Annotated in this window: 55 protein-coding genes; 48 read left to right on the top strand and 7 right to left on the bottom strand. The window is 53.5% G+C overall.

Going from position 1 to position 55,157, the window contains the following annotated elements:
- Positions 1-302: 302 nt before the first annotated feature.
- Entirely contained in the window at positions 303-2,228 is a 1,926-nt protein-coding gene (asnB, locus tag ACE99V_RS13510) for an asparagine synthase (glutamine-hydrolyzing) (RefSeq protein WP_400491620.1), read from the bottom strand.
- Between the two features lie 188 nt (positions 2,229-2,416).
- On the opposite strand from asnB, the gene ACE99V_RS13505 reads away from it, so the two are divergent.
- From ACE99V_RS13505 to holA, 4 genes are all read left to right on the top strand, one after another.
- Positions 2,417-4,795, top strand: a complete 2,379-nt coding sequence (locus tag ACE99V_RS13505; RefSeq protein ID WP_400491619.1) for a DNA internalization-related competence protein ComEC/Rec2 — start codon at positions 2,417-2,419, stop codon at positions 4,793-4,795.
- Between the two features lie 52 nt (positions 4,796-4,847).
- A complete protein-coding gene (locus tag ACE99V_RS13500; protein ID WP_400491618.1) occupies positions 4,848-5,393 on the top strand; it encodes an RNA polymerase sigma factor in 546 nt (181 codons plus the stop codon).
- Positions 5,393-6,232, top strand: coding sequence for a hypothetical protein (locus ACE99V_RS13495; RefSeq protein WP_400491617.1), 840 nt, complete (start codon positions 5,393-5,395; stop codon positions 6,230-6,232). Before ACE99V_RS13500 ends, ACE99V_RS13495 begins: the two co-directional genes overlap by 1 nt.
- 233 nt (positions 6,233-6,465) lie before the next feature.
- On the top strand, positions 6,466-7,545 hold the full coding sequence (holA, locus tag ACE99V_RS13490; RefSeq protein ID WP_400491616.1) for a DNA polymerase III subunit delta: 1,080 nt from the start codon (positions 6,466-6,468) through the stop codon (positions 7,543-7,545).
- A gap of 40 nt (positions 7,546-7,585) precedes the next feature.
- Here holA and rpsT read toward each other — a convergent pair whose 3' ends face one another.
- Positions 7,586-7,861: a 30S ribosomal protein S20 gene (gene rpsT, locus ACE99V_RS13485; RefSeq protein WP_400491615.1), complete on the bottom strand. Its 276-nt coding sequence runs from the start codon at positions 7,859-7,861 to the stop codon at positions 7,586-7,588.
- Positions 7,862-8,028: 167 nt separating this feature from the next.
- On the opposite strand from rpsT, the gene gpr reads away from it, so the two are divergent.
- From gpr to ACE99V_RS13445, 8 genes are all read left to right on the top strand, one after another.
- Positions 8,029-9,129, top strand: coding sequence for a GPR endopeptidase (gene gpr, locus ACE99V_RS13480; RefSeq protein ID WP_400491622.1), 1,101 nt, complete (start codon positions 8,029-8,031; stop codon positions 9,127-9,129).
- A 165-nt stretch (positions 9,130-9,294) separates the two neighbouring features.
- Positions 9,295-10,452 (top strand): stage II sporulation protein P, encoded by a 1,158-nt coding sequence (gene spoIIP / locus ACE99V_RS13475; protein ID WP_400491614.1) that lies wholly within the window; start codon positions 9,295-9,297, stop codon positions 10,450-10,452.
- Positions 10,453-10,459: 7 nt separating this feature from the next.
- Positions 10,460-10,765: a DUF3679 domain-containing protein gene (locus tag ACE99V_RS13470; protein ID WP_400491613.1), complete on the top strand. Its 306-nt coding sequence runs from the start codon at positions 10,460-10,462 to the stop codon at positions 10,763-10,765.
- Between the two features lie 213 nt (positions 10,766-10,978).
- Positions 10,979-11,947 carry an ABC transporter ATP-binding protein gene (locus ACE99V_RS13465; protein ID WP_400491612.1) on the top strand — a complete coding sequence of 323 codons (969 nt, stop codon included), beginning with the start codon at positions 10,979-10,981 and terminating at the stop codon, positions 11,945-11,947.
- A gap of 20 nt (positions 11,948-11,967) precedes the next feature.
- A complete protein-coding gene (locus ACE99V_RS13460; RefSeq protein ID WP_400491611.1) occupies positions 11,968-12,939 on the top strand; it encodes an ABC transporter ATP-binding protein in 972 nt (323 codons plus the stop codon).
- A gap of 187 nt (positions 12,940-13,126) precedes the next feature.
- Positions 13,127-14,791, top strand: a complete 1,665-nt coding sequence (locus tag ACE99V_RS13455) for an ABC transporter substrate-binding protein (RefSeq protein WP_400491610.1) — start codon at positions 13,127-13,129, stop codon at positions 14,789-14,791.
- Between the two features lie 87 nt (positions 14,792-14,878).
- Complete coding sequence (locus tag ACE99V_RS13450) at positions 14,879-15,889, top strand: ABC transporter permease (RefSeq protein WP_400491609.1); 1,011 nt, start codon at positions 14,879-14,881, stop codon at positions 15,887-15,889.
- A 15-nt stretch (positions 15,890-15,904) separates the two neighbouring features.
- Entirely contained in the window at positions 15,905-16,798 is an 894-nt protein-coding gene (locus ACE99V_RS13445) for an ABC transporter permease (RefSeq protein ID WP_400491608.1), read from the top strand.
- 196 nt (positions 16,799-16,994) lie between these two features.
- On the opposite strand, the gene ACE99V_RS13440 is transcribed toward ACE99V_RS13445, so the two are convergent.
- Positions 16,995-17,783, bottom strand: a complete 789-nt coding sequence (locus ACE99V_RS13440) for an alpha/beta fold hydrolase (RefSeq protein WP_400491607.1) — start codon at positions 17,781-17,783, stop codon at positions 16,995-16,997.
- A 121-nt stretch (positions 17,784-17,904) separates the two neighbouring features.
- Between ACE99V_RS13440 and ACE99V_RS13435 the strand changes: the two genes are divergently transcribed.
- The 3 genes from ACE99V_RS13435 (at position 17,905) to ACE99V_RS13425 (ending at position 20,720) form a co-directional block, all read left to right on the top strand.
- Positions 17,905-18,996 (top strand): M24 family metallopeptidase, encoded by a 1,092-nt coding sequence (locus tag ACE99V_RS13435; RefSeq protein WP_400491606.1) that lies wholly within the window; start codon positions 17,905-17,907, stop codon positions 18,994-18,996.
- A gap of 216 nt (positions 18,997-19,212) precedes the next feature.
- On the top strand, positions 19,213-19,746 hold the full coding sequence (locus tag ACE99V_RS13430; protein ID WP_400491605.1) for a sigma-70 family RNA polymerase sigma factor: 534 nt from the start codon (positions 19,213-19,215) through the stop codon (positions 19,744-19,746).
- The gene (locus ACE99V_RS13425) at positions 19,737-20,720 is read left to right on the top strand and encodes a hypothetical protein (RefSeq protein WP_400491604.1); all 984 of its coding nucleotides are present in this window, start codon (positions 19,737-19,739) and stop codon (positions 20,718-20,720) included. Before ACE99V_RS13430 ends, ACE99V_RS13425 begins: the two co-directional genes overlap by 10 nt.
- Before the next feature lie 123 nt (positions 20,721-20,843).
- Here ACE99V_RS13425 and ACE99V_RS13420 read toward each other — a convergent pair whose 3' ends face one another.
- Positions 20,844-21,515 (bottom strand): VOC family protein, encoded by a 672-nt coding sequence (locus ACE99V_RS13420; RefSeq protein ID WP_400491603.1) that lies wholly within the window; start codon positions 21,513-21,515, stop codon positions 20,844-20,846.
- A 192-nt stretch (positions 21,516-21,707) separates the two neighbouring features.
- Here ACE99V_RS13420 and lepA point away from each other — a divergent pair, with 192 nt between their 5' ends.
- From lepA to ACE99V_RS13355, 13 genes are all read left to right on the top strand, one after another.
- On the top strand, positions 21,708-23,525 hold the full coding sequence (lepA, locus tag ACE99V_RS13415; protein ID WP_400491602.1) for a translation elongation factor 4: 1,818 nt from the start codon (positions 21,708-21,710) through the stop codon (positions 23,523-23,525).
- Positions 23,526-23,597: 72 nt separating this feature from the next.
- On the top strand, positions 23,598-24,740 hold the full coding sequence (gene hemW / locus ACE99V_RS13410; RefSeq protein ID WP_400491601.1) for a radical SAM family heme chaperone HemW: 1,143 nt from the start codon (positions 23,598-23,600) through the stop codon (positions 24,738-24,740).
- A 121-nt stretch (positions 24,741-24,861) separates the two neighbouring features.
- The gene (gene hrcA, locus ACE99V_RS13405; RefSeq protein ID WP_400491600.1) at positions 24,862-25,893 is read left to right on the top strand and encodes a heat-inducible transcriptional repressor HrcA; all 1,032 of its coding nucleotides are present in this window, start codon (positions 24,862-24,864) and stop codon (positions 25,891-25,893) included.
- Between the two features lie 65 nt (positions 25,894-25,958).
- Entirely contained in the window at positions 25,959-26,507 is a 549-nt protein-coding gene (grpE, locus tag ACE99V_RS13400; protein ID WP_400491599.1) for a nucleotide exchange factor GrpE, read from the top strand.
- A 40-nt stretch (positions 26,508-26,547) separates the two neighbouring features.
- The gene (gene dnaK / locus ACE99V_RS13395) at positions 26,548-28,383 is read left to right on the top strand and encodes a molecular chaperone DnaK (RefSeq protein ID WP_400491598.1); all 1,836 of its coding nucleotides are present in this window, start codon (positions 26,548-26,550) and stop codon (positions 28,381-28,383) included.
- A 141-nt stretch (positions 28,384-28,524) separates the two neighbouring features.
- Entirely contained in the window at positions 28,525-29,646 is a 1,122-nt protein-coding gene (dnaJ, locus tag ACE99V_RS13390) for a molecular chaperone DnaJ (RefSeq protein ID WP_400491596.1), read from the top strand.
- A 45-nt stretch (positions 29,647-29,691) separates the two neighbouring features.
- Positions 29,692-30,633 (top strand): 50S ribosomal protein L11 methyltransferase, encoded by a 942-nt coding sequence (gene prmA / locus ACE99V_RS13385; RefSeq protein ID WP_400491595.1) that lies wholly within the window; start codon positions 29,692-29,694, stop codon positions 30,631-30,633.
- 18 nt (positions 30,634-30,651) lie between these two features.
- On the top strand, positions 30,652-31,395 hold the full coding sequence (locus tag ACE99V_RS13380) for a 16S rRNA (uracil(1498)-N(3))-methyltransferase (RefSeq protein ID WP_400491594.1): 744 nt from the start codon (positions 30,652-30,654) through the stop codon (positions 31,393-31,395).
- A 125-nt stretch (positions 31,396-31,520) separates the two neighbouring features.
- Positions 31,521-32,879 carry a tRNA (N(6)-L-threonylcarbamoyladenosine(37)-C(2))-methylthiotransferase MtaB gene (gene mtaB, locus ACE99V_RS13375; protein ID WP_400491593.1) on the top strand — a complete coding sequence of 453 codons (1,359 nt, stop codon included), beginning with the start codon at positions 31,521-31,523 and terminating at the stop codon, positions 32,877-32,879.
- On the top strand, positions 32,876-33,304 hold the full coding sequence (locus ACE99V_RS13370; RefSeq protein WP_400491591.1) for an NUDIX hydrolase: 429 nt from the start codon (positions 32,876-32,878) through the stop codon (positions 33,302-33,304). Before mtaB ends, ACE99V_RS13370 begins: the two co-directional genes overlap by 4 nt.
- Positions 33,305-33,307: 3 nt before the next feature.
- Complete coding sequence (gene deoC / locus ACE99V_RS13365; RefSeq protein WP_400491590.1) at positions 33,308-33,973, top strand: deoxyribose-phosphate aldolase; 666 nt, start codon at positions 33,308-33,310, stop codon at positions 33,971-33,973.
- Between the two features lie 75 nt (positions 33,974-34,048).
- Complete coding sequence (locus tag ACE99V_RS13360; RefSeq protein WP_400491589.1) at positions 34,049-34,426, top strand: CidA/LrgA family protein; 378 nt, start codon at positions 34,049-34,051, stop codon at positions 34,424-34,426.
- The gene (locus ACE99V_RS13355; RefSeq protein ID WP_400491588.1) at positions 34,426-35,091 is read left to right on the top strand and encodes an LrgB family protein; all 666 of its coding nucleotides are present in this window, start codon (positions 34,426-34,428) and stop codon (positions 35,089-35,091) included. The genes ACE99V_RS13360 and ACE99V_RS13355 overlap by 1 nt, the downstream gene beginning before the upstream one ends.
- Positions 35,092-35,095: 4 nt before the next feature.
- On the opposite strand, the gene ACE99V_RS13350 is transcribed toward ACE99V_RS13355, so the two are convergent.
- Positions 35,096-36,034, bottom strand: a complete 939-nt coding sequence (locus ACE99V_RS13350; RefSeq protein WP_400491587.1) for a Na/Pi cotransporter family protein — start codon at positions 36,032-36,034, stop codon at positions 35,096-35,098.
- An 81-nt stretch (positions 36,035-36,115) separates the two neighbouring features.
- On the opposite strand from ACE99V_RS13350, the gene ACE99V_RS13345 reads away from it, so the two are divergent.
- From ACE99V_RS13345 to cshA, 3 genes are all read left to right on the top strand, one after another.
- Complete coding sequence (locus ACE99V_RS13345) at positions 36,116-37,411, top strand: class I SAM-dependent rRNA methyltransferase (protein WP_400491586.1); 1,296 nt, start codon at positions 36,116-36,118, stop codon at positions 37,409-37,411.
- A gap of 187 nt (positions 37,412-37,598) precedes the next feature.
- Positions 37,599-39,101 (top strand): alpha/beta hydrolase, encoded by a 1,503-nt coding sequence (locus ACE99V_RS13340; RefSeq protein ID WP_400491585.1) that lies wholly within the window; start codon positions 37,599-37,601, stop codon positions 39,099-39,101.
- A gap of 150 nt (positions 39,102-39,251) precedes the next feature.
- Entirely contained in the window at positions 39,252-40,751 is a 1,500-nt protein-coding gene (cshA, locus tag ACE99V_RS13335; protein WP_400491584.1) for a degradosome RNA helicase CshA, read from the top strand.
- Between the two features lie 333 nt (positions 40,752-41,084).
- On the opposite strand, the gene ACE99V_RS13330 is transcribed toward cshA, so the two are convergent.
- Complete coding sequence (locus ACE99V_RS13330; protein WP_400491583.1) at positions 41,085-41,540, bottom strand: hypothetical protein; 456 nt, start codon at positions 41,538-41,540, stop codon at positions 41,085-41,087.
- A 241-nt stretch (positions 41,541-41,781) separates the two neighbouring features.
- Here ACE99V_RS13330 and ACE99V_RS13325 point away from each other — a divergent pair, with 241 nt between their 5' ends.
- On the top strand, positions 41,782-42,900 hold the full coding sequence (locus tag ACE99V_RS13325; RefSeq protein ID WP_400491582.1) for a D-alanine--D-alanine ligase: 1,119 nt from the start codon (positions 41,782-41,784) through the stop codon (positions 42,898-42,900).
- Between the two features lie 64 nt (positions 42,901-42,964).
- On the opposite strand, the gene ACE99V_RS13320 is transcribed toward ACE99V_RS13325, so the two are convergent.
- Positions 42,965-44,341: a UDP-N-acetylmuramoyl-tripeptide--D-alanyl-D-alanine ligase gene (locus ACE99V_RS13320; protein WP_400491581.1), complete on the bottom strand. Its 1,377-nt coding sequence runs from the start codon at positions 44,339-44,341 to the stop codon at positions 42,965-42,967.
- A gap of 177 nt (positions 44,342-44,518) precedes the next feature.
- On the opposite strand from ACE99V_RS13320, the gene ACE99V_RS13315 reads away from it, so the two are divergent.
- The 16 genes from ACE99V_RS13315 to recO all read left to right on the top strand — a co-directional run bounded on the left by ACE99V_RS13315 (position 44,519) and on the right by recO (position 55,072).
- Positions 44,519-44,842, top strand: a complete 324-nt coding sequence (locus ACE99V_RS13315) for a histidine triad nucleotide-binding protein (RefSeq protein ID WP_400491580.1) — start codon at positions 44,519-44,521, stop codon at positions 44,840-44,842.
- 106 nt (positions 44,843-44,948) lie between these two features.
- Positions 44,949-45,122, top strand: a complete 174-nt coding sequence (gene rpsU, locus ACE99V_RS13310; protein ID WP_400491579.1) for a 30S ribosomal protein S21 — start codon at positions 44,949-44,951, stop codon at positions 45,120-45,122.
- 17 nt (positions 45,123-45,139) lie between these two features.
- Positions 45,140-45,586, top strand: a complete 447-nt coding sequence (locus ACE99V_RS13305; protein ID WP_400491578.1) for a GatB/YqeY domain-containing protein — start codon at positions 45,140-45,142, stop codon at positions 45,584-45,586.
- A gap of 197 nt (positions 45,587-45,783) precedes the next feature.
- Positions 45,784-47,127, top strand: coding sequence for an NfeD family protein (locus ACE99V_RS13300; RefSeq protein WP_400491577.1), 1,344 nt, complete (start codon positions 45,784-45,786; stop codon positions 47,125-47,127).
- A gap of 6 nt (positions 47,128-47,133) precedes the next feature.
- The gene (floA, locus tag ACE99V_RS13295; protein WP_400491576.1) at positions 47,134-48,138 is read left to right on the top strand and encodes a flotillin-like protein FloA; all 1,005 of its coding nucleotides are present in this window, start codon (positions 47,134-47,136) and stop codon (positions 48,136-48,138) included.
- Between the two features lie 12 nt (positions 48,139-48,150).
- Positions 48,151-48,618 (top strand): hypothetical protein, encoded by a 468-nt coding sequence (locus tag ACE99V_RS13290; RefSeq protein ID WP_400491575.1) that lies wholly within the window; start codon positions 48,151-48,153, stop codon positions 48,616-48,618.
- 153 nt (positions 48,619-48,771) lie between these two features.
- Entirely contained in the window at positions 48,772-48,969 is a 198-nt protein-coding gene (locus tag ACE99V_RS13285) for a sigma-70 family RNA polymerase sigma factor (protein WP_400491574.1), read from the top strand.
- Positions 48,970-49,095: 126 nt separating this feature from the next.
- Positions 49,096-49,374 (top strand): sporulation protein YqfC, encoded by a 279-nt coding sequence (yqfC, locus tag ACE99V_RS13280; protein ID WP_400491573.1) that lies wholly within the window; start codon positions 49,096-49,098, stop codon positions 49,372-49,374.
- 41 nt (positions 49,375-49,415) lie between these two features.
- Entirely contained in the window at positions 49,416-50,627 is a 1,212-nt protein-coding gene (yqfD, locus tag ACE99V_RS13275) for a sporulation protein YqfD (protein ID WP_400491572.1), read from the top strand.
- Between the two features lie 27 nt (positions 50,628-50,654).
- Positions 50,655-51,629, top strand: coding sequence for a PhoH family protein (locus ACE99V_RS13270; protein ID WP_400491571.1), 975 nt, complete (start codon positions 50,655-50,657; stop codon positions 51,627-51,629).
- Positions 51,630-51,675: 46 nt separating this feature from the next.
- Positions 51,676-52,125, top strand: coding sequence for an rRNA maturation RNase YbeY (gene ybeY / locus ACE99V_RS13265; protein ID WP_400491621.1), 450 nt, complete (start codon positions 51,676-51,678; stop codon positions 52,123-52,125).
- 10 nt (positions 52,126-52,135) lie between these two features.
- Positions 52,136-52,513, top strand: a complete 378-nt coding sequence (locus ACE99V_RS13260) for a diacylglycerol kinase (protein ID WP_400491570.1) — start codon at positions 52,136-52,138, stop codon at positions 52,511-52,513.
- Positions 52,514-52,670: 157 nt separating this feature from the next.
- Entirely contained in the window at positions 52,671-53,069 is a 399-nt protein-coding gene (locus ACE99V_RS13255; protein ID WP_400491569.1) for a cytidine deaminase, read from the top strand.
- The gene (gene era, locus ACE99V_RS13250) at positions 53,062-53,979 is read left to right on the top strand and encodes a GTPase Era (protein WP_400491568.1); all 918 of its coding nucleotides are present in this window, start codon (positions 53,062-53,064) and stop codon (positions 53,977-53,979) included. Before ACE99V_RS13255 ends, era begins: the two co-directional genes overlap by 8 nt.
- Positions 53,980-54,173: 194 nt before the next feature.
- On the top strand, positions 54,174-54,329 hold the full coding sequence (locus ACE99V_RS13245; RefSeq protein WP_400491567.1) for a YqzL family protein: 156 nt from the start codon (positions 54,174-54,176) through the stop codon (positions 54,327-54,329).
- Entirely contained in the window at positions 54,320-55,072 is a 753-nt protein-coding gene (gene recO, locus ACE99V_RS13240) for a DNA repair protein RecO (protein ID WP_400491566.1), read from the top strand. The genes ACE99V_RS13245 and recO overlap by 10 nt, the downstream gene beginning before the upstream one ends.
- Positions 55,073-55,157: the final 85 nt, after the last annotated feature.

Here is a 55,157-nt window from a genome sequence, read left to right as displayed (position 1 = left end):
CAGGTACTTCTTTTTTCCGTAGTCGCTGGGGATTTTCCTTTGTTTAAGGACATTATTTCATACACCAGAATTTATAAATTTGGACATCCCATACAGCCGCTAGAAAAGGGTTCGGGGCCCCAGCCGACACCAGCGTTATCTAAAGTCGGCTGGGTTTTCTTATCGTGTAGGAAAGTTTAAGGGCTTCACCGTGTGAAAGCGTCCTGAAATAAACTTTCCGAAACGCATAAAAAGTTTCCTCTAACGAAGAACCAGCTTCTTCGAGAGGGCTTCAATCGAAGCTTTTCTTAATTTCGTAGATCTTACCCGATATGCTGCAGCTCCGATTTCTTGCGGCGAATTTCCACGGACGGGCTGACATATGGGTCAAACATGTATTTTTGTTCAATGAAAATCTGATGCCACAACATGAAGATGAGGATGGTCCACAGCTTCCGGCTGTAGTCGGCATTGCCCTCGCGGTGTTCATCCAGCATGTAGAGCACATAGGCTTTGTTGATCAGATCGTCCACTTTTGATTCAAAGATGATTTCCTTGGCCCATTTGTAAAACTGGTTTTTCAGCCAGTAGCGCGTCGGGACCGGGAAGCCCAGCTTCGGACGGGACTTGATTTCCGGAGGCAGGAAGTCCTTCATTGCTTCTCGCAGGACGTGCTTCGTGGTACCGTTGGCAATTTTGTACTTGGTCGGGATGGTAGCGGCGAACTCGAACACCTTTATGTCGATGAACGGAACGCGCAGTTCCAGTGAGTTGGCCATTGTCATCTTGTCCGCCTTCATCAAGATGTTGCCTCTCAGCCAGGTATGAATGTCCAGATACTGCATCTTGGTGACATCATCGTAGTGGCTTGCGCGCTTGTAGATGTCTTCCGTGATGGTCCATGGCGAACGGTAGTCGCTGGAGCGGAAGATGTCCTCCATCACGACTCTTTCCTTCAGGTCTTCGCTAAAAATCAGGGCGTTGCCGAAAAAGCGCTCCTCCACCGTCTTGGAACCGCGAATCAGGAAATTTTTCCCTTTTACCTGGTCCGGCAGCTTCTCCGCTACATAGCGGATGGAGTGGCGCATCCACTTCGGCATCCGGGAAAACATACGCAGCGAATGCGGTTCGCGGTAGATGTTGTACCCGCCGAAAAACTCGTCCGCACCTTCACCGGACAAAACGACCGTGACGTGTTCACTCGCCATTTGCGCGACGAAGTAGAGCAGGATCGCGGAAGGGTCGGCAACCGGCTCGTCCTGATGCCAGATGAGGCGAGGCAGTTCGTCCATGTAACGCTGGGCGTTGACGACCAGTTCATGGTGCTCCGTCCCCAGGAATTCCGCCGTTCGGCGAGCGTATTCCAGTTCGCTGTAGCCGGGGATGTCGGAGCCGACGGAAAACGTTTTGACCGGTTCAAACGACTTCAGCATGCCGACGATGCTGCTGGAGTCGACGCCGCTCGAGAGGAAAGCTCCCCGGGGAACTTCACTGATGCGGTGTTTGTCGACCGATTCCAGCAGGACGCTGCGGGTTCCTTCAACGAAGTAGGAGAACGGCTTGCTTTCATCCGGTTGGAACTCTACGTCCCAATAGCGGGTCAATTTGATTTGATCGTTTTGAATGACAAAAAAGTGAGCGGGCGGAATTCGGTAGATTCCCTGGTACATCGTTTCCGGGTCAGGCACGTACTGGAAGGTGAGGTAGTGATAGAAAGCCGTATGATTTACCTCCCGCTTTACTCCCGGCAACTCCAGCAGGCTTTTGATTTCACTGCCGACGCCGATCGCGTCGTCAGTCTCCACGTAGTAGAGCGGTTTAATGCCGAAGTGGTCGCGTGCTCCGAAAAGCAGCTTTTTCCGTGAGTCCCAGATCGTGAAACCAAACATGCCGCGAAGGTGTTTCGGCGCGTCCGTCCCGACTTCTTCATACAGATGCAGGATGGTTTCAATATCGGAATCGGTATGGAATACGTGTCCGCTGTCTTTCAGCCAGCTTTGCAGTTCTTTATAGTTGTAGATCTCGCCGTTCCCGATGATCCAGATGTCACGCGTCTCGTTGAACAGCGGCTGGTGACCGCCTTCCACGTCAATGATGCTTAAACGACGAAAGCCCAGGGCGATGTTGTCTTCGAGATGAAAACCATCATCGTCTGGACCGCGGTGCAGGATGACACGGGTCAGTGCTCCAATCGTTTCGGATGGAACGGGCACGCCCCGCTTGTTGTAGAGTGATACGATTCCACACATAAAAAATTACTCTTCCTCTCAAAGGTTGCTCTAGCTAAATCTATCATGGATTGAAGGGCAAAGCAATCTCTCCAAGTACCCATAACGTGCGGGCAGACGATTTGCTGTCAGGAAAGAACTTTTATTGTCCTCACCAAGTGTCGTAGACTGAAGATCCATTTACCGCTGGCTTGGTGGGGGGATTACGCATGTTTCCCGTAGGTTTGTTGATCGTGTTGGGACTACTGCTGGGGGCTTACGTCCGATTGTCCGTGGTCTGGATGGTCACAGGGGGAGTGGCAGCCCTGTTGCTGTTTGTTCCCTTTCCGGGGAAAAAGCGTGTCATGTGGTACACGCTCATCTGTATTCTAGCCGTTCACTATTTTCATGGGTACGATCATCTTCACCGGTCTCATCTCCGGTCGCTGGCAGCGGAAGAGCAGACTGTCTGGATAAACGGGTTCGTCGACTCTGCCGTGCGGCGCGACGGCGATATCGTACGTCTATATATACAGGTGGAGCACTGGGGATACAAACGGGACGCTTTTCAGGAATTACCCTCGCTCGAGAGAATTGCCGTACGCCTCTCGCTTTCGGCACAAGAGCAGACAGAGCAGGTTGCGTCCTGGGCAAAGGGAGACCGGTTTTATGGAATCGTGAAGCTGTCGCTGCCTTCCCCGGCCCGCAATCCCCACGCGTTTGACTACGCACGCTTTTTGCGTTGGCAGGGCGTTTACGTTACGGCTGAAACGGATTTCTCTTCTGTTGAGGTTCAATCCCATGGCGCGAGTTTGGCGGCCCGGTTTGACAGATGGCAAAACGACGGCGCCCGGTTGTTGGAGACGATTTTTTCCGATCCGATCGTCTCGGGCTATATGCAATCGCTGCTGTTGGGGATGGAAGAAAGCCTGAGTCCGGAATTGGAAGAGATGTATGCCGATCTGGGACTGATACATGTGCTGGCCATCTCGGGATTGCACGTGACACTGGTCAGCGGGAGTTTTCTTCGACTGGCCGGGAGAGCGGGTCTTACCCGTCAAACAGCTGCGGTGGTTACGGTCGTTTTCATAGGTCTTTATGTGCTGCTCGTGGGAGCAAGCGCTTCCGCCGTAAGGGCCGGTCTGATGGGAGCGCTCGCACTCGGCAGCCAATTTGGGCGTACGCGAATGCCTGTTCGCGACATCTGGGCTGTCGCCCTGGCAGCCATGCTGATCTATAATCCCTATCAACTGTGGCACATAGGGTTTCAGCTTTCCTTTGCCGTAACGCTGGGATTGATTTTGTACGTGCCGATATTCCAACAGCTTCCGTTTCCCCGCTGGGCGTGGGCAAAATCGCTCATCGGCGTCACTGTGTCTGCGCAGCTAACCTCATTTCCGTTCCTTCTCTACTGGTTTCATCAATGTTCCCCGGTGTCGTGGCTGATCAACCTGGTTGCGGTGCCTGTTCTTTCGCTGCTGGTGCTGCCGGCAGGGTACGCGGCCTTTTTGCTCGCCTTGTTGCATCCCGCTCTCGCCGGGATCCCCGCGGCTTTCACTTCATCCTTGCTGCAGCTTGTCCATCTACCCCTTCACGATTTGCAGCAGCAGCCGATTCCCTTTTCCCACTGGCCTCATCCTCACTGGTCATGGCTTTTTGCCTGCATGGCCCTGCTTTTTGCCGTACCGTTTCTGTGGAGCAGGGGATATCAGCGTATGCGGGATGCAGCCGTGTATGTGGGCGTTTTTGTTTTTTTGCTTGTAATGGCACGACAGCCGTTTTCGGGCGATAACGAGGTGAGAATCACGTTTATCGACGTGGGACAAGGGGATTCCATCGTTGTCGAGGTTGGTAAAAAAGCAGTATACTTAATTGATGGCGGTGGCACGCCGCGGTTTCCGCAAAGGGAGTCCTGGCGGGATCGGCGGGATCCGTTTGAAGCGGGGAAGGATGTCGTATTGCCGTTTTTGCGGGCACGCGGAATTGAGCGAATCGACCGATTGGTCATGACACATGGAGACTACGACCACATCGGTGGATTGGCTGCATTGGTGCCGCGCTTTTTCTTTGGGGCCGTGCTTGTCAATGGAACGAAACCGAAAGAGGCGGAAGCGGAACTGATTGAAAGCTTCCGTATGCGCGGCGTTCCGGTTGTCACCGGAGTCCCCGGCCGTACCTGGTGCGATGTGGACCAGGTGTGTTGGTCCTGGCTTCATCCCAATGCCGAGACGGCGTCACCGGACAATGACGCGTCGATCGTGTTGAAGCTTTCTGCTTATGGCAAAACCGTACTGTTTATGGGCGATTTGGAACAAGCAGGCGAGGAAACGCTGCTTTTAACCAGCCAACTTTCTCCTGTCGATGCAGTAAAAGTGGCACATCACGGCAGCGGCACTTCCACTACCCGCGACTTTCTTGCGAGAATAAAACCAAAGGCTGCCGTAATCTCGGCAGGCAAACACAACCGTTACGGTCACCCCTCGCCGGAGGTGATCAGAAGATTGCAAGACGTTGGCGCAGATATCTATCGGACCGACGTGCAGGGGGCAGTTACCCTCTTCATTCGACCGGACGGAGTGTACTGGAAAACGACCATAACCGATACATAATGATTTGCAACCTTTTGCATCAGCGCCACGTCTGTAGGAGGGAGAGGAGAAGATGCGTGAAGCAGAGCTGATCAGGAAGGCGCAAGCCGGTGATCATGACGCACTTGTCGAACTGCTCCGCTCGATCGAGAACGCTGTATACCGCAGTGCTTTTTACATCCTTGGAAACGAACAAGACGCACTCGACGCTTCTCAAGAAGCGCTGATTCGGATTTATCGAAAAATCGATACCTATCAGGAAAAAGCGAAGTTTTCCACATGGGTGCAGCGAATTGTCAGCAACATCTGCATGGACAAATTTCGTGCCAAAAAGGAAACAGTCTCGATTGACGAGCATGAGCTGATCATTCCTGTTCGGAACAATGTAGAGGATGAAGTCCTTCTTAGCAGTTTGTCATGCGATATTGAAAAAGCAATCGGGCAGCTGCCCCATCAGTACCGCATGGTCGTCATACTGCGCTATCTCGAGGATTTCTCCTATCAGGAGATAGCCGATACGCTGGAGCTGCCGCTCAACACGGTGAAGTCTTATTTGTTCAGGGCAAGACAACAGTTACAGGAGCTGTTACACGATTACCAGAAAGGGGGGATAGGTTGATGAACAACGAACACATCTGGGAACTGATGCAGCGGGATCTGGATAACGATTTGTCGCCGCAGGAGCAGTTGCTGCTCTGCAGCTCTGTCAGGAAAGATCCGGGTTTGCAGTTGATGTACGAGCGCCTGAAGAGGGTATCCGATCAACTGGAACAGCTACCCCCTGTAACGCCCAAAATCAGTATTGTCGACTCCATTCTTCCGCAGCTGGAGGCACCGTCACGAATGCCTTCAACCGTTGCCATGTCCGCGGAGTCGGAACTGCCAAGATTGGAATTGAAAAAGGATTCGCCGAGAGAGCAGCGCCCGAAATGGAAAGGATTGCCCCTTTGGATGGCCCGGGCCGGCAGCGGTCTGGTTGCTGCGTGCATGCTGCTGGGGTTGTTTTTTATGGTGAATCATCCAAGTGAGAACGGACCAGATGGCTACCGACAGGGAAATGCCGGGATACCGCCGTCAACTTCGGCTCCCGCAGTTACCGTGCCGCCGTTGCCGGAAAAAGAAAGCACTCATGTGACACCACCATCGGATGAAAATGCAAAGCCTCCGGAAGCGAAGCAGGAACCGTCTCAGACCAAAACGAACAAGCCAAATTCGAAACCGAAGAGCAAGGAAACCAAACCAACGGTCAATCCAAAGCCGATCAACACCAAACCGGCGGTCACAGCACCGGCGGTGGAAAAGCCAAAGCCCTCTTTCCCGTACGGCACCGAGACCAAACCGGGATTGGACGACAAGCGGGACAAGGACACGGACGAAAACCGTGACGAAAAGGACAAGGACAAAAAGAAATTCGATGACAAGCGTAAGGACAAGAAAGGGCCAAACTGGAGCAGGTAGCGGTGACCAGGGACCACGCACCAATCAGAGGTGTGCTGCGTATACTGCATTATCAAGCACCCCCTGCTTACCGTTTAGGGAGAAGTGATCCCGGGGCTTCTCCCTAAACGTTTACATAGAGGTGCCCAATGCAGAGGAACCGCAACCGCGATGGTTGCGGTTTTCGTTTTTCAGGGAAAACGCGGCATGATGTGATATAATAGCGCAGGAAAATGAGTAGGGGTGGGGGTTTTATGTCGTTACTTGAGGCCATACGCGAAATCAAACAGAAGCAGTTTGCACCGGTCTACGTCCTGTACGGAACGGAGACCTTCCTTGCCACAGAGTTTATCGCTCTGGCGCGCAGGGAAATGATCGACCCGAATTACGCGGATCTCAACGTTGGCGTCTACGATTGTACGGAAACGCCGCTCGGCGATATCCTTCAGGACGCGGAAACCCTCCCGTTTTTGGCAGATCATCGCCTTGTCGTTGCCAATCAGGCCTACTTTTTGACCGGGGCCAAGCCCGCCACCAAGGTGGAAGCAGACCCGGATGCACTGATAGCTTACCTGGAGAACCCGCCCTCGTACACCACTCTCTTGTTTCATATTGAAGCGGACAAGCTGGATGAAAGAAAAAAACTGGTAAAATTCCTGCAGCAAAAAGCAAGGGTACTTGCGTTTCAGCCGCTGCGCGACGCCGACTTGTACGCTTGGATCGAACGTCGGGCAGAAAAGTACGGGGGACATATCGGGCGTGCCCAGGCGATGAGGCTGACGGAACGGGTCGGGAGCGAGCTTCGTTTGCTGGACAAGGAGCTGGAAAAAATGGTGCTGTATGCGGGCGGAAATGGGGCCGCCATCACCGATGAGGTCATCGATCTGCTCGCCTCCCGAACGCTGGAACAGGACGTCTTTGCCTTGATTGAGCAAGTCGTGGCGGGTCGATTGGAGGAGTCGTTTCGCACGCTGTACGACTGCCTGAAAACGGGCGAAGAGCCGATTAAGCTGCTATCGCTCTTGGCGCGGCAATTTCGCCTGTTGCTGCAGGTGAAAATCTGGGCGCCGCGCGGTTACACCCAGCAGCAGCTGGGAGGGATGCTGAAAGTGCATCCCTACGCTGTGAAAAAAGCGATGGAGCAAGCGCGTCATTTCACCGAGGATTCCCTGAAGAGACTGTTGGCGATACTGGCAGAGGAAGATTACCGGATGAAATCGGGACAGGTGGACAAGCGGCTTGCGGTGGAGCTGTTCATGACTCGGGTACAGGAAGAGTTGCAGCGTTCAAAAACTCCTATACATCAAGCCGCAGGCAAAGCAAAAAACCCGTGAACACGTTTGTTCGCGGGTTTTCTCCTGTGGTGATGAAAGCTTAGGCTACAGGTGCTGTCAGCACGTTGAGCTTTTTCATCAAGCGGGATTTTTGACGGTTCGCTGCGTTTTTATGAATGAGACCTTTGGTAGCAGCCTTGTCCAGCTTTTTCACAGCCACCAGAAGAGTGGACTTCGCCAATTCTACGTCGTTGGCAGCAACGGCTTTCTCAAAGTTCTTCACTGCAGTGCGCAGATCGGACTTTTGGGAAGCGCGTTGAGCGCGGCGCTTTTCGATTTGCTTGGTGCGTTTGATCGCGGATTTAATATTTGGCATGTGTGTCACCTCCTTAAGACGGAAAGCCCCTATGGGCATGCAAGAAATACAACAAAACATATTCTAGCATGCGGATTACCCATTTGCAAGAAAGGATTCCGAATAAAATTGCCAGTTTCATGCAAGCTAGTAACAGGCATCACTGGAGAGAAGGGAGCATGCAGCCAATGGAACACAACATTGATCTATCCGGTTACTCCATTCGCACCGATTTGGCCGTGGAGGCGCATGAGCTGGCGCGGCAGCAGACGGGAAGCGAGATACCCGGTGTCGTGATTGAAACGGACGACGAGGAGCCGGGCATCAAGGTGACACGACTGAGCGTGGACAATGAAGAGGCGGGAAGACAGATCGGAAAACTTCCAGGCCGTTACGTCACCATTGAAGTGCCCAAACTGAGGGACAATGACACGAAAGTGGAGGAACAGGTAACAAAACGCCTGGCCAAAGAGCTGGCTCGCTTTTTACAGGAGCTGGGTATTACCGAGGAGAAAAAGGCGTTGATCGTCGGTCTGGGAAACTGGAATGTAACCCCGGACGCGCTTGGTCCCATGGTGGTGGAAAACCTTCTGGTGACGCGGCATCTTTTTCAACTGGCACCCGAATCGGTAGAAGACGGATATCGCGAGGTAAGCGCGCTTTCTCCCGGCGTGCTTGGCATTACCGGCATCGAAACGAGTGAGATTGTTTTCGGGGTCGTAGAAAAGAGCAAACCTGACTTTGTCATTTGCATCGATGCTTTGGCATCACGGGCCCTGCACCGGGTAAATACGACGATACAAATTTCCGATACGGGCATTCACCCCGGTTCCGGCGTAGGCAACAAGCGCAAGGCGATTGATGAAAAGACACTGGGCATTCCTGTTATCGCCATCGGCGTCCCCACTGTCGTTTTTGCCTCTACCATCGTCAACGATGCGATCACCTATCTGCTCGGACACTTCGGCCAATCCATGCAAGAGAGCAAGCGCGCATTCAACAAACTGGCGATAAGCAGCCTGCCGGAGCGCAAAGAGCCGTATACGGAAGAAGATTTGCCGGACATGGAAGCGCGCAAGACATTTATGGGGCTGGTTGGCTCGCTCCCGGAAGAGGAGAAGCGGCAGCTGATTCACGAGGTTCTGCGTCCGTTGGGACAGGATCTGGTCGTCACTCCCAAGGAAGTGGACGATTTCATCGAAGGGGTCTCCAACGTGATCGCAAGCGGTCTGAACAGCGCCCTGCACCGTGCGGTATCAACGGAAAACAGCGGAGCGTACACACACTGACCGGAACGATCAATAGGATTGAGAGAAAAAGTAGGGTTGCCGGTTCTATCTTCTCTATGAAGGACATAGGTATAAGCATAGACAAGCAGACAGGCGCTCCCGCTTCGGGGGCTCCCGCCATGCTGTCACACCGCTTTTCGCCGAAAGCCTGAGGAGGGATACAACATGGCAACCCTAATTCAACGCCAATTCGTACTGCTTTCGTTCGTCACTGCTTTTCTGTTCGTCGTCACCGGGTTTCTGGCGATCGGCGGCAACCGGATCATGATCGCATCGTCAACCATCCAACAAGCCACCTCCCATATATCCGGCCTGGTTCTCGTCAAGCTGATGGGACAGGAAATTCCTGCTCTCTCCGAGACGGTAAAGGCAACCAATGAACGGGAAACGAACAATTTTGCCAGTTTTATGTTTGAATTGGTCACCAGCATCCATCCGGGAGACCTGCGCAGTTTGTTGGGGCGGGAGTTGCCTGGGCTCCTTACGATCGACGACGCGAGATTTATCGTAGCCGGAAAAGACACCACGCTGGCTGACCTGTACGTCGAATACCCGGCGGCACCGCGCGAAGAAATCGAGGTTCCCCCGGCCGCTCAGCCGACGGACAACGAAACAGTCGAAGAAAATCCCAAGACCGATCCGGTGGCCAGGCCGACCACAAACGGAAAAAAAATTGTCTTTGTCTACCACACGCATAACCGAGAGTCGTGGTTGAGTGAAGCAAAATTAGAGCCGGAAACGAAATCAGTCAACCATGAGACGAGAAACATTACACTGGTAGGACGCCACCTTGCACAGGCTTTGAACGACAAGGGAATTGGCACCGAAGTCAATACCGACGACATTTACAGCAAGACGAAGTTCTGGCTTTCTTATGCGGAGTCGCTGAAGGTCGTGAAGGCAGCGACTGAGCGCAATCGCGAGATCCGTTACTTTTTTGACCTGCATCGGGACGACAAGCCGCGTGAGAGGACAACGATCACGATCAACGGAAAAAGTTATGCCCGTACCTTTTTCGTTATTGGCCTGAGGAACAAAAACCATGAAAAAAATACGCAGTTTGCCAAAGAATTGCATCAATTGCTGGAAAAAAAATATCCCGGTTTATCGCGCGGAATTACAGCCAAAAACGAAAAAAGTGGCAACGGCGAGTATAATCAATCCATTTCGCCGGGCAGCATGTTAATAGAAATTGGCGGCATTGAAAATACCCTGCAGGAATGCTACAACACGGCAGAAGCGTTGGCCGACGTGTTTGCGGAGTATTACTGGCAGGCTGAACGGGTAAACAAGCCGGAGTCCGCCAAACCGGCGATGAGGTGACGTGCGGATGAATGTAACGTTGAAAATGATGGGGTTTGTAGCGATTCTGCTCGTAGGGGTGGTGCTTGGCCTGCAGACGGCCGAACGGGGCATTCACAAGGTGAGCGGACTGCCGGAGCAACAGCCGCAAACCTTTTACATTAAAAAAATGGATAAGGGTCAGATGGAGATTGCGGTCATGGGCAAGCAGGTACAGGCCAACCCGCAGGAAATGGTAAATTACGTGAGCAAACTCGGTTTGTCCGTCGGTTCATACGTAAAAAGCGGGACCAAGACAGCAGTGGACTGGATCTCCCAAATGTTCCAACCGTAGGGAAAATTGTTTGTCAATCAATTAATGCGCTCAACTGTTTCACGAGAAAGTGGAAAGGCTTGCCCTTGCAAGTCTTTTCTTGCAGTTATGTAAAGTATCAATAATGCGAATTTATTATGTTGCCAAAAAATTTGGTTAATGGCATAATGTTCACAGTTAGTCCAATGTTCTTTATTAGCCGAACAGAATTTATCGGTAAGAGAGGTGCGCTACGTGTCACAGCCTGTTCTCGAGATAAAAAACCTACAAACGCACTTTTTTACGGATCGTGGACAAATCCCTGCAGTCGACGGCGTCACCATCAGTGTACGCAAAGGCGAAGTTCTCGGCATCGTAGGGGAGTCCGGATGCGGAAAAAGTGTAACCTCGCTTTCCGTTATGAGACTCGTCCCCAATCCTCCCGGCAAAATTGTGGGAGGCTCCATCAAATTTAAAGGGGAAGATCTGGTAACCAGCAGTGAAAAGCGGATGCGCCAAATTCGCGGCAACGAAATCGCCATGATTTTCCAGGAACCGATGACTTCGCTCAACCCTGTGTACACCATCGGCAACCAGATCGCCGAAGCGATTCGACTACATACGAAAGCAGATAAAAAAGAAGCTCGCCAACGCGCCATCGACATGTTGAAAAAGGTGGGCATAGCCCGAGCTGAATCGATCGTGGACGAATACCCCCATCAGCTATCCGGCGGGATGCGCCAGCGCGTCATGATCGCAATGGCGATGGCCTGTAACCCGGAGCTGCTGATCGCGGATGAGCCCACGACGGCTTTGGACGTGACCATCCAGGCCCAGATTCTTGACCTGATGCGTCAGTTGAACGAGGAATCAGGCACCGCCATCATGCTGATCACCCATGATCTGGGTGTCGTGGCAGAGATGTGTCATCGCGTTGTCGTGATGTATGCGGGCAACGTCGTGGAAGAAGGCGACGTCCGTACCATTCTGAAAGAGCCAAAACATCCGTACACGATCGGCTTGCTCCATTCCATCCCGAAACTGGAGGAAACAAAAGAACGGCTGTACTCCATCCCGGGCAACGTTCCCCTCCCTGGATCGCTGACAGTAGGCTGCCGTTTTGCGCCGCGCTGTGAGCACGCGACCGACAAGTGCCGGGCAGACGTGCCGGAACTGAAAGAAGTAGGAGAAAACCATTATTCCCGATGCTGGCTGAACGATTAGAACCCGAAAGGAGCATGCAGGTGGCAGAAGATTTACTCATCGTTAAAAATCTGAAAAAATACTATCCCATCACAGGCGGCGTTTTCGGGAAAGAGGTAGGCGTAGTAAAAGCTGTGGATGACGTTTCCTTTACCGTAAAACGAGGAGAAACCCTCGGACTGGTAGGGGAAAGCGGCTGCGGCAAATCGACGACTGGGCGCTCGCTCATGAGGCTGATCGAACCGACAGCGGGCGAAGTCGTGTTTGACGGAACGAACATAACATCCCTCAAACCGGAAGAGATGCGGAAAATGCGCCGCGACATGCAAATCGTGTTTCAGGATCCGTTTGCATCGTTGAATCCGCGCCACAATGTTGAGAAAATTTTGGAAGAACCGCTGATCGTTCACGGAATTGGCGACGCAGCCGAACGTAAACAGCGTGTGAGCGAGATGCTGGAAGTGGTAGGGCTGAGCAGCTATCATGCGCAGCGGTACCCGCACCAGTTCAGCGGCGGTCAGCGCCAGCGGATCGGGATCGCACGCGCCCTGATGCTGAATCCCAAACTGATCGTAGCAGACGAACCCGTTTCTGCTCTGGACGTATCCATCCAGTCACAGGTGCTAAACCTGATGCAGGATCTCCAGAAAAATCTGAGTCTGACCTACCTGTTCATCGCTCACGATTTGAGTGTCGTTCGGCACATCAGCGATCGCGTCGGCGTGATGTATCTGGGCCGCATCGTTGAGCTGACGACCAGTGAGCAGCTGTACCAAAATCCGCTCCACCCCTACACCAAGGCGCTTCTGTCCGCTGTACCCACACCGGATCCGGATGCGAAGCGAGAGCGTATCATCCTGCAGGGCGATTTGCCCAGCCCTGCCAATCCGCCAAGCGGCTGTACCTTCCATACCCGCTGTCCCCATGTGACAGATGAATGCCGCAGTGTCCGTCCACAGTTCCGTGACGTCGGCAGCGGACACTTCGTGGCGTGCCATCTATACAACGCGTGACTTCTTGCGCGCACATTAACAGGCTCTTGGGCCCCGCCCGGTGCACAATGGGACCCCGCTCGGCACCAGCGTAAGCTACAGCCGAGTGGGTGATTTAAAGGGGGGATGCGGCGGAACAGTGTTGTAAACAAAGATCCATGCAGAAGTAACTGGCTTTCCAAAGAAAAGCAAAGGGGGATTTTCATTCATGAAAAAGCGTTTTCTCTCCGTTGCGCTTACCAGCCTGGTTGCCCTTTCCATGGCGCTCGCAGGTTGCAGCGGCTCGCAACAAACACAACAACCGGCCAATCAGGGACAAACACAACAACCGCAAGCTCAACCCGCACAGCCAGCCCAAAGCGGTCCGAAGCAGTTGATCGTTGGCCGCGGCGGTGATTCCGTCGGTCTGGACCCGATCATGCAAACGGACGGCGAATCGTTCAAGGTTACCGAAAACGTTCTGGAAACGCTCGTTTTCTACGAAAAAGACAACACTAACGTCCTTCCTGGTCTGGCAGAGAGCTGGGAAATTTCTCCGGACGGTTTGACTTATACCTTCAAGCTCCGTCAAGGCGTGAAGTTCCATGACGGCACTGACTTCAACGCAGAGGCGGTAAAATGGAACTTCGAGCGCTGGATGGACAAAAACCATCCACAGCACAACAAAGAAGGGTACGAGTACTACAACGACATGTTCGGCGGCTACAAAGGCGACGAGACTCATGTGATCAAATCCGTCGACGTCGTGGATCCGAACACCGTCAAATTTACGCTGAACCGCCCGTTGGCGCCGTTCATCCAAAACCTCGGCATGTCCTGCTTCGCGATCTCTTCTCCAAAAGCAGTACAGGATATGGGGCCGGAGAAGTACAACGAGAACCCGGTCGGTACCGGTCCGTTCATCTTCAAGGAGTGGAAGCGCAACGACTCCATCACACTGGAAAAGAACCCGAACTACTGGCAAAAAGGCCTTCCGAAGCTGGACAAACTGGTGTTCAAGGTTATTCCTGAAAACACTGCCCGCCTGACTGCACTCACCTCCGGCGAAATCGACCTGATGGACGGTCTGAACCCGGATGATGCACAAACGGTTAAGGACAACCAAGACCTGCAGCTGATTCTGCGTCCTTCCATGAACATCGGCTTCGTAGGTTTCAACGTGGAGAAAAAACCGCTTGATAACCCGAAAGTACGTGAAGCACTCGCCTATGCGATCAACAAACCTGCCATCATCGAAGCGTTCTTCGCTGGTCTCGGTCAGCCTGCTGTCAACCCGATGCCTCCGTCCATCTGGGGTCATAACGGCAATATCAAAGACCGCGAGTACAACCTCGACAAAGCGAAGCAACTGCTTGCCGAAGCCGGACATCCGAATGGCTTCAAAATCAAGTTCTGGGCAATGCCGGTACCTCGTCCGTACATGCCGGACGGCGTGAAAATTGCCGAAGCCATCCAGCAAGACCTGAAAAAGATCGGTGTAGAAGCGGAAATCGTCACAATGGAATGGGCTACCTACCTCGAAAAGACGAAGGCGGGAGAACAAGAAATGTTCATGCTTGGTTGGACCGGTGACAACGGTGACCCGGACAACTTCCTGGCAACCCTGCTTGACAAGAACAACATCGGCGGAAACAACCGCACTCGTTGGGCAAACGAAGAAGCCCACAAGCTGCTGATGCAAGCCCAATCGGCAACAACGAAGGAAGAACGTGAGAAACTCTACCTGCAAGTACAAGAAATCATCTTTAAAGACGTGCCGATGGTTCCTCTCGCTCACTCCACTCCAGCTTTGGCTGCGAAGAAAAGCGTCCTGAACTACGTACCGCATCCGACCGGCTCTGAGAGCTTGGCGGAAGTAGACATCCAGCAATAAAAAACAACCATCATAGGGTAAGAGGAGAGACACACCTCTTCTTACCCTTTCCCTATGTATCCCCATACTTCTGAGGAAAGCGAGGAGATGGCATTGCTAGCCTACAGTATCCGAAGATTCCTTATGCTCATCCCCGTTCTACTGGGCATGTCCATCGTTGTATTTTCCATCATCCATGCCATCCCGGGCGATCCGGCTCTGACCATTCTTGGTGAAAAAGCAAGCCCCAAAGCAGTGGAAGAGTTGCGTCAAGCTCTAGGCTTGTACGATCCGTGGTACATTCAATACTTTGATTACATGAAACAGATCTTGTCGGGTGATCTTGGCAAATCGCTTCTTTCCGGCGCCAAGATTGAGCAAGAAATCGGCCCGTATTTGGCGGCAACTACCGAATTGACCATTGTCAGCATGCTCTTTGCTGTCATTATTGGCGTAAATGCAGGGATTCTATCTGCGTGGAAACAAAATTCCTGGTTTGACTACATGGCCATGTTGATTGCCTTGATTGGCGTTTCCATGCCGATCTTTTGGCTCGGTTTGATGGAGCAGTGGGTCTTTGCCCAAGAGTTGAAGTGGCTCCCATCAGTTGGACGTGACAATTCGCGTAATCCGGTCGAGGCCATTACGCACTTTTATATATTGGATACGATGCTGGCGGGACGCTGGGATCAGCTCCGTGAGGTCGTCGAGCATCTGATTTTGCCTGGAATTGCGCTCGGAACCATCCCGATGGCAATTATCGCCCGCATTACGCGTTCCAGCATGCTGGAAGTGATGCGCTCCGATTACATTCGCACTGCGCGAGCGAAAGGATTGGGACAATTTTTTGTCGTGTACAAGCATGCCTTGAAAAATGCATTTATTCCTGTCTTGACCATTATTGGATTACAAACGGGACTTCTCCTGGGAGGTGCCGTCCTGACGGAGACCATTTTCGGCTGGCCGGGCGTCGGACGCTACATCTACACGGCGATCGGCAACCGGGACTATCCTGTGATTCAATCGGGCATTCTCGTTATCGCTACCATCTTTGTCTTGATCAACCTGGTGGTCGACCTCCTGTATGCTTACGTCGATCCGCGCATCAAATATCGCTAAGGAGGGTTCAAAAGAATGGCAGACACACAAGTACAATCCATACCGTTGAAAAAAGCGGATGAACCGGTTTCCTCCCCTTGGCGCGACGCGTGGAAAATTCTTCGCAAAAACAAATTGGCGATGGTAGGTTTGGCCATCATCGTCGCATTCGTCCTCATTGCCATCTTTGCTCCGGCGATTGCCCCTTACAAGTACGACGAGGGGGAATTGGTGATGAAAAACAAGCCGCCGTCGGAAGAGCACTGGTTTGGCACCGACTACAACGGGCGTGATGTGTTTACCCGTGTCGTGTACGGTGCCCGCATTTCCCTGTGGGTGGGAACATTCTCCGTCATCGGATCGGTGGTGGCCGGTACGTTTCTCGGACTGTTGGCCGGATACTACGGAAGATGGATCGATATGCTGATCTCACGCGTGTTTGACATCATGCTGGCTTTTCCAAGCATTTTGCTGGCGATTGCAATCGTGGCCATTCTGGGACCTTCTCTGCAGAATGCTCTGTTGGCCATTTCCATTATCAACATACCGACGTTCGGTCGTCTGGTACGTTCCCGCGTACTTAGCCTCAAGGAAGAGGAGTACGTGATGGCAGCCAAGGCGATTGGGATGAAAGATTCGCGCATTCTCCTGCAGCACATTTTGCCAAACAGTCTGGCTCCCATCATCGTGACGGGAACCTTGGGGATCGCAACCGCGATCATTGAAGCAGCTGCGCTCGGCTTTCTCGGACTGGGGGCGCAGCCGCCGGAACCGGAATGGGGGAAAATGCTGGCTGACTCCCGCCAATACATTCAAAAAGCGCCATGGACCGTTATTTTTCCAGGATTGTCCATCATGCTGACGGTATTGGGCTTCAACCTGATCGGAGACGGACTGCGTGATGCCCTTGACCCGCGGATGAAAAACTAGCAGGATTTCCAAGAACCTTCGCTCGAACGAAGGTTTTTCTTGGTGTATAAGAATTTATAAATTTGGACATCCCATACAGCCGATAGAAAAGGGTTCGGGGCCCCGCCCGGTGAAGAAAGGGACCCCACTCGGCTCAGCGATAGCTAACGCCGAGTGGGTTGAGGATAGCGAATGCCGGGTGGGTTTTCTTATTTTCTTACACCGGTTCTGCCTGTTTCACCGACGCGCGCGCGAACTCCCTGCAGAGTTGGTTAAAACCGTCGGCTGCCTTGGTGATCACCTGATGCGAGACGTTCGGGACTGTACGCAGATCGGCGAACGGCAAATGGCTCGCCAAAAGCTTACCGTACGGATGCATTTTCTTGTCGTTGCGGCCGTACACGAGAAGCATCGGGACATGGATGTTTCGCAGGCGGCCGGTACAGTTGTAGTGGTGGCCGGCGATATAAATCTGCTGCAGTGTGTAAGCGTCCGTCCGTTTCGCGTGGGCGATCCAGCGTTCCTGCTCTTTTTTGTCGTCCAAATGGGAAGAAGCCGTAGAGCGCGCCAGAAAGGAAACGGCGCCCAGTGATGCCATGGCTTGGGCCATGTAAAAGCGGGAGTGCAGGTAGAGTTCGTTCACTTCCGAAAAACTGCTTGCCAAAATACCGCCGGCGATGTACTGGGGAAACTGGAGGCAGCACTCCAGTGCGACGGAGCCGCCCTGCGAGTATCCCAATACGATGAGCCGGTCAATCCCGAGGAGTTCGACGAGCGTTTTCAGATCGCGCGCGAGGTCAGCCATGTCGAACGGTTCTTTCGCCGGACTGCTGTCCCCGTGTCCGCGGAGGTCGGGTATGATCAGTTGAAACGAGTCGGAAAGGGGCGCCTGAAGGGAAAAGTTAACAGACCCGATTCCCGGCGCATGGATACACAACAGCGGAAGTCCTTCCCCGAACGATTGGTAAGACAGTGATCTGCCATCAGGCAATGTAAGTCGATTCAAGTGATTCACCCTCCGGTTTTAGTCTTATCCTCAGAGTTGATGAAATTGCATTCGACGCTTCTTTTTTTTCGGCTGTCGTGGTATTCTCCCTATAGAAACAGGAAGGTAAGGTGTGGAAACAATGAGCCAAGAACGTTTTCAACAGTTGCACGCGTTTATGGAAGAGCAGCAGCTTGATGCGGTATTGATCACGTCACCCAAGCATGTTTACTACATGACCGGCTTCTTTACCGATCCTCACGAGCGGTTCATGGGATTGATCGTTCCTGCGGCAGGGGAGCCGTCTTTACTCGTACCTGCTCTTGATCGGGATGCCGCTGCAGGTGCCTCCAGCGTAAGGCAGATTTTCACCCATACGGACACCCAAAACCCGTACGAAGTCCTGCAAAAAGCGCTCCCCGCAGGTGTAAAGCGTTTGGGCTTGGAAAAGCATTACGTCACCGTAGAACGTTACGAAGCGATTGCCGCGGCAGTAAACGCCGAGCAGTACGTGGATGTGGAGCAGCCGCTGCGCAGTATGCGTCTGGTCAAATCGCCGGACGAGATTGCCCGAATGAAGCGGGCCGTTCAAGTTGTGGAAGACGTGCTGCGGGAGGGCCTGAAAAAAGTCAAGGTCGGCGTGACGGAGATTGAAATCGTTGCGGAACTGGAATTCCAAATGAAACGTCTGGGCGCGGAAGGACCGTCTTTTTCCACGATGGTGCTGGCCGGGGAAAAGTCCGCTTTGCCGCACGGAAAACCGGGCGACCGCAAAATCCAAAACGGAGAGCTTCTGTTGTTTGACCTCGGTGTCTACGTCAACGGGTATGCATCGGATATTACCCGTACGTTTGCGGTCGGGGAAATCAACAGGCAGTTACAGGACATTTACGAAACGGTGCTCGCAGCCAATGAAGCGGCCATTGCCGCCGTTCGCCCCGGTGTTACGCTTGCCAGTCTGGATCGCGCCGCTCGTGACCTGATTTCAGGCAAAGGATATGGAGAGTACTTCATGCACCGGTTGGGACACGGATTGGGTATGGATGTCCACGAGTATCCATCCGTCCACGGGGAAAATCAGGAGATGCTTCGAACCGGTATGGTTTTTACAATTGAACCGGGGATTTACCTGCCTGGCGCAGGCGGTGTTCGCATTGAGGACGACGTGCTGGTGACGGAAACCGGTTGCGAAGTACTGACCCGGTTCCCCAAACAACTGACTGTAATTGGCTAACATAAGGGAAAACCTGAGACCATATATGTGTTTCAGGTTTTTTTCTGTCGATAAGAATTGATAAAATTGGACATCCCATACAGCCACTAGAGAAGTGTTCGGGGCCCCAGCCGACACCAGCGATCGCTTAAGTCGGCTGGGTTTTCTTAGTCATGGTAACAAAAACGGGTCTTCTGCATCTAACAAGGTGAATGAAAGGAAGGAGGGCGGACCATCGTGGAGGACAACAAGCTGCAGCCTACTGCAGAAGCGGAGTTTGAACAGATCATGCGAACGTATGGAACGCGGATCCTCCGTCTTGTCACCTTCTTTGTAAAAGATCGCGTTCTGGCCGAAGACATCACACAGGACGTATTTGTCAAGGTGTATCGAAACCTTCCCCAATTTCGCGGGGAAAGCCATATTCAGACGTGGATCTATCGGATCGCTGTCAATGAGTGCAAAGGGTACCTGCGCTCCTGGTCGTTTCGCAACATGTTCCCCCGTTCTCAGGTGGACACGGACGGGTTTGACTCAGTGGAACAGGTCGTGCTGGAGCATGCTGAGCGGGATCAGCTCGTGCAGGAGGTACTAAAGCTGCCAACCACGTATCGACAGGTTATCGCACTTCACTACTACGCAGACTTGCGGATCGAGGAAATAGCAAGAGTACTGGGAGTTACGGAAGGCACTGTCCGGACACGGCTGCACAGAGCCCGGCAGAAGTTGAAACAGAACTTGACAGCACAGGAGGGATTGGGATGGACGTAGATAAATCACTGCGGCAGTTGCGGGAGAGAGCCGACAGCACTCTGTTGCGCGACGTGGTTTTTTCGGTGGAGATGGAGCAAAAGATACTGTCCAAAATCAACAAGCAAAAAAAGCAGGGAGCCCTGTCTCCGATCCTGTATGCGGCGGCTTTTCTGATGATCGGGTTGGCTGTCTGGAAGTGGGTGCCGCTCGGAGAGGAGCATCGGCTTTCTAATCAACCGGAACGTTCTGAAACGATTCTGCCCGGTGCAGCCTGGAATCCGCCGGTTTTGTGGCAGCCTTCACCGGAACAGACGGGCACTTATGACAACAAACCGTTTCACTACTTCGGCGAGAAACCCGTTCGGATTATCACCGGCGAACTGTACGAGAAACAGACGCAAAAAGTGATGTGGCTGTTAAACGGCCCGTTTGCAGAGGAAGTCGAACTGGTAGCAATCAGCGCAGAAGGAAAGCGGGTAAATCTGGGCAAATGGCGCGTGGCGGATCCCCTCTATGACGCCGACGGACATTTTCCCTCCGGTATTGCCTTGCCGACCCCTGGGATTTGGAAGCTGCAAGTTCTCTCCAACGGAAAGTACATTGGACATGTATTTGTCGAGGTGAAACCGGGAGTCGCTCCCGCTAACCGGGATCTGGTGGAGCCGCTGATCATGGCCTACATCAAAACCCACGAGGCGTTCGCTTGGCTGGGCGAAGACCAGGACATCACGATAGATGTATTAGGTGTGGAAAGCCCGAATGCGGAAACGAAACGCGTCTACGCATGGGTGAAAGGATTGAGCAAGGATCCGCTCAGGTCGTCCGGCATCAGTGCTCCAGCTGCATTTGACATTTGGTATGACGGGAGTGAATACAAGGTGGTTGGCCACCGCATGCCGGAGGATGGAAACCGCTACTGGAGCAGCATACAGGAAATCTTTCCGGAGAATATCGTGCAGATGATCAAACATCGCAGTGGGGCAGAAAAATGAAGCCGATCTCTCCCCGCGGGCAGATCGGCTTTTCCGGTTTTATTTAGTATAGAAGAATTTATAACATTGGGACATCGAATACAGCCACAAGGAAAGGGTTCGGGGCCCCAGCCGACACCAGCGTTAGCTAAAGTCGGCTGGGTTTTCAAACAGCACGCCTTTCGGGTCGAAATAGGCATAGCCGTACGCATCCGCCGTCTCAATACGCAGCGACGCGTTCCTCAATGGCAGGATCGCCGCCGTTCTGTCCGGGTACTCCACCATTGTCGCCTGTTGGCCCAGCACTTTTTCCATGATTGCCGTATCCGCAGTCAGTGTGGTCGTCCGTAGGAAGGCCGCCTGAGGATAACCTGCGGGTGATTGCCGCGGCTTGCCGTATTGCACGAACCAAGGCAGGTGAGGATAGGTGCCGAGCATTTGGAACGAAACGACGTCACCGGCCGGGTCTGTCACTTCCTGAACAGGAGTGACCGCGACTGGATAGCCTTCTTCTTCCAGGATGTGTCTTACGCGTGCCAGGTCATCCGTCTCCACGATCATCGCGTAGTAACCATCGCCATTCTCCTGCAAGAAGCTGTGAAGCGCTTTGCCGCTTTCGGTGGAAACGGCGGCCGCCTCATCCTCGATGTACGTGACTTCCAGGAAGCCGCCACCGGGGAAGGGATAGATGCGGGTAGCCACACCCGGGAAGGACTGACCGGAGGCAGCGAGCGTCAAGCCTCGCTCCTGCTTAAGCGTCAGGGCAATCTCATCAGGGCGTTTGGTAGCGTATACAAGCCGGTCTAATTGAAACAAGACAATCTCTCCTAACCTATTGGCAATACTTTCTTTCTCCAATCTACCACAAGTGGGAAAAAGAGACGAGAGCCTATGCGCCCTTTTGTTGCTCCTCCTTTCATGCTTTGCTATAATAAGCGTTAGTGCATTTTTTTACGTTACGCGATCTGAGAGCGATTCTACGGATGGCGTGGGAGGGAACAACGTAACATGGATCGCCGTGAAAGACAGAAAAGAATACGTAATTTTTCCATCATCGCCCATATTGACCATGGGAAATCCACTCTTGCAGACCGCATTTTGGAGCTGACCGGCGCGCTTTCCGCACGCGAAATGGAAGCTCAGTTTCTAGATACGATGGAATTGGAGAAAGAGCGCGGCATTACCATTAAGCTCAATGCCGTTCGACTGAACTATAAAGCGGATGACGGCGAAGAGTACATTCTTCACCTGATCGATACCCCAGGTCACGTCGACTTTACCTACGAGGTGTCCCGCAGCTTGGCTGCTTGTGAAGGGGCTCTTCTGGTCGTGGACGCCGCTCAGGGTATCGAAGCGCAGACGCTTGCCAACGTTTATCTGGCACTCGACAACAACCTGGAAATCATCCCGGTCATCAACAAGATCGACCTTCCCAGCGCTGAACCGGAACGCGTGAAGCAGGAAGTAGAAGATGTCATCGGACTGGATGCGAGCGAGGCTTGCCTGGCTTCTGCGAAAGCGGGCATAGGCATCAAGGAAGTCCTGGAAGCGGTCGTGAAAAAAGTTCCGGCGCCGGAGGGTGACCCGGATGCGCCGCTTCAGGCATTGATCTTTGACTCCTACTTCGATCCCTATCGCGGGGTCATAGCCTCCGTGCGTATTGTCAACGGTACGCTGAAAAAGGGCATGAAGATCAAGATGATGGCGACCGGCAAGACGTTCGAGGTAACAGAAGTGGGTACGTCCACACCGCGCCAAACACCGGTTGACGAGCTGACCGTCGGTGATGTAGGGTATGTGGCCGCCTCCATTAAAACCGTCGGCGATACCCGGGTGGGTGACACCATTACGGACGCAAGCCGGCCGGCTTCCGAGCCTCTCCCCGGTTACCGCAAGATTAATCCGATGGTGTTCTGCGGTCTGTATCCGATTGATACCAGCGAGTACAACGACTTGCGCGATGCGCTGGAGAAGCTGCAGCTGAACGACGCTTCCCTGCAGTTTGAACCGGAGACGTCACAGGCGCTCGGGTTCGGTTTCCGTTGCGGTTTCCTGGGACTCTTGCACATGGAAATCATTCAGGAGCGCATTGAGCGAGAATTTAACATCGACTTGATTACGACCGCCCCAAGCGTAATTTACCGCATTACCAAAACAAACGGCGAAGTAATCGAGATCGATAACCCGTCCAAAATGCCGGAAGCCCAAAAGATCGAGCAAATTGAGGAGCCATACGTCACGGCAACGATCATGGTGCCGAAAGATTACGTGGGTGACGTGATGCAGCTGTGCCAGGGCAAGCGCGGCGATTTCCTCGACATGCAATACATGGGCGAAAACCGCGTCCAGCTGAAGTACGACATGCCGCTTTCCGAAATCGTTTACGACTTCTTTGATCTGCTGAAGTCCGGAACGAAGGGCTACGCTTCCTTTGACTACGAGTTGGCAGGTTACAAGCCGTCCAAGCTGGTAAAGATGGACATTCTCCTGAACGGCGAAGTGGTGGACGCGCTTTCCTTTATTGTTCACCGCGACAGTGCGTATGCGCGTGGCAAGGTAATCTGCGAAAAGCTGAAAGAACTCATCCCGCGTCAGCAGTTTGAGGTGCCCATACAGGCTGCGATCGGGAACAAGGTCGTCGCCCGCGAAACGATCAGCGCCATGCGCAAAAACGTTTTGGCCAAGTGCTACGGCGGGGACATCAGCCGCAAGCGCAAGCTGTTGGAAAAGCAGAAGGAAGGGAAAAAGCGCATGAAGGCCGTCGGTTCGGTAGAGGTGCCGCAAGAAGCGTTTATGGCCGTCCTTCGCATGGATGACAAGAAATAATACGCGTTTGACTGCAAGCGACCTGACTTTTTCGTCAGGTCGTTTTCCATCCGAATAAAGGAGGGGAGTGCTATGCCCCCACAATCGGTATACATTCACATACCGTTTTGCACGAACAAGTGCTATTACTGCGACTTCAACTCGTTTGTCACGAACAATCCGCAGCTGATCTGGGACTACCTGGAGGCCCTGAAGAAGGAAATGGCGCTTACCTTTGCGGCGAGACCGGTTGAGAAGGTTGAAACCATTTTCGTAGGCGGTGGAACCCCCACGTTTCTCGATCAGGAGCAGATGCGCTTTTTCCTGGAGACGGTACAGACCCAGCTGGGACCGTATTGGACCGGTGATCTCGAATTTACCATGGAAGCAAATCCGGGTACAACCGACCGGGAAAAGCTGTCCCTGATGCGTCAAATGGGCGTCAATCGGCTTAGTTTCGGCGTGCAGTCCTTTGACAATGCCCTGCTGAAGCGCCTGGGCCGCATCCACGATACGGATGACGTCTATCGCAGCATCGATAACGCGTTGGCGGTCGGGTTTGATAATCTCTCCATTGATTTGATGTTTGGTTTGCCCAATCAAACGGAGGAAATCTTTCAGGAAACGCTGGAAAAAGCGTTTCAACTGCCGACCACGCACTTCTCCGCCTACAGTCTGAAGGTGGAGGAAAACACGCTGTTCCATACGCTCTACCAAAAAGATCAGCTGCCGCTGCCGAGCGAGGAAGAGGAATTGGCCATGTATCTGATGCTGATTGAACAGATGGAACATCACGGGTATCCTCAGTATGAGATCAGCAACTTTGCCAAGCCGGGAAGGGAAAGCCGCCATAATAAAACCTACTGGCTTAACAATGAATACTATGGCCTTGGTGCGGGTGCTCACGGTTATGTGGATGGCCAGCGACATGTAAATGCAGGCCCGCTGCCTGTCTATCTGCAGATGTGCAAGAAAGGGCTGCCGCGGGTGGAACAGTTCGCAGTCACCCGTCAGGAGGCCATGGAAGAACAGATGATTCTCGGCCTGCGCCTGCGCGAGGGTGTCGACTTGAAGCGTTTCGCCCAGCGTTTCGGAACAACCGTTCAGCAGGAATTCGGCACCATCGTGGAGGAGGAGATCGCCAAAGGCATGCTGGAGGAAGAAGACGGCCATCTGAGATTGACCAGGCGGGCGCTGCCTCTGGGGAACGAAGTATTTGCCCGCTTCCTCAGGTAGTTCGAACTTCGCCTGCGAATGGGGGAAAACGTTGACAAATCCTTCATGTATTGATACTTTATTAATAGATTTAGCACTCGATAGGTTTGAGTGCTAACAAAGCAGGGAGGCAAAGAATAGCATGTTATCGGACCGTCAGCGACTGATTCTCAATGCGATTGTCGATAATTACATTCATTCGGCCGAACCTGTCGGCTCCCGTACGATTTCCAAACGGGAAGACATCGGCCTCAGTTCCGCCACGATCCGCAACGAGATGTCCGATCTGGAGGAACTGGGGTATCTGGAGCAGCCACACACGTCGGCGGGGCGCGTTCCTTCAACCAAGGGCTACCGCTTTTATGTCGACAACCTGATTCAGCCGCAAAAGCTGTCCGATCAGGAGCTGTCCAAACTAAAACAGCTGTTCGCAGAACGCATTCATCACTTTGAACAAGTGATTGAATACACCGCTCAAATCCTCTCCCACGTTACCAACTACACATCAATCGTGTTGGGACCGGAGATCTTTGAGCATCGTTTGAAGCACATTCAAATCGTTCCGTTGAACGAAACACAGGCGGTGGCCATTGTCGTTACCCACACCGGCCGCGTGGAAAACAAGCTGATCGATCTGCCGTTCGGGGTACATCCGGGGGAAATCGAAAAGCTGGTCAATATCCTGAACAGCAAGCTGACGGAAGTGCCGCTTTGGCAGCTGCGCCAGCGACTCTATCAGGAAATTGCCGGTGAGATGCGACGCCATGTGGAACAGTATGAAGACATGCTTCATGCGCTGGAGCAGTCGTTCGCCAAAGAAGAGTCCGACCGCGTCTTGCTTCGCGGTGTGACGAAAATCATGAACCAGCCGGAATTCCGCGACGTGGAAAAAGTGAAGGACATCCTCGAGCTGCTGGAGCAAAACGATCAGTTGATTCGCCTGGTGGGATCGCCAACCGACGGCTTGCAAATCCGCATCGGTCAGGAGAACGACGTGGACGCCATGAAGGAGTGCAGCATCATCACCACCTCGTATTACCTGGAGGGAAAACCTGTGGGTATGGTGGGGATTTTGGGTCCGACACGGATGGAGTACGGCAAGGTGATATCCGTTTTGAATTATTTGGCGGAAGGCTTGTCGCGAATGTTGACCGATCAATTTGAGAAAAAGTAAGAGTGGAGTGCTGACTTCGAATGTCGGCATCAGCGCCGAAGCGATAGTCGTAGGAGGTATGAACGTTGAGTGAAGAGAAAGTGACCGAAGCACAAGAAAGCGGCGAGGCCTTGGCTGAAGATGCGGCAGAAGCGCAAACCGATCAGGTTTCCGATGTAGACTGGCAGAAGGAAGCAGAGCATTGGAAAGCTCAAGCCGAGGAAAACCAGAACCGCATGATGCGGGCCCTGGCGGACATGGAAAACCTGAGACGGCGCGTGCGCAAGGAGCAGGAGGATCTGGCGAAATACGCTTCTCTGAGAGTAATCGAGGAACTCTTGCCCGTGCTGGACAATTTTGAGCGCGCGATGGCTGCCGACAAGGAGTCCATGACCGTAGACTCGCTTTTGCAAGGGGTCAACATGGTGTACCGCCAAATGGTTCAAGTCTTTGAAAAAGAAGGCTTGACTCCTATTCAGGCGGCAGGCCAGCCGTTTGATCCGAATATCCACCAGGCCGTGATGCAGGTGGAAGATCCAGGATACGAGTCGGGCGTCGTCGTGGAAGAACTGCAAAAAGGCTACCAGTTCAAAGACCGCGTCGTTCGGCCTGCCATGGTAAAAGTAAACGCTTAAGGCCATTCTAGATAGAGAAATTGAAGGAGGACATGTATCAATGAGTCGCGTTATTGGTATTGACTTAGGAACCACAAACTCTTGCGTAGCTGTGATGGAAGGCGGCGAGCCGGTCGTAATCCCCAATGCCGAAGGAAACCGCACCACCCCTTCCGTCGTTGCCTTTAAAAACGGCGAGCGCATCGTCGGAGAAGCGGCGAAGCGCCAAGCGATTACCAACCCGGACAACACAGTCATCTCCATTAAACGCTACATGGGTACCAACCATAAAACAACGCTCGAAGGCAAGGAATATACTCCGCAGGAGATTTCTGCCATGATTCTGCAAAAGCTGAAGGCGGACGCAGAGGCGTACCTGGGCGAACCAGTGACACAAGCCGTCATTACGGTTCCCGCATACTTTAACGACAGCCAGCGCCAGGCAACCAAAGACGCAGGTAAAATTGCCGGTTTGGAAGTTCTCCGTATTGTCAACGAGCCGACTGCGGCAGCTCTGGCGTACGGTATCGAAAAGACGGAAGACCAAACCGTTCTCGTGTACGACCTGGGCGGCGGTACCTTCGACGTTTCCATTCTGGAACTGTCCGAGGGCTTCTTTGAAGTAAAAGCCACCTCCGGCGACAACAAGCTGGGCGGTGACGACTTCGACCAGGTAATCATCGACTACCTCGTGAGCGAGTTCAAAAAAGAACACGGCATCGACCTGTCCAAAGACCGCATGGCGCTGCAGCGTTTGAAAGACGCGGCAGAAAAAGCGAAGAAAGACCTCTCCGGTGTATTGACCACAACCATTTCGCTGCCGTTTATCACCGCGGACGCGACCGGTCCAAAACACCTGGAAGTAAACCTGACTCGTGCAAAATTTGAAGAGCTGTCTGCTCATCTGGTAGAGCGCACCATGGGTCCAACCCGTCAAGCGCTGCAGGATGCCGGGCTGACACCAAACGACATTGACCGCGTAATTCTGGTGGGGGGTTCTACCCGTATCCCGGCGGTGCAGGAAGCGATCAAGAAGTTCATCGGCAAAGAGCCGCATAAAGGGGTAAACCCTGACGAGGTGGTAGCGCTTGGGGCAGCCGTTCAAGCGGGCGTACTTACCGGCGATGTGAAAGACGTCGTTCTGCTCGACGTAACGCCGCTCTCTCTCGGTATCGAAACCCTGGGCGGCGTGTTTACCAAGCTGATCGAACGCAATACGACCATCCCGACCAGCAAGTCTCAGGTATTCTCCACTGCGGCCGATAACCAGACTTCCGTAGAAATTCACGTGCTGCAAGGGGAGCGCCCGATGGCGGCGGACAACAAAACGCTGGGCCGCTTCACCCTGTCCGACATCCCGCCGGCGCCTCGCGGAATTCCGCAAATCGAGGTTACCTTTGACATCGACGCGAACGGTATCGTAAACGTGCGTGCGAAAGACCTCGGCACCGGCAAGGAGCAGCGCATCACCATCACCTCCAATTCCGGCCTCACAGACGAAGAGATCGAGCGCATGGTGAAGGAAGCGGAGCTGAACGCAGAAGCGGACAAGAAGCGCAAGGAAGAAGTGGAAATCCGCAACGAAGCAGACCAGCTTGTCTTTACGACCGAAAAGACGCTGAAAGAAGTGGAAGGCAAAGTCGACCAGGCTGAAATCGACAAGGCCAACGAGGCGAAAGAAAAAGTGAAAAAAGCACTCGAAGGTGGAAACATCGACGAGATCAAGGCTGCGAAAGACGAGCTTTCCCAGGTCATTCAGCAAATTTCCGTCAAGCTTTACGAGCAGGCGGCACAAGCTGCTCAGTCCGCTCAAGGCGCTGCTGGCGGTGCCGACGAGCAGCCCAAGAAAGACAACGTAGTGGACGCAGACTACGAAATCGTTGACGATAAGAAGTAAGGAAAACTCATTTGAACAAGAAACGGGAAAAGTCAAAGTCACGAAAGAGCTGACTTTGACTTTTTTTGGGTGGGTTTTCTTCAAGTCATGCACATGCTATGATAACAGTTGATTGTCTTCGTTACGGGAGTGATTAAGGAGATGAAACGGGATTATTATGAGGTCCTGGGACTGGGCAAGGATGCGAGCGCCGAAGATATCAAGAAGGCGTATCGCAAGCTCGCCCGTCAGTACCACCCCGATGTGAATAAAGCGGCGGATGCGGAAGAGAAGTTCAAGGAAGTCAAAGAGGCGTATGACGTTCTCTCCGATCCGCAGAAAAGAGCAAACTACGACCGCTTCGGACACCAGGATCCGAATCAGGGCTTTGGCGGCGGCGGGTTTGACGCGTCCGGAATGGGTGGTTTTGGCGACATTTTTGACATGTTTTTCGGGGGCGGCAGACGGGCGAATCCAAATGCGCCGCGAAAAGGCGCCGATCTGCAGTTCGGCCTGAGCATCGAGTTTACCGAAGCCATCTTTGGGAAAGAAACCGACGTGGAAATTCCCAAGGAAGCGGAGTGCGACACCTGCCACGGTACCGGTGCAAAGCCTGGATCCGCCGTGGAAACCTGTAAGACGTGTAACGGCACTGGACAGCAGGAAGTGGTGGCCAACACGCCGTTTGGCCGCATCGTAAACCGCCGTGTTTGCACGACCTGTGAGGGCAAAGGGAAAGTGGTGAAAGAGAAGTGCCCAAGCTGCCGCGGAGCCGGCCGGGTAAAAGTGCGACGCAAGATCCACCTCAATATTCCGGCGGGTGTCGACGACGGGGCACAGCTGCGTGTGCCGGGCGAAGGGGAGCCGGGAGTGAACGGAGGCCCTGCAGGCGACCTGTACGTCGTTCTGCGGGTAAAACCGCACGAGTTTTTTGAACGTGAAGGAAATGATATATACTGTGAAGTGCCGATTACCTTTGCCCAGGCGGCACTGGGTGACGAGATCGAAATTCCCACAGTAGACGGTCGTGTGAAGCTGAAAGTTCCGGCGGGTACACAAACGGAGACGTATTTCCGTCTGCGGGGCAAGGGAGTGCCGTACCTGCGAGGCAACGGCAGGGGAGATCAGCATGTAAAAGTGCGGGTAGTTACCCCGACAAAGCTGACCGAACGGCAAAAGGAATTGTTGAAGGAATTTGCCGGTTGGACCGAGGGGTCTACCGGACACACTGCGGCAGATGAAAGCTTTTTTGAAAAAATGAAGCGCGCCTTCCGCGGAGATTGAATGGTTTCCATCTGGGGATAATTTTGCAGGGAGTTGGTAGGTATCATGAACTGGTCAGAAATTAGTATCCATACAACAGCGGAAGCGGTGGACGCGGTATCCAATATCTTGTATGAAATGGGTGCAAACGGTGTCGTCATCGAGGACCCGGAGGTTCTTCATCGCAACTGGGATACACCCTATGGTGAGATCTACCAGCTCTCTCCCGACGATTTTCCGACGGAGGGCGTCTTCGTCAAGGCGTATCTGCCTGCAGACAGCGCGAGCTTGAGCAGCCTGCTCGAGGAACTGAAGGAGCAGCTGCACGTGCTGACGTCTTACGGACTGGATGTAGGCAAGGGAACGGTTGCCGTAAACGATGTGCACGAAGACGAATGGGCCCACGCCTGGAAAAAATATTATAAGCCGGTCTACGTATCAGAGCGGATCACCATCAAGCCGGTCTGGGAAGAGTACACGCCGAAGTCTGCCGACGAAATCATTATCGAGATGGATCCGGGAATGGCGTTCGGAACAGGCACCCATCCTACTACCATCCTGTGTCTGCGCGCCCTGGAAAAGTACCTCCAGCCTGGGGATCGGGTGTACGATGTCGGTACGGGAACGGCTATATTAAGTATTGCGGCCGTAAAGCTGGGTGCTTCTCACGTGTTGGCGATGGACCTGGACGAGGTAGCGGTTCGTTCGGCGCAGGCCAATACCGAGTTGAATCAGGTGAGTGAGCGGATCATCGTGAAACAGAACAATCTGTTGGACGGCATAGAGGAACAGGTGGAAGTGGTTGTCGCCAATATTTTGGCGGAAGTGATCGTTCGTTTTACCGACGACGTCCATCGCGTACTCAGACCAGACGGCGTGTTTATCGCCTCCGGTATTATTCAAGCGCGGGAAGCAGACGTAAAGATCGCCATGGCCAAATCCGGCCTGGAGGTCATAGAAACAGTTACCATTGATGATTGGGTAGCAATTGTAGCAAAAAAAAGGTAGAATAGTGAGGTTAGCTGGATGCAAAGATATTTCGTCGAGCCTCACCGCCTGTCGGAGCAGAGTGTAACCATCGTCGGAGATGACGTACATCACATCGTCAATGTGATGCGGTCTTCCATCGGCGACGAGATCCTCGTGGCCGACGGTCAGGGACGGGTGGCACGCGTTCGCCTGGCCTCGTTTGAAGGAAAACAGGTTCATGCAGAGGTCGTGGAGTTCATTCGTGAAAACAGTGAGTTGCCAGTTCGCGTCACCATCGGCCAAGGTCTTCCGAAGGGTGAAAAAATGGAGTGGATTCTGCAAAAGGGAACGGAGCTGGGGGCGTTCGCCTTTTTTCCGTTTTCTTCGGAGCGCACTATCGTCAGACTGGATGCGAAGAAAGAGGCGAAGAAGCTGGAGCGCTGGCGCAAGATTGTGAAGGAGGCGGCTGAGCAATCTCACCGTGCCGTACTGCCTGAAATTCTTCCGCCCGTGTCGTTTAAACAGGCGGCAGCTGCAGCTGATTCGTACACGCAATGTGTCGTCGCCTATGAAAAAGAGGGGAGCCGCACACTGCATGACGTGCTGGAATCTCTGACGGAAGGTGACTCCCTGCTGGTTCTGGTCGGTCCCGAAGGAGGCTTTTCTGCCGAAGAGATTGCACTGGCCGAGTCGGCAGGCATTCGACCGGTTACGCTGGGGCCGCGCATCCTGCGAACAGAGACGGCCAGCCAATACGTACTGGCTGCGGTCTCCTATCATTTTGAACGAATTCATTCTTGATGGAGATAGATATCCATGATTCGGCGCAGTATCGCCACTAGGAAGCCCCCATGCGGGGACCTGGGTGTGGCTTCGCAAATGCAGATGATTCGGCGCAGTATCGCCACTAGGAAGGAGGATGAGCAATGTCAACGGTTGCTTTCCACACATTGGGTTGCAAAGTAAACAGTTATGAAACGGAAGCGATCTGGCAGTTGTTCAAATCAAACGGCTACGAGCGGGTGGACTTTGAACAGGACGACGCCGACGTGTACGTTATCAATACATGCACGGTTACCAACACCGGGGACAAGAAAAGCCGCCAGGTGATCCGCCGTGCGATTCGCCGGAACCCGGACGCGATTGTCGCGGTAACCGGCTGTTACGCGCAAACCTCTCCGAAAGAGATTGCTGACATTCCCGGTGTCGACATCGTTGTGGGTACCCAGGGACGGGAAAAGTTGATCGAATACGTCGAGCAAATCCGCCAGGAGCGCCGGCCGATCAATGCGGTCGGCAACATCATGAAAGCGCGCGAATTTGAAGAGCTGGACGTACCGAACTTTACCGACCGTACGCGTGCATCCTTGAAAATCCAGGAAGGCTGCAACAACTTCTGCACCTTCTGCATTATTCCCTGGGCGCGCGGCCTGATGCGCTCGCGCAAACCGGAGAGCGTGATCGCACAGGCGAAAAAACTGGTTGAAGCCGGTTATAAGGAAATCGTGCTGACCGGTATCCACACCGGCGGGTATGGAGAAGACCTGGAGGATTACAACCTTGCCAAGCTGCTGGTTGACCTGCACCAGGTAGACGGACTGAAGCGAATCCGCATCAGCTCCATTGAAGCGAGCCAAATCACCGATGAAGTGATTGAGGTCATGAACAACTCGGACCGGGTTTGCCGCCACCTGCACGTTCCGCTGCAAGCGGGTGACGACGAGGTGTTGAAGCGCATGCGCCGCAAGTACACCACTGCGGAGTTTTACGAAAAAATGGTCAAGGTGCGCGAGGCGCTTCCGGGAGTTGCCCTGACTACGGACGTCATCGTCGGTTTCCCTGGCGAGACGGACGAGCAGTTCCAAAACGGCTACGATTTCATCAAGAAAATCGAATTTGCCGAGTTGCACGTCTTCCCGTACTCGATGCGCACCGGCACGCCGGCCGCTCGCATGATGGATCAGATTCCGGAAGAAGTGAAGCATGAACGCGTAGCCAAACTGCTTGAGCTGAACCAGGAGCTTACCCTCTCCTATGCCAAAAAGTTCGTGGGTGACGTGCTGGAAGTGATTCCGGAGCGTCCGTACAAGGAAGATCCGGCCAGCGGCCTTTTGATGGGCTACTCCGACAACTACCTGAACATGGTTTTCCCAGGCAATGAAGACATGATCGGAAAGGTCTGCAAGGTTCGTCTCGATGAGGCGGGCTCCGAGTATTGCAAAGGGACCTTTGTCCGCGTGCTGGATGACGTGAAAATTCCTGTGCTTGAGGAACAGGCGATATGAAGGAAATCTCGGCAGGAGGCGTCGTCTATCAGTTCCAGGACGGTCAGCTGTTGCTCCTGATGATTGAGGACCGCTACGGAAAGGTTACGCTGGCCAAGGGAAAACAGGAACCCGGGGAGACCATCGAAGAGACCGCCCTGCGTGAAGTGCTGGAGGAAACCGGAGTAGGCGGAAGACTCGTGGAAAAACTGGAAACCGTTTATTATGAATACAATCACCCGGTAACCGGAGAAAAAGTAAAGAAAGAGGTCCACTACTATCTGGTGGAAGCGTACACGACAGAAATCACTGTGCAGCTTGAGGAGATTAACGCGGTTCGTTGGTGCACACCGGAGGAAGCGTGGATGATGCAGCAGCAAAAGGGCTACAAGAACAACGAAATCGTTCTGAAGAAAGCTCTCACTTATTTTAAAATTGAGGTGTAGTTCGTGAAGCTGAACAAGTATATCGACCACACATTGTTAAAACCGGAAACAACAGCAGACATGATCGACAAATTGTGCGCTGAGGCAAAACAGTACGATTTTGCCTCCGTCTGCGTCAATCCTGTTTGGGTGAAGCGCAGCGCGGAACTGCTGAAGGGAACCGACGTGAAGGTGTGCACCGTCATCGGCTTCCCGCTGGGAGCAAACACCCCTGCCGTGAAAGCGGCGGAAACCCGCGACGCCATCGCAAACGGTGCAACCGAAGTGGACATGGTGATCAACGTGGGGGCGCTCAAGTCGGGTGATCTGGAACTCGTGAAGCAGGACATTGCGGCTGTCGTGGAAGCGGCAGGCGGCGTTCTGGTGAAAGTGATTCTGGAAACGGGTCTTTTGACGGAAGAAGAAAAAGTAACGGCTTGCAAGCTGTCTGTCGAAGCAGGAGCCGACTACGTAAAAACCTCTACCGGCTTCGGACCGGGTGGCGCGACTGTGGAAGACATCGCGCTGATGCGTAAGACGGTAGGTCCGAATATCGGTGTGAAAGCATCTGGCGGCGTCCGTGATCGCGCCAGCGCTCTGGCAATGATAGAAGCGGGAGCGAGTCGGATCGGGGCAAGCGCAGGTATCGCGATTGTCTCTGGTGAGGAAGCGGTTGGCGGCGGTTACTAAGCGAAGCATGGGAAAAGCCTGACCATTGAATGGGTCGGGCTTTTGCTTATATCCATGAATGCCGGGGGGAGACGGATGAAAGGGCTACTCGTGTTGTTGGCGTTTTTTGGGCTGGGGACATTGGGCAGCAAGTGGCTGCACATCCCGCTGCCAGGCAATCTTCTCGGCATGCTTATGCTCACTGTCTGTCTGTGTGCGGGATGGATCAAGCTGGAGACAGTGGAGAGAGCCAGCTCGTTTTTGATGAAGCACATGATGCTGTTTTTCGTGCCGATCCTGGTTGGCGTGGCGCAGCACCTCCAGCTTATCAGACAGGATCTCTGGCCAATCCTGCTTTCGCTGGTGCTGGGACCCATACTGGTGATGCTCATTTCCGGAACAGTGGTACAGCAGTACGTAAACAGACAAAAACGCAAAGCGGAAAATCAATCGTTGGAAAGGAGAGCGCTCTGATGGTTAGCCAGTTGTGTGCCATAGCCGCGACGCTGCTGGGATATTGGGGAGCGATCCGAGCAGCTGAGCGTATTCGGAGTATCCATCCGCTGATCATGGCTACGGCAGCCGTTTGGCTGATCTGGTGGCTGGCAGGCGGGGACTGGGAGGCGTACCGGGCCGGCGGAGAGTGGATTTCCTTCTGGTTGGGCCCGGCTACTGTTGCGCTCGCCGTTCCCCTGGCCAAACAGATGGATCAGCTTCTGCGCATGTGGCGCGGGGTGCTGCTGGGTGTGGCAGCAGGCTGTGCGGTTTCCATCCTTTCCGTGTTTGCCGTGGGAGCCCTGCTCGGATCGAATCATCTGCTTTTGGTAAGCATGCTGTCCAAATCCGTCACGACCCCGATCTCCGTTGAACTGACGAAAACGATTGGCGGAGTGCCGGAGCTCGCCGCCTTTTTTACCGCCGCGACAGGCATGATCGGGATGATCATGGCACGGCCGCTTTTGCAGCTTGCAAACGTGCGGGACGAATGGGCGATCGGCATTGCTGTCGGAACCAGCTCTCACGCAATCGGGACTGCCAGCCTCCATCGGATCTCTCCAGTCCAGACGGCAGCTTCCAGCGTGGCCATGATCATCGCCGGAGTAGTGACGTCCATTTATCTGATGCCGTTAGCCCAGTAATGCATTACGCGCTTCGTCTGTCCGGGATCAACCATTGGATAACGGCTGCAATTTGGCGGGTAAACGGCAGTGCGGCAAGTGAACAAACCAGATTAAAAATCGTTTGCGCGTGGGCAATCCGCATGGACGGGCTCTCCGTTAAAAAAGCGCTGACGCTGGCAAGGGCAGAGAGAAACGGCAGGAACAACAGGGCCCCCGCAACGTTGAACAGGGTGTGACACCAGGCCACCTGCCGGGATGCGGCATTGGTACCGATGCTGGCGATCAGCGCAGTAAAGCAAGTCCCGATGTTGGCTCCGAGAACGATCGCCAACGCTGTTTCCATGGACAAGACCTGGTGACTCATCAGTCCCATCGTAATGGCGGTTGTAGCCGAGCTGCTGTGAATCATCGCGGTAAAGACGGTTCCCGTGATCAAACCGATCCAGACGGAATGGCTGCTCTCCAAAAACAGGGTGCGAAACGTCTCCGACTGTTCCAGGGGTTTGGCGATCACCTGCATGGTGTCAATCCCGAGAAAGATCAAGCCAAAGCCGGCCACGATCAGGCCGATGGAGCGGATTGGCCGCCTTGGCTGCAGCCAGAAGGCTACCCCCACCAGCAGCATCGGTACGGCAAATGCCTCCAGAGAGAGAGCAATCAGTTCGGTCGTCACCGTTGTTCCTACATTGGTTCCAAGGATGATTCCGACCGTCTGAGCAAAACCGATCAGTCCGGCATGCGTTAAGCCGATGGTTAGCACGGTTACGGCCGTGGAGCTTTGCAGGGCAAAGGTTGAAACCAGCCCCACCAGAAAACTGTGCACAGGCGTGCGGGTAAACCGGTAGAGGAGCTCGGCCATTTTTTGACCGGCCAAGTTTTGAAAACCCGCCCGCATCGCATACATACCGAGCAAGAAATAACTGAGACCGAGGGAAAAAGGGACGAGGATAGCGAGAAACACGACAGCGAATCCTCCTTACGTTCCACGTTACTATACGCTATGCCATAAGGAAGACAAGCATGACAAGGAGGTTCATGACCATTGGCAAAAGTCATTTTGCACAAACATCGAAAAAAACGGCTGGAAGCGGGGCACCCGTGGATTTTTCAGTCTGAAGTAATGGAGATTCAAGGAGAATATCAGCCTGGCGAGATCGTCGAGGTGGTCAATCATCAAGGACACTTTCTCGCCAAGGGCTACATCAACCCCGCCTCGCAAATGATCGTGCGAATCCTCTCCTACGATCCGAAGGAAGAAATCGACGAATCGTTTTTTGTTCGTCGCATACGAGAAGCGGCCGAATTTCGCACCCGTTTTGTAGAGAATCCGCGGGCATGCCGGGTCATTTACGGGGAAGCGGACTTCCTTCCCGGTCTGATCGTTGACCGCTACGGCGATATCCTCGTAGCCCAAATCCTTTCACTGGGGATGGAAGAGCGGCGCGATTTGATTCGCGACGCGCTGGTGAAAGTGTTTCAGCCTGCGGGCATCTATCTGCGAAACGACGTGCCCGTTCGCGAACTGGAGGGGCTCGAGCAGACCAAAGAGGTGCTCTACGGCGAATGTCCGCGTGAGGTTACTATCGAAGAAAACGGCTTGAAGTACATCGTTGACATCGTGGAAGGCCAAAAGACCGGCTTTTTCTACGACCAGCGGGAAAACCGGGCGGCCATCGCTCCCTTGATGAAAGGGTGGGGGGAAAAGCACGGCATTACCCTTAAACAGGTGGAAGTTGACGGAGAAACGGTTGTGAAGCCGGTCGACCGACGGGGCAGGATTGTGAAAAATCCGTTCTGGGACGGGGCGGAAGTGCTGGAGTGTTTTACCCATACCGGCTCATTTACGCTAAACGCATGCAAGCACGGAGCGAAGAAAGTGACGGCTCTGGACATCTCCGAGCACGCGATCGAGACGGCGAAGAAGAACATTACCCTGAACGGCTTTTTGCACCGGGTGGAATTCGTTGTAGCCAACGCCTTTGACTACCTGCGTGAATGTGTGGAGGCAGGCCGTTCCTGGGATGTCGTCATTCTCGACCCGCCCGCTTTTGCCAAATCGCGAGGAGCCGTCAAGGGGGCCTGCCGCGGGTACAAGGACATCAACCTGAATGGCATGAAGCTGGTGCGCCCGGGCGGCTATCTGGTTACCGCCTCCTGCTCCTACCACATGTCCCCGGAGTTGTTCCTGGAGACGATTCAGGATGCAGCGATGGATGCGAAGAAAATTTTGCGATTGATCGAGTGGCGCGGAGCGGGCAAAGACCACCCGCAAATCAGCGGAGCGGAGGAAGCGCACTACCTCAAGTTTGCAATCTTTGAAGTGAGAGACCGCCGTTAGGAATTGGCAGGCGAGCGACATGTTGCCCATCCGCGACATGTCGCTTTTTTTGTGTCCCTTTTCTGTACAGGTTGTGCGACAGTACGTGAAAGGGAATGCTGGTCCAACCATGCTGCTGCCATTGGCATGTTCCTTGCACTATTTTTGCATCAAAATGAAAACGCTTGCAAAAAGGAGGCTGGATCACGTGAACAAACGATGGAGTGCCATGCTGGTGACAACCGCACTTCTCTTCCCTCTGGCAGCAGGGGGCTTTTCCGAAGCACATGCCGCTACTTCACCGGTTATTCCCGGGGCTCACAGCGTTACCGTCACCAAGTTTGACGGCAAAAACGACAACTGGTTGACCACCCTGAACCCGGCGCAGTTTACTGCGGCCACGTTGTTCGGAAACATCGGTTTGGCACCGGTAGCCTGGGGGGGCTGGGAAGAGATGTACGATCCGGCCCAGGTCGCCGGTACACAGGTAAACGGCATGTTTGAGGATGCCAAATTTGTCATCCGCGTCCCGGAAGACTGGAACGGCAAGCTGGTTGTTTCGGGAATCCCGGCGACACGCAATGAAACAGCCACCGACTTGCTGTTCAGCGATTACGTGCTGTCAAAAGGGTATGCTTTCGCTGCGATCGACAAGGGCACGCAGGGGGAAATCGATCCGAGCGATCCGTTGGCCAAGGTTAAAAATGCGCTGGCCGGTAAAGACGATTCACTGACGGAGTGGAATATGCGCTTCCGCCAGATTACCAAAGCGGCCCAGGCCTATCTCGCGACCCATTACCAAAACATGCTGATCGATGATGATGACGACGACAATCCGGCGAGCAGGCTCGTATCGAAAAAGCATCCCGTCCCTACATACGCGATCGGCATCTCCAACGGAGGATACGTCGTGCGTTACGCCCTGGAAAACGACGATCCAAAGAAGACAAAGGAACCGGCTCTGTTCGACGGAGGGGTAGACTGGGAGGGTGTGCTGTGGCGAGCTGACCAGCCTAATTTGATTACCACCCTGACCGATGTGGTGAACCATGCGGAAGCAGCGATTTTCGGCAGGGGTGACGAGCAGGAAAAAGCGCAGCAAGCGTTGTATGATGCCGGTGTCCCGAAGGGCTCGGAAAAGATGTGGGCCTACCATGACCAGATCTACTGGTTTGTCTCGCTGAACATCTACCGGGATGAATTTGACCCGAAAGCGCCGAAACGGCTGGACTGGCAAGATTATCTGAAGTTCAACGCGGACGGAACACGGGATCGCTCCCATGACGATATCTTTGAAAAATACGATTTTACCAAGCGGCCCGGCAAGGTGAAAAAGAAAGTGGAGAAGATTCAGAATACGGGCAAGATCAATGTGCCGCTCATCTCCGTGCACGGCAGCTGGGATGCGTTGATCTTCCCCGAAGTTCACGGAACCGCGTATCAGAAGCTGGTGAAAAAAGCGGGCAAAGCGGATCTTCACCGTCTCTACATGGTGGAAAAAGGGAACCATGTCGACAGTCTGGTCTGGAGCAAATCCGACCCTGACAAAGAAATGCAGCCCCTCCTGCCTTACGTGCACCAGAGCTTTGACCTGTTGGTGAAGTGGGTGGAAGAAGGGGAGGAAGCGCCAAAGAGTAAAACCATCCCGGTGCCAGAGGATTCCACCAAGGTGATCGACATTGAAACCGGAGACGAAATCGAGCCGTATTAAGCGCGAAAAACCGCTGTTTCCAAAGGAGATAGCGGTTTTTCTTTTGTTTTTACTCAAAGTCTGCTAGAATGAATTGTCTGGGCATGCGCATGCCGGCCCGGAAAAAGCGGAAAAATGTGCGGTAGTACACATAAAAGGAGCTATAATGAATTGAAGACATTTTACGAGTTAGGACTGCATTACAATATCGTGAGAGCCATTGCGGACATGGGATTTGAAGAGGCCACCCCGATTCAGGAGCAGGTCATTCCGGTTGCGAAGACCGGGAGCGACCTGATCGGGCAAGCTCAGACAGGGACGGGAAAGACTGCTGCGTTTTCCATTCCCCTCTTGGAAAAGATAGATCCTGCATCAGATAAAATTCAAGGATTGGTACTGGCGCCGACACGGGAGCTGGCCATCCAGGTTGCCGAAGAAATCGCCCGTTTGGGAACTCACACGGGTGTTCGCACTCTTCCCATCTACGGCGGGCAGGATATTCAGCGGCAAATCCGCGCTCTGAAAAACCGTCCGCATATTATCATTGCAACGCCGGGACGGCTGATCGACCACATGGAACGGCGCACCATCCGTCTGTCCGACGTGCATACGGTTGTGCTGGACGAAGCAGATGAAATGCTGAACATGGGTTTTCTGGAGGAAATCCAAAAGATCCTGGCCGGCGTGCCGGAAGAGCGTCAGACCATGCTCTTCTCTGCAACCATGCCCCCTCAGATTCGCAAGCTGGCTGATCAGTTCCTGAAGAACCCTGTACACATCTCCGTCATGCCGAAATCCGTACAGTCCCCGCAGATCGAGCAATTCTACATTGAGGTGCCGGAGCGGCAGAAGTTCGATACGCTTTGTCGTCTGGTGGACATGGAAACCCCGGAGTTGGGCGTTGTCTTCGGTCGCACGAAGCGCCGCGTTGACGAGCTGGCCAGCGGGCTGCAAAAGCGCGGCTATCTGGCGGAAGGCCTGCACGGCGACTTGTCCCAGAACCAGCGTGACCAGGTGATGCGCAAGTTCCGCGAAGGGCAGATTGAGCTGTTGGTGGCCACCGACGTGGCAGCCCGCGGGATTGATGTGTCCAACGTAACGCACGTGTACAATTTCGATGTTCCGCAGGATCCCGAAAGCTACGTTCACCGCATCGGTCGTACCGGTCGAGCCGGACGGGAGGGTGTTGCCATCACACTGGTGACCCCGCGTGAGACGGACCACCTGCATTTTATTGAGAAGGTCAACAAACTGCGCATCAAGAAGCGGCCGGTTCCGACATCGGCCGAAGCCCTCACAGGTCAGCTTCAGGCTACCGTGGAAAAGCTTACCGACACGATGGAGACAGGGCAGCTGGATGCCTATCTCCACGTAGCCAACGACCTTCTGGACAATCACGATTCCAGCCGTCTGGTTGCGGCAGCGTTGAAGCTGTTGACACGCGAGACAAGCGATATCACCGTAGAACTTACCCCGGAAAAACCGCTTCGCACGAAAAAAGTGCACCAGGGGGATGGAAAGGGCAATCGATTTGGCTCCAAAGGCCGACGGGACGGCAAAGAGGGGTTTCGCGACGGACGCCGCGGAGGGCGCGGCGAGTTTCGCGGTGAGTTCCGCGGGGAGAAAAAGCGGAAGCAGCCGGTTGACAAAGATCGGTTTGTACGTCAATAAAAACAATGAGACCTCGTTGGGATTGCCCGACGAGGTTTATTCGATGCATTTTCCTATACAGTAATTTGAAAAGGGTTCGGGGCCCCGCCCGGCGAGAAAAGGGATCCCACTCGGCTCAGCGATAGCTACCGCCGAGTGGGGTGAGAATAGCTAATGCCGGGTGGGTTTTCTTATCGTGTAGGAAAGTTTAAGGGCTTCACCGTGTGAAAGCGCCCTGAAATAAACTTTCCGGAATGCATAAAAAGTTTCCTCTAACGAAGAACCAGCTTCTCCGAGAGGGCTTCAATCGATGCTTTTTTTACGCAAACTGTGTATCGGACAGTACTCGTTGGATCACTTCGAGGGCCGCTTGATGCCCAGCTCTTTGCCCAGCAAGACTTGTCCCTCGGCCGGAGTCCCGCTGCGCGTATGGACAAGGATCTCCAGCTCATGCCGAAGCAGGTGTCCGACGATGTGCATTTGAACCTTGCCGATTTCCCGTTCCCTGCGCCGGTCGTGCTCCAGATATTTGGCCTGCGCCATGCTTTCTTCGACATACTTGTCGATGTCGTCCTCCAGAAAGTGAGACGCCGTGCATATAATGTTCTGGTACTCCTCCGTCTTGGAAGGAAGGGTGCGGATGGTATGGCCGAGATGGGCGAGCAAGAACTTGTTCAGGACGGTGCTGTTTCGCGTATATTCGTTATGCAGCAGGGAATATTCGCCCAGGAACGTTCCGTCCTCCTTGTCATAGCTGTGGAGCAGTGTGTAGGATGAACAGTACGTGCAGAAAAGCAAGTAATCTCTCATGGACATTCCCCCATGCCAATGATTGCCTGTGCCGAGTTCGTTCCGGTTACTTGTATGATATGGTGAACGACTAGCGTAGGTGATACTCCTGTCCCTTGTTTTCCGCGGATGCATTGTGTATGCTGTGAGATGGGATCAGGCGCCATGGGGCAGATTGCTCCGCGGCGCATAAACATAGTAGGGATGAATGGAATTGGTAGCCTCTTTGTGTCTGCAGAGAGGGAAAGGAGCAGGCTTTTTCATGGGAGAGAAAATTCGTCTTGGCATTATTTACGGAGGAAAATCCTCTGAGCATGAAGTTTCACTGCGCACCGCTATGGCCATCATGAACGCGGTAGACTCTGACAAGTATGAATTGATACCGCTTTACGTACAATTGGACGGAAACTGGATCAAAGGACAGCCAATCACCGGCAAGCTGAAAGGGATTGATACACTGCGTTTGACAGAAGGAAATACGTCCAAATGTGCTCCGGCCCATGCGGGTGAAATCGTACCGGTGCAAAAAGCCTCCCCTGTTTTTGGGATCGGGGAGGAAGTGGACGTAATTTTCCCGGTGGTGCACGGTCCGAACGGCGAGGACGGAACCATTCAGGGGCTGCTGGAGCTGGCCAATCTGCCATATGTAGGGGCAGGTGTCATGGCATCCGCTGTCGGTCTCGACAAATGGATGATGAAAAACGTCTTTGCGCAAGCGGGATTGCCGCAGGTGAAGTACATCGGCGTGCTGCGCTCGCAATGGGAGCGGAATCAAGAGGAGGTAGTCCGGCGGATCGAGCAGGAATTGGGCTATCCATGCTTTGTCAAGCCTGCCAACATGGGTTCCAGCGTAGGCATCAGCAAGGCAAAAAACCGGGCTGAGCTTTTGGAAGCGATGAACCTGGCAGCCAAATTCGATCGCCGCTTGATCATCGAGCAGTTTGTCAAAGCACGTGAACTGGAAATCGGTGTGCTGGGCAACGAGGAATTGCTCACTTCCGTCGTCGGAGAAGTCATCGCTGCGAAGGAATTTTACGATTACGAAGCGAAGTACAAAGGCGCCGGCACCGAACTGCAAATCCCGGCCAAAATTCCCCAGCACGTAGAGCAGCAGATTGTGGAGATGGCCAAACAGGCTTACCGTGCGCTCGACGCATCCGGTCTTTCCAGGGTTGACTTTTTCTGGGACGAAGAGAATGACCAGCTGTATATGAACGAAGTAAACACCATGCCTGGCTTTACGCCGTACAGCATGTACCCGATGCTGTTCCAGGCGTCTGGCATCAGCTACAGCGAACTGATCGACCGGCTCGTGAAGCTTGCGCTGGATCGACATGCCGATAAACAACGCAATATCGTGGCGGCCGAAGAATTGGAATAAGAAAACGAAAAAATCCGTCTCTCCCCAGGAGTGGCGGATTTTTTCAATCATAAAAAAGCCTTTATCAAACCAGCAGCTCTTGAATCAGCGTCTCCAGCTTCATCCCGCGTGAACCTTTAAACAGAATGGCATGCTCAGCCGTATCGAGCGATTGAAGTGTTTTCAGAGCCTCCTCCTTGGCAGCAAAGTGGCACTTTTCCCCGTGATACGCTTCATGGATGAAGCGGGATTGCTCTCCGATGGAGATCAAGAGGGCAAATCGATCCACATAGGTATTGGCGAACGCACCTACCTGTGCGTGCATGGATGCGCTCTCCGATCCCAACTCAAACATGTCCGCCAAGACAAGCACTTTTCTTCGATCGGGGAACAGCTCTGCAAAAGTGGAGATTGCCGCTTCCATGGAAGAAGGGCTGGCGTTGTACGCGTCATTAATGAGAACGGCGCCGCGAGCGGAGTTCAGGACCTGGAAGCGCATCGCCGACAGGCTCACGGTCGACAGAGCGGACTGAATCTCCTCACGTTCCATTCCAAAGCGCTGCGCAATCGCGATGGCAGGCAGTGCATTCAGGACGTTGTGTTGTCCGAACAGCGGCAGGAAGACGGAAAAACCTTCTCCTGAGGAAAAGCGTACGTCAAAGCGGGTGCCGCGCTCGTCGCTTTTGATGTTTTCCGCCCAGATATCGGCCGGCCCCTCGACGGAGTAGTAGAGAATCGTGCCCGGATACAAGTGGGCCACCTGACGAAGATACGGGTTGTCTCCATTAAGCAGAACCAGCCCGTCCGGATCGGTGTGCGGCAGAAGCTCCGCTTTGGCCAGGGCAATTTTTTCCCTGCTACCGAAGTACTCCATGTGTGCGTCGCCAATGTGGGTAATCACGCTGATCTTTGGCTGTACCAATGAAGCGAGCAGGTCAATCTCCCCGGCGTGATTCATGCCCAGCTCGAGAACAGCGGCTTGATGTGCATCATCCAGCTGCAGCAGGGAGTACGGTACGCCGAGGTGGTTGTTGAGATTTTTAAATGTCTTGTAAACAGGAAGCTTGCTTTCCAACAGATGGGCAATCATGTCCTTGGTGGTCGTCTTGCCGTTGCTGCCCGTCACGGCGACGAACGGGAAGGAAAAGCCTCTGCGATACGCCGCCGCCAGTTTTTGAAATGCGCGAAGGGTATCATTGACCAGGAGCAAGCCGAATTCCGCAGGCAAATCCCGGGGGATCTTCGTTTGATCGGAGATGATTGCCGCACGAGCGCCGTTGTCGGCCGCTTGCAGGAGAAAGTCGTGTCCATCTCTCCCCTTTCCCTGAATCGCGACAAACAAAGCTCCAGGTGTCAGCTCGCGGGTGTCGAAGTGAACGGAGCCGACGGTACTCGCAGGCTCCCCTTGGAGCAGCAGTCCTTCAGCCATGGAGGCTGCCCGTTCCAATGAGATCGGTTTCATGCCCATATCTCCTTTTTCCTATGGTATCGAAGTCATGCTATCACGAGCCTTGCCTTGGCGGCAAGCAATTTTCCCAAGGCTGCTCTTGCAAGCAGGAGTTTTTATTCGCTATAGTGAAAGTGATATCCACGAATACATATGAACTTGCACCACACGTTACAAGAGGGAGGTACCTATATGGAAAAAAGCATATTTACCAGAATCATGGATAAAGAAATCCCGGCCCGTTTTGAGTACGAAGACGATTTAGTGATCGTCATTCACGACATCGCTCCGAAGGCGCCGATCCATCTTTTGATCATCCCGCGCAAACCGATCCCTACACTAATGGACGTGACGGAAGAGGATCTGCCGTTGATCGGCCACATCCACACCGTAGCGCAAAAGCTGGCGAAAAAGCTGGATCTGAAAGGCTTCCGCCTGGTTAACAATTGCGGAAAAGAGGGCGGACAGGAAGTTTTCCACATCCATTATCACTTCCTGGCTGGTTTCCAGGAATAATTTTCGTGTCGAGGTTGACCTGTTTTGCCTATCTGTCCTATAATGAAGTGTGACAGTCTGTGGTCATACAGTTGTCCCACGGTTTTAGCGGAGGGAGGGAAGACAGATGGCAGAAATTCGAGTCAAGAAAAACGAGTCTTTGGAGAGCGCACTTCGCCGCTTTAAGCGTGAAAGCGCAAAAGCTGGGGTATTGGCTGAACTGCGTAAACGCCGCCACTTTGAAAAGCCTAGCGTGAAACGCAAGAAAAAATCCGAAGCGGCTCGTAAACGCAAGTTTTAATATACGGGGGGCTCATCATGAGTGTAATGGAGCGACTCAATCAGGATATGAAGCAGGCGATGAAGGACAAGGCTGCGCTTAAGCTCTCTGTTATTCGCATGGTGAAAGCTGCACTGAAAAACGAAGAGATCAGCAAAGGCAGACCTTTGTCTGAAGACGAAGAGCTGACCATCTTGACCCGAGAGCTAAAACAACGCCGTGACTCCCTCCAGGAATTTGAAAAGGCAGGTCGTCAGGACCTCGCCGAAAAAACTCGCGAGGAAATCGATGTGCTCACCGTCTATTTGCCGGCCCAATTGAGCGAAGACGAGATTCGTCAAATCGTTCGGGAAGCGATTGCCGCAACAGGCGCCGCCTCCAAGAAAGAGATGGGCAAGGTGATGGGCGCCATCATGCCGAAGGTAAAAGGAAGAGCCGATGGCGGCCTCGTGCAGCGAATTGTATCTGAGGAACTACCTTCGTAATTGAGAGATTAACCTCATATAGATACGGCCGGAAAAACCCAGTCAGATGATGATTGGGTTTTTCTTTTTGGTTTCGGCCCCTGCCCTCTAAACGTGCGATGGCCGGACGGGCTTTAAAAAAATGAAACGATCCCGTTCCCTCCTCGTATACCATAGTAGCTATTCGTTGAGCATGGTAGAAGGGAGGTGTGAAAAGGATGAGTCTGACATGGCTGGGAAAGCGAAGTCATCGACTGCTGGCCTACGCGGCACTCACGGTGTTGAGTTTGGTTTACCTGTGCACAGGGACGATAGCTTTATCGCAAACCGAACCCCGAGCCGTATGGGTTCCTGTTGAACAGGGAATTGAGCGGGGATTGGAGAGCTTTCTGCAACGGGCTTTTTCCGAAGCAGCAGAGCAAGGGGCGACCCTCGTCATCCTGGATATCGATACGCCGGGAGGCGAAGTGGAAGCTGCAAGCAATATCGGTCAACTGATCAGGCAATCACCGATGAGGGTCGTCGCCTATATTGACAATCAAGCCTTTTCTGCCGGTACTTATATTGCTTTGAACGCAGATGAAATCGTGATGACTCCTGGGAGCAGCATGGGAGCGGCAGCGCCGATTGATCTGGCAGGGAACGCGGCCGGCATAAAAATCGTATCAGCATGGTCGGATAAAATGGCGGCCGCAGCAAAACTGAACAACCGCAACCCTGACGTGGCAAGGGCGATGGTGGAGATCGACAGGGAATTTCCCGGCTTGAAGAGCAAGGGAACGATTTTGTCGCTTGATGCAGAACGGGCGAAACAGCTGGGTTACGCCGACCGGGTTGTCACCGGAAAACTGGAGTTGTTTCAGCACCTGGGTGTAAACGACAAGGCCGTTACGCTGATCGAGCCGACCATGGGCGAAAAGGTGGCTCGCTTCGTCACCAGTCCGGTGGTGATGAGTTCCCTGTTGATTATCGGTCTGGTGGGAATTGTCGTTGAGCTGTTCATGCCTGGCTTCGGAATCGCCGGTACGGTTGGCCTGTGTGCGTTTGCGCTGTACTTCTTCGGGCACTATGTGGCTGGATTTGCGAACTGGCTGCATATCGGACTGTTTATCATCGGAATCTTGCTGATGATTCTGGAAATCTTCCTGCCAGGCGGCATAGTCGGCGGTATCGGCTTTATCAGCCTGGTAAGCGGGCTGGTAATGGCGGCCTACGATACTCAGCAGGGAATTGCTTCTCTGGGCATCGCGTTTGTCGTAACGGTGATCGTCGCGTTCCTGCTGGTGAAGCGGTACGGACTGCGGGGTCTGTGGAGCAAGTTTATTCTGGGTGACGTCCAGCGAAACGAAGCGGGTTACGTCGCTGTCAGGGACCAGCGCGATCTGGTCGACAAGGCAGGTATTGCTTTAACTGCGCTTCGCCCCGCCGGCGTCGTCAAGATAGACGGCAAACGGGTAGACGCAGTCAGTGGAGGAGGCTTTATCGCGGCAGGAACACCTGTCATCGTTGTACAGGTTGAGGGCTCGCGGGTGGTGGTTCAAGAACAAGAACAAAAGGAGTAGATACGCATGCTGGAAAGCGGGTTAATCCCTCTCATTTTTATGGTTGCAGTGGCAATTGTCGTCCTGTCCGTCTTTTTCTCCTTCGTGCCGGTCATGCTGTGGATTTCGGCGCTGGCTTCCGGAGTGCACGTAGGGATCATTACATTGGTTGCCATGCGTCTTCGTCGGGTCATCCCGTCGCGGATCGTCAATCCGTTGATTAAGGCGCGCAAAGCTGGATTGGAGCTGGATACCAATCAATTGGAAAGCCACTACCTTGCCGGCGGCAACGTGGATCGTGTCGTGGACGCTCTTGTCGCTGCACAGCGCGCGGATATTCCGCTTGGCTTCGAACGCGCTGCTGCGATTGATTTGGCCGGTCGCGATGTTTTGGAAGCGGTACAGATGAGCGTCAACCCCAAGGTAATCGAGACGCCGATCGTCGCAGCGATGGCAAAAGACGGCATCGAGGTGCGGGCAAAAGCAAAAGTAACGGTTCGCGCGAACATTGACCGTCTGGTTGGCGGTGCCGGTGAGGAAACGATTATTGCCCGGGTTGGCGAAGGAATCGTGTCGACAATCGGTTCTTCCGACAGTCACAAAGATGTGCTGGAAAACCCTGACCGCATCTCGCAAACCGTGTTGAACAAAGGATTGGACGCCGGAACCGCATTTGAAATCCTCTCGATCGACATCGCTGATGTGGATGTGGGGAAAAACATCGGAGCGCAGCTGCAGACCGATCAGGCGGAAGCGGATAAACGCATCGCCCAGGCGAAAGCGGAAGAGCGCCGTGCGATGGCAGTGGCGCAGGAGCAGGAAATGAAGGCAAGGGTGCAGGAGATGAGGGCGAAAGTTGTCGAAGCGGAAGCGCAAGTGCCGCTCGCTCTTGCCGAAGCGCTGCGCAGCGGCAATCTCGGCGCGATGGACTACTACAACCTGCAGAACATCAGTGCGGATACTCAAATGCGCCAGGCCTTCGGCAATACCGGGGACAAACCAAAACCAAGTCAAGACGACGACAAGAAGTAAGGACAGACAACGATGGAAAATCTCCTGTTTGATCTGTTGGAAGTGGCGATTGTCCTGATCGGGAAGTTTTGGTTTGTCATTCTCGGATATATCGGCTACAAGCTGTTTGGCGGATTGGGAAAACGGGCAGGCAAAGGCGTCTCACAAGGAAAGCCGCGTCAGGTGGTGCTCACACCTGTGGAAGGAGGAGGCTTTCCGAGATGGGAACAGCGTTCAAAGCCGGAAGAGGTCTCCGAGCGAATGGACAGTAACGAGGCAAAGGCAGCATGGACAGAGACGGAGGACGGCAACCTGAATGCAGCCGAGCCATCGACAAGAGGCGAATTCCTTGTTTCCGATCCTGATCCGGAGGAAAAAAAGGACGCGCTTGACCTTGACCTCGACCCACGCGAGGGATTAAAATGGGCGATCATTTACGGACCGCCGCGTGCCAAGGCCCCGTATGCACCGTCATACTTGTCACGCAAACGGAATGCATAGATGCTCGAGACGAACGGAAATCCGTTCGTCTTTTTTCGTTGAATCGAAACTTGTCGAACGTCTCCTCTTGTCACCCCATTCACGTTCTTCTATTCTGAAAATAGATCAAGTAGGAAAATAGTAGGATTGTGAGAGGATAGGTGTCGAAAAAAGATGGAAAAAAAGACACTGGAACAGATGAGCCGCTTCCGGCAGAAGGTAATTCGACTGGTAATTTTTGAGAAAAAATCCGTCTATGAAACGGCAATCCTTTGTGGCTGTAATGCTGAAAAAGTGAAACGGGTTCTAAAAAAGTGGAAGATGCTGTCCCGGTTGAGAGAGCAAGAATCTCTGCCAGTTCCGAAAGAGTAGACAAGACGTGCCCTGTTCCTTGCAGGAATTGCAAGGGGCGGGGCGCTTTTTTTTGGTTATGATTTTTGCCCCCTTCCGCATAAGGTTTAGAGAAGAAAACGCTGCACCCTGAAGGGGGGCTTACATATGAAGCGTTGGAGCCGCCGACTGCGCCATTTGGCTGTTGGCGTATTGGATTTGCCGCAGGATGTGGTCTTGGAAGTCCCTCGCATCACCATGATTGGTCATCTGCAGATGTATATTGAAAATCACCGCGGAGTTCTGCACTTCAGTGAAAAGGAGCTCCGCTTGCTATTAACCAAGGGGCAGCTGATCGTTTCCGGTGAACAGCTAGTCATCCGTGCGATTTTGCCGGAGGAAGTACTCCTGGAAGGAAGAATTTCCGCTGTCAAATTTGTGGAATAGCCGTACGCGATCAAATTGAGTAGAAGGCGGGGACAAAACAGATGCGCAATACATGGAAAGAATGGATAGAGGGACACATTACCATTACCGTTCGGGGAAAACGGTTTGAACGGTTTCTCAACATGGCGGTTCGCGAAGGCGTTCACATCTGGAACATCCGCCGGGTACAGCCTGATGTAAGCCGGTGTGACATCATGATCCGCGACTATTTTCGCCTTCGTCCGCTTTTAAAGGAGACAGGCTGTCGCTGCCACGTGGAACAGCGTGAAGGGTTGCCTTTCTGGCTGATTCGTCTGCGCAGGCGTTCGGGTTTTGCCTTGGGTGCCCTCGTTTTTCTTTTTGGATTGTACATGCTCTCTACGTTTGTCTGGAGCGTGGAAGTGTTGGGAACCAAACAGATTCCCCCTGAAAGAGTGAGCGAAGCTGCCGAAAAAATCGGGATTAAAGAGGGGGCCTGGAAGGTCAAACTAAAAGAACCGCAGGAATTGCAACGGGAACTGTCAGGCATGCTTCCCGAAGCCTCCTATGTGATTGTTGACATCAAGGGGACGAAGGCGATGATTCAGGTCGTGGAAAAAGACGAGCCCAAATCTCCCAAAGCGACAGGCCCTCGCAACCTCGTCGCAAAAAAGCGGGCCGTGATTCATGGAATCCTGGCGGAAGCGGGCAAACCCATGGTATCTGTCAACCAGTTCGTGGATAAGGGGCAAGTGCTGATTTCCGGCATTATCGGCAATGATACAAGACAAAGCGCAGTTTCTGCCCGCGGGAAAGTAGAGGGAGAGGTGTGGTATGTGAGCAACATCTCGCTGCCGCTCTCTCAAGTCCTTTACCAATTCACGGGAGACAAGCAGCAGAAACAATATCTTGTTCTGGGGCCGTATGCCGTGCAGGTTTGGCCGCTCCGGGAAGAGCCGTTCGCTCGGTTCAAGGCTGAGGATCAGCGCTATCAGTTCACGTATGACCGTTTTACCCTGCCCGTCAGCTGGAAAACGGTCACGCTTTCCGAGATAGAGCCCGTCAAGCGGCAGTTGAGTATGGATGAAGCAGTAGAGGCGGGAAAAAGGGCTGCTCGTCAGGATGTATTGGCACGTGCCGGAGAGAACGCCAGCATCAAGGACGAAAAAGTTTTGCACGTAAAAGCAGAGAATGGTAAAGTTTATGTGAGTATGCATTTTTCCGTAATAGAAGACATTGCCGTCGAGCAGCCGATCGTGGTTCCGCCCCCGGCTCCCGCTCACCATGGCAACTGATATCCGCTGCAAGGAGATGGATGCCTGTTGCACGTACAAGAAGAGGTTAAAATCCCGTTTACTGATGCATCCGAAGCATTAATGCTGTTCGGTCCCCACGATGCCTATCTGAAGCAAATCGAAGAGAAGACATCGGCCAAAATCCATACGCGAGACGGCGAGTTGGTCATCAGCGGCGACAAATCGGAAGTGGATAAGCTCTCCCGGTTGTTTGACGTCCTGCTGCAGTTGATTCGCCGAAGCATCACGCTATCCGAGCGCGACATCTCGTACGCGATGCAGCTCGTGGAAAAAGGGGAAGCGGAACAGCTCCTCGATTTGTACGAAGAGGAGGTTGCTCGCACGCAGAAGGGCAAACTGATTCGGGCGAAGACACTGGGTCAGCGACATTATCTTTCTGCGATCAAGCGCCACGATATCGTTTTCGGGATTGGACCGGCCGGTACCGGCAAAACCTATCTGGCGGTGGTCATGGCAGTCAACGCGTTGAAAAACGGACGGGTAAAGCGAATTGTCCTTACACGTCCGGCAGTAGAGGCTGGCGAGAGTCTTGGATTTCTGCCTGGAGACCTGCAGGAGAAGGTAGACCCGTACCTGCGCCCGCTCTATGATGCGCTCTACGACATGCTGGGCAACGAACAGGTGACGAAAATGATGGAACGGGGACTGATTGAAGTCGCTCCCCTGGCATATATGCGCGGACGAACGCTGGAAGACAGTTTCGTCATCTTGGATGAGGCCCAGAACACCACGCCGGAGCAGATGAAGATGTTCCTCACCCGGCTTGGTTTCGGCTCCAAGATGGTGGTAACCGGTGACGTCACCCAGATCGATCTGCCAAAAGGCAAAAAATCGGGGCTGCGGGAAGCAGAACGCATTCTTGAAGCGGTGAAGGAAGTCGCGTTCATCCGCTTCCAGGAAGCAGACGTTGTGCGGCACAGCCTGGTGCAAAAGATTATCGAGGCGTATGCCAAAGACGAAATCGATCACAGTTACAAGTAAAGGGAGAAAAGTTGAATTGCTATCCATTGAGATCTTACACGAGGGAATGGAACCAATCGACGAGGCGAAGCAAGATCTGCTGATTCGCTGTCTGCAGGCCGCGGCTGAGTCGGAAGAAGTGTCGGGAGAAGTCGTCGTCACCCTGGTGAACAACGAACGGATTCATGAACTGAACCGTCAGTACCGGGGGGTTGACCGTCCCACCGACGTGCTCTCTTTTGCCATGAACGAGGCAGGGGAAGGCGAAATGGACATCTATGTTGACGAGGAAGAGATCGAGGAGTTTCCCAACATGCTCGGGGATATCGTCATTTCCGTGCCGAAAGCGCAGGAACAGGCCAAGGAGTACGGACATTCACTCGAGCGGGAACTCGGCTTTCTGGCTGTCCACGGTTTCCTTCACCTGTTGGGCTATGATCACGGAACCGAGGAAGAAGAGAAGGAAATGTTTTCGCGTCAAGAGGCGATCCTGCAAAAAATAGGCTTGACGAGGTAGGAGATTCCGGTTGAAAGAGTGGACCCGCTTTGTACGAAGCGTTTCGTGCGCCGTTTCGGGCATCGCCTATACCGTAAAGACACAGCGAAACATGCAAATCCACGTCGTTGTCGCCGTCCTGGTTCTGCTGGCGGCGTGGTGGCTGCGAATTCCGCGCGGCGATGTTTTGCTGGTCTTTTTTTCTATCGCGCTGGTGCTTTCGTTGGAATTGGTCAACACCGCGTTGGAGGCTGCGGTGGATCTGGCATCCCCGGATTGGCATCCGAAGGCAAAAGCAGCGAAAGACGCCAGTGCCGGAGCTGTCCTTGTGGCCGCCGTATTGTCGGTTTGCGTAGGCATCGCCGTGTTGGGTCCGCCGTTGTGGAACAAGCTTTCCGCCTTGATGTAACCGCAAGGAACTGTGCTTTCAACCGGATTCGCTTTTAGATATGGAGGAGCTGATCTGGTTTCTTGGCATCCCCTTTCACGGAAGGGTCAGACATGCCCATGAAGGACGGGTTGAAGATGTTTAATCTGCAGAACGTAAGGGAAATGAGGGATCGTAGATGAACAGGCAAGATTTATTGGAACGGGCGATGGAAGCGAGGAAGCTGGCGTATGTGCCTTATTCCAAATTTCCCGTCGGTGCGGCGCTGCTGAGTGAAAGCGGCAAGGTGTACCTCGGCTGCAACATTGAGAATGCCGCATTCCCGCTGTGCAATTGTGCAGAGCGGACGGCGCTTTTTAAGGCCTATTCAGAAGGAGACCAGCGCTACAAGGCGATTGCCATCGTGGCCGACTCCCCGCAGCCGGTATCTCCCTGCGGGGCGTGCCGTCAGGTGATGGCGGAGCTCTGCCCGCCGAATATGCCGGTCATTTTGGCGAATACCAAAGGAGAAGTAACGGAGACAACCGTGTCCGCCCTTTTGCCTGGGGCGTTTACCAAGGAGGATTTACGTGGATAACCGCAAAACGAAAACCGCTTTCAAATCAGGCTTTGTCTCCATCGTGGGGCGGCCGAATGTGGGGAAATCAACGCTGTTGAACCACATTGTGGGACAAAAAATCGCCATTATGTCAAACAAGCCGCAGACGACGCGGAACAAGATTACCGCCGTTTATACAACCGAAGAGGGACAAATCATTTTTCTGGACACGCCGGGCATTCACAAGCCGAAGTCAAAGCTGGGCGATTACATGGTGTCCGTAGCGGAAAACACGCTGAATGAAGTCGACCTGGTCCTGTTCGTCGTTGACGCGACCGAAAAACGGGGCCCCGGGGACGACTACATCATTGAACGGTTGAAGCAGGTAAAAACCCCTGTCTTTCTGGTTATTAACAAGATTGACAAGGTCCATCCGGAAGAACTCCTGCCGATTATCGACGACTATCGCAAGCTGCTGAACTTCAAACAGATCGTGCCGATTTCCGCGTTGGAAGGAAACAACACAAGTGCCCTGGTCCAGGCCATTTTCGATGAGATGGAAGAAGGGCCGATGTACTATCCCGCCGACCAGGTTACGGATCATCCGGAGCGGTTTATCATCGCCGAGCTGATTCGGGAAAAGGTGCTGCATCTTACGCGTGAAGAGGTTCCGCACTCCATCGCCGTCACCGTTGAAGAGATGAAGCGGGGGGACAACGGAAAGACCCTGTACATTTACGCGGCCATTTACGTGGAACGGGATTCACAGAAAGGCATCCTGATCGGGGAAAAAGGAAAAATGCTGCGGGAAATCGGCAGCAGGGCCCGGGTTGACATCGAACGCCTGATGGGCGACAAGGTTTTCCTGGAGATCTGGATTAAAGTGAAGAAGGACTGGCGCAACCAGGAGCGGATGCTGCGCAACTTCGGCTTCTACGACGAGGAGTAAATTTACCCCAAAAAGGTGACGAGAGGCTCCGAAGTACATTCCGAGTACTTTTTGGGGGCCCCGCCGAACGCGAGCGTTAGCTTCCGTTCGGTGGGTATTCTATACGTGTCAATTTTTCCAAGGCATAGAAATACGGGCTAAGGTGAATCTAAGAAGGAAGTGGATACAGCCGATACAGGAAAGGATGATGCTGCATGCTTCGTGACTTTTCTTGGAGTTATTTTGCTTCAACCGGTGACATCCATGCCTACCTTCTTTATCGAGAGCACCATCAAACCTCTGTTGCCTGCGAGGAGGCAGAGTTTGAGTTCGCCCAAGAGGAACTGGGTGAAACGCACGCATGCTTGTAAAATGGGAAGGAATTGTCATCCGTAGTGTAGACTACGGAGAATCGAGCAAAGTCGTAACGCTGTTTACCAGGGAACACGGCAAAATCGGGATCATGGCTCGCGGCGCGAAAAAGGCCAAGAGCCGCCTCGGTGCCGTGTCACAGCTGTTTACCCACGGTTATTACCTGTGCAAGGCTGGATTAGGCACCTCCATGCCAGATCTGTCCCAAGGAGAAATCGTCGAGTCGTACCGTAATTTGCGGCAAAGCCTGACAGAGACAGCTTATGCCGCGTACATAGCAGAACTGCTGGATCGGCTGACCCATGAACGGGAGCCCAATCCCTTCCTGTTTCAGCTGTTGATGCTGACGTTTCGTTACCTCGACGAAGGCAGGGATGCGGAAATTCTCTGCCGGATTTTTGAGACCAAAATGCTTGCCGTAGCAGGTATCGCTCCCCAGCTTTCCGCATGCATCCACTGCGGGGCGGGGCAGGAACCTTTTGCGATCAGCGTATCGCAGGGGGGATTGCTCTGCCCTGCCTGTCTGTCGACCGATCCGTACGCCATAAGCGTATCTCCCTCCACCTGGAAGCTGCTCCGGCTGTTTCAGCTGTTTGATCTGGAACGGCTGGGTGATATCGAAGTGAAGCCGGCGACGCGCAGTCAGCTGAAGCATGTACTTCGCAGCTTCATGGACCAGCATCTCGATCTGCGTCTAAAAAGTCGCTCTTTTCTTGATCAAATCGAGCGAATGACTATGTGAGAGAGGAATGTCAATAGTCTGTGAAAATGTCACCTTATCTGTTCAGTGAAAATGTCACTTGAATATCAAATAAAGTGCCCCAGTG

The sequence above is a fragment of the Brevibacillus soli genome (genome assembly GCF_044759095.2).
Taxonomy (GTDB): domain Bacteria; phylum Bacillota; class Bacilli; order Brevibacillales; family Brevibacillaceae; genus JBIYSM02.
Note: the sequence above shows the minus strand (reverse complement) of the source record. Positions and strands in the feature narration are given on the sequence as shown.

Excerpts from the sequence above, each read along its gene's own strand:
- asnB (WP_400491620.1), bottom strand. The coding sequence starts at position 2,228 with ATGTGTGGAATCGTATCACTCTACAACAAGCGGGGCGTGCCCGTTCCA.
- ACE99V_RS13505 (WP_400491619.1), top strand. The coding sequence starts at position 2,417 with ATGTTTCCCGTAGGTTTGTTGATCGTGTTGGGACTACTGCTGGGGGCT.
- ACE99V_RS13500 (WP_400491618.1), top strand. The coding sequence starts at position 4,848 with ATGCGTGAAGCAGAGCTGATCAGGAAGGCGCAAGCCGGTGATCATGAC.
- ACE99V_RS13495 (WP_400491617.1), top strand. The coding sequence starts at position 5,393 with ATGAACAACGAACACATCTGGGAACTGATGCAGCGGGATCTGGATAAC.
- holA (WP_400491616.1), top strand. The coding sequence starts at position 6,466 with ATGTCGTTACTTGAGGCCATACGCGAAATCAAACAGAAGCAGTTTGCA.
- rpsT (WP_400491615.1), bottom strand. The coding sequence starts at position 7,861 with ATGCCAAATATTAAATCCGCGATCAAACGCACCAAGCAAATCGAAAAG.
- gpr (WP_400491622.1), top strand. The coding sequence starts at position 8,029 with ATGGAACACAACATTGATCTATCCGGTTACTCCATTCGCACCGATTTG.
- spoIIP (WP_400491614.1), top strand. The coding sequence starts at position 9,295 with ATGGCAACCCTAATTCAACGCCAATTCGTACTGCTTTCGTTCGTCACT.
- ACE99V_RS13470 (WP_400491613.1), top strand. The coding sequence starts at position 10,460 with ATGAATGTAACGTTGAAAATGATGGGGTTTGTAGCGATTCTGCTCGTA.
- ACE99V_RS13455 (WP_400491610.1), top strand. The coding sequence starts at position 13,127 with ATGAAAAAGCGTTTTCTCTCCGTTGCGCTTACCAGCCTGGTTGCCCTT.
- ACE99V_RS13450 (WP_400491609.1), top strand. The coding sequence starts at position 14,879 with ATGGCATTGCTAGCCTACAGTATCCGAAGATTCCTTATGCTCATCCCC.
- ACE99V_RS13445 (WP_400491608.1), top strand. The coding sequence starts at position 15,905 with ATGGCAGACACACAAGTACAATCCATACCGTTGAAAAAAGCGGATGAA.
- ACE99V_RS13435 (WP_400491606.1), top strand. The coding sequence starts at position 17,905 with ATGAGCCAAGAACGTTTTCAACAGTTGCACGCGTTTATGGAAGAGCAG.
- ACE99V_RS13425 (WP_400491604.1), top strand. The coding sequence starts at position 19,737 with ATGGACGTAGATAAATCACTGCGGCAGTTGCGGGAGAGAGCCGACAGC.
- lepA (WP_400491602.1), top strand. The coding sequence starts at position 21,708 with ATGGATCGCCGTGAAAGACAGAAAAGAATACGTAATTTTTCCATCATC.
- hemW (WP_400491601.1), top strand. The coding sequence starts at position 23,598 with ATGCCCCCACAATCGGTATACATTCACATACCGTTTTGCACGAACAAG.
- hrcA (WP_400491600.1), top strand. The coding sequence starts at position 24,862 with ATGTTATCGGACCGTCAGCGACTGATTCTCAATGCGATTGTCGATAAT.
- dnaK (WP_400491598.1), top strand. The coding sequence starts at position 26,548 with ATGAGTCGCGTTATTGGTATTGACTTAGGAACCACAAACTCTTGCGTA.
- dnaJ (WP_400491596.1), top strand. The coding sequence starts at position 28,525 with ATGAAACGGGATTATTATGAGGTCCTGGGACTGGGCAAGGATGCGAGC.
- prmA (WP_400491595.1), top strand. The coding sequence starts at position 29,692 with ATGAACTGGTCAGAAATTAGTATCCATACAACAGCGGAAGCGGTGGAC.
- ACE99V_RS13380 (WP_400491594.1), top strand. The coding sequence starts at position 30,652 with ATGCAAAGATATTTCGTCGAGCCTCACCGCCTGTCGGAGCAGAGTGTA.
- mtaB (WP_400491593.1), top strand. The coding sequence starts at position 31,521 with ATGTCAACGGTTGCTTTCCACACATTGGGTTGCAAAGTAAACAGTTAT.
- ACE99V_RS13370 (WP_400491591.1), top strand. The coding sequence starts at position 32,876 with ATGAAGGAAATCTCGGCAGGAGGCGTCGTCTATCAGTTCCAGGACGGT.
- ACE99V_RS13360 (WP_400491589.1), top strand. The coding sequence starts at position 34,049 with ATGAAAGGGCTACTCGTGTTGTTGGCGTTTTTTGGGCTGGGGACATTG.
- ACE99V_RS13355 (WP_400491588.1), top strand. The coding sequence starts at position 34,426 with ATGGTTAGCCAGTTGTGTGCCATAGCCGCGACGCTGCTGGGATATTGG.
- ACE99V_RS13330 (WP_400491583.1), bottom strand. The coding sequence starts at position 41,540 with ATGAGAGATTACTTGCTTTTCTGCACGTACTGTTCATCCTACACACTG.
- ACE99V_RS13325 (WP_400491582.1), top strand. The coding sequence starts at position 41,782 with ATGGGAGAGAAAATTCGTCTTGGCATTATTTACGGAGGAAAATCCTCT.
- ACE99V_RS13320 (WP_400491581.1), bottom strand. The coding sequence starts at position 44,341 with ATGAAACCGATCTCATTGGAACGGGCAGCCTCCATGGCTGAAGGACTG.
- ACE99V_RS13315 (WP_400491580.1), top strand. The coding sequence starts at position 44,519 with ATGGAAAAAAGCATATTTACCAGAATCATGGATAAAGAAATCCCGGCC.
- rpsU (WP_400491579.1), top strand. The coding sequence starts at position 44,949 with ATGGCAGAAATTCGAGTCAAGAAAAACGAGTCTTTGGAGAGCGCACTT.
- ACE99V_RS13305 (WP_400491578.1), top strand. The coding sequence starts at position 45,140 with ATGAGTGTAATGGAGCGACTCAATCAGGATATGAAGCAGGCGATGAAG.
- ACE99V_RS13300 (WP_400491577.1), top strand. The coding sequence starts at position 45,784 with ATGAGTCTGACATGGCTGGGAAAGCGAAGTCATCGACTGCTGGCCTAC.
- floA (WP_400491576.1), top strand. The coding sequence starts at position 47,134 with ATGCTGGAAAGCGGGTTAATCCCTCTCATTTTTATGGTTGCAGTGGCA.
- ACE99V_RS13290 (WP_400491575.1), top strand. The coding sequence starts at position 48,151 with ATGGAAAATCTCCTGTTTGATCTGTTGGAAGTGGCGATTGTCCTGATC.
- ACE99V_RS13285 (WP_400491574.1), top strand. The coding sequence starts at position 48,772 with ATGGAAAAAAAGACACTGGAACAGATGAGCCGCTTCCGGCAGAAGGTA.
- yqfC (WP_400491573.1), top strand. The coding sequence starts at position 49,096 with ATGAAGCGTTGGAGCCGCCGACTGCGCCATTTGGCTGTTGGCGTATTG.
- yqfD (WP_400491572.1), top strand. The coding sequence starts at position 49,416 with ATGCGCAATACATGGAAAGAATGGATAGAGGGACACATTACCATTACC.
- ybeY (WP_400491621.1), top strand. The coding sequence starts at position 51,676 with ATGGAACCAATCGACGAGGCGAAGCAAGATCTGCTGATTCGCTGTCTG.
- ACE99V_RS13255 (WP_400491569.1), top strand. The coding sequence starts at position 52,671 with ATGAACAGGCAAGATTTATTGGAACGGGCGATGGAAGCGAGGAAGCTG.
- ACE99V_RS13245 (WP_400491567.1), top strand. The coding sequence starts at position 54,174 with ATGCTTCGTGACTTTTCTTGGAGTTATTTTGCTTCAACCGGTGACATC.
- recO (WP_400491566.1), top strand. The coding sequence starts at position 54,320 with ATGCTTGTAAAATGGGAAGGAATTGTCATCCGTAGTGTAGACTACGGA.